Annotated in this window: 50 protein-coding genes (1 of these 50 only partly in view); 33 read left to right on the forward strand and 17 right to left on the reverse strand. The window is 41.0% G+C overall.

Annotated features, from left to right (window positions below):
- Positions 1 to 75: 75 nt before the first annotated feature.
- From msrA to AN395_RS12400, 3 genes are all read right to left on the reverse strand, one after another.
- Complete coding sequence (msrA, locus tag AN395_RS12390; protein WP_054983187.1) at positions 76 to 612, reverse strand: peptide-methionine (S)-S-oxide reductase MsrA; 537 nt, start codon at positions 610 to 612, stop codon at positions 76 to 78.
- Between the two features lie 89 nt (positions 613 to 701).
- On the reverse strand, positions 702 to 3,809 hold the full coding sequence (locus AN395_RS12395; RefSeq protein ID WP_054983188.1) for an efflux RND transporter permease subunit: 3,108 nt from the start codon (positions 3,807 to 3,809) through the stop codon (positions 702 to 704).
- 3 nt (positions 3,810 to 3,812) lie between these two features.
- Positions 3,813 to 4,865: an efflux RND transporter periplasmic adaptor subunit gene (locus AN395_RS12400; protein WP_054983189.1), complete on the reverse strand. Its 1,053-nt coding sequence runs from the start codon at positions 4,863 to 4,865 to the stop codon at positions 3,813 to 3,815.
- A 246-nt stretch (positions 4,866 to 5,111) separates the two neighbouring features.
- On the opposite strand from AN395_RS12400, the gene AN395_RS12405 reads away from it, so the two are divergent.
- From AN395_RS12405 to AN395_RS12430, 6 genes are all read left to right on the forward strand, one after another.
- A complete protein-coding gene (locus AN395_RS12405; RefSeq protein ID WP_004587177.1) occupies positions 5,112 to 5,816 on the forward strand; it encodes a DUF2982 domain-containing protein in 705 nt (234 codons plus the stop codon).
- Between the two features lie 20 nt (positions 5,817 to 5,836).
- Entirely contained in the window at positions 5,837 to 6,169 is a 333-nt protein-coding gene (locus AN395_RS12410; protein ID WP_054983190.1) for a hypothetical protein, read from the forward strand.
- Positions 6,170 to 6,320: 151 nt separating this feature from the next.
- Positions 6,321 to 7,976: a DUF1566 domain-containing protein gene (locus tag AN395_RS12415; protein WP_054983191.1), complete on the forward strand. Its 1,656-nt coding sequence runs from the start codon at positions 6,321 to 6,323 to the stop codon at positions 7,974 to 7,976.
- Positions 7,977 to 7,985: 9 nt separating this feature from the next.
- Positions 7,986 to 8,504: a DUF1566 domain-containing protein gene (locus AN395_RS12420; RefSeq protein WP_054983192.1), complete on the forward strand. Its 519-nt coding sequence runs from the start codon at positions 7,986 to 7,988 to the stop codon at positions 8,502 to 8,504.
- A gap of 175 nt (positions 8,505 to 8,679) precedes the next feature.
- A complete protein-coding gene (locus AN395_RS12425; RefSeq protein WP_024034318.1) occupies positions 8,680 to 9,597 on the forward strand; it encodes an ExeA family protein in 918 nt (305 codons plus the stop codon).
- An 11-nt stretch (positions 9,598 to 9,608) separates the two neighbouring features.
- A complete protein-coding gene (locus AN395_RS12430; protein ID WP_054983193.1) occupies positions 9,609 to 10,685 on the forward strand; it encodes a general secretion pathway protein GspB in 1,077 nt (358 codons plus the stop codon).
- Between the two features lie 49 nt (positions 10,686 to 10,734).
- On the opposite strand, the gene AN395_RS12435 is transcribed toward AN395_RS12430, so the two are convergent.
- Positions 10,735 to 11,928, reverse strand: a complete 1,194-nt coding sequence (locus AN395_RS12435) for an HD-GYP domain-containing protein (RefSeq protein ID WP_054983194.1) — start codon at positions 11,926 to 11,928, stop codon at positions 10,735 to 10,737.
- A 120-nt stretch (positions 11,929 to 12,048) separates the two neighbouring features.
- Positions 12,049 to 15,852, reverse strand: a complete 3,804-nt coding sequence (putA, locus tag AN395_RS12440; RefSeq protein WP_054983195.1) for a bifunctional proline dehydrogenase/L-glutamate gamma-semialdehyde dehydrogenase PutA — start codon at positions 15,850 to 15,852, stop codon at positions 12,049 to 12,051.
- 207 nt (positions 15,853 to 16,059) lie between these two features.
- Between putA and AN395_RS12445 the strand changes: the two genes are divergently transcribed.
- Positions 16,060 to 16,542: a winged helix-turn-helix transcriptional regulator gene (locus tag AN395_RS12445; RefSeq protein ID WP_004587169.1), complete on the forward strand. Its 483-nt coding sequence runs from the start codon at positions 16,060 to 16,062 to the stop codon at positions 16,540 to 16,542.
- Between the two features lie 112 nt (positions 16,543 to 16,654).
- Here the strand turns inward: AN395_RS12445 and AN395_RS12450 are convergent, their stop codons facing one another.
- The gene (locus tag AN395_RS12450; RefSeq protein ID WP_054983196.1) at positions 16,655 to 17,260 is read right to left on the reverse strand and encodes a TIGR04211 family SH3 domain-containing protein; all 606 of its coding nucleotides are present in this window, start codon (positions 17,258 to 17,260) and stop codon (positions 16,655 to 16,657) included.
- Positions 17,261 to 17,475: 215 nt separating this feature from the next.
- Between AN395_RS12450 and AN395_RS12455 the strand changes: the two genes are divergently transcribed.
- The 3 genes from AN395_RS12455 (at position 17,476) to AN395_RS12465 (ending at position 22,204) form a co-directional block, all read left to right on the forward strand.
- Positions 17,476 to 18,996, forward strand: a complete 1,521-nt coding sequence (locus AN395_RS12455; protein ID WP_024034312.1) for a CYTH and CHAD domain-containing protein — start codon at positions 17,476 to 17,478, stop codon at positions 18,994 to 18,996.
- A 165-nt stretch (positions 18,997 to 19,161) separates the two neighbouring features.
- A complete protein-coding gene (locus AN395_RS12460; protein ID WP_054983197.1) occupies positions 19,162 to 19,971 on the forward strand; it encodes a phosphate/phosphite/phosphonate ABC transporter substrate-binding protein in 810 nt (269 codons plus the stop codon).
- Positions 19,958 to 22,204: an ATP-binding protein gene (locus AN395_RS12465; RefSeq protein WP_054983198.1), complete on the forward strand. Its 2,247-nt coding sequence runs from the start codon at positions 19,958 to 19,960 to the stop codon at positions 22,202 to 22,204. Before AN395_RS12460 ends, AN395_RS12465 begins: the two co-directional genes overlap by 14 nt.
- A 24-nt stretch (positions 22,205 to 22,228) precedes the next feature.
- Here the strand turns inward: AN395_RS12465 and AN395_RS12470 are convergent, their stop codons facing one another.
- The gene (locus AN395_RS12470; RefSeq protein ID WP_054983199.1) at positions 22,229 to 23,746 is read right to left on the reverse strand and encodes a S10 family peptidase; all 1,518 of its coding nucleotides are present in this window, start codon (positions 23,744 to 23,746) and stop codon (positions 22,229 to 22,231) included.
- 337 nt (positions 23,747 to 24,083) lie between these two features.
- Between AN395_RS12470 and AN395_RS12475 the strand changes: the two genes are divergently transcribed.
- The 4 genes from AN395_RS12475 to mrcB all read left to right on the forward strand — a co-directional run bounded on the left by AN395_RS12475 (position 24,084) and on the right by mrcB (position 29,597).
- Entirely contained in the window at positions 24,084 to 25,304 is a 1,221-nt protein-coding gene (locus AN395_RS12475; RefSeq protein WP_029773860.1) for a response regulator, read from the forward strand.
- A gap of 221 nt (positions 25,305 to 25,525) precedes the next feature.
- Positions 25,526 to 25,864: a P-II family nitrogen regulator gene (locus AN395_RS12480; RefSeq protein WP_004587162.1), complete on the forward strand. Its 339-nt coding sequence runs from the start codon at positions 25,526 to 25,528 to the stop codon at positions 25,862 to 25,864.
- A gap of 12 nt (positions 25,865 to 25,876) precedes the next feature.
- Positions 25,877 to 27,106 carry an ammonium transporter gene (locus AN395_RS12485; protein WP_054983200.1) on the forward strand — a complete coding sequence of 410 codons (1,230 nt, stop codon included), beginning with the start codon at positions 25,877 to 25,879 and terminating at the stop codon, positions 27,104 to 27,106.
- Between the two features lie 148 nt (positions 27,107 to 27,254).
- Positions 27,255 to 29,597 carry a penicillin-binding protein 1B gene (mrcB, locus tag AN395_RS12490; RefSeq protein WP_054983201.1) on the forward strand — a complete coding sequence of 781 codons (2,343 nt, stop codon included), beginning with the start codon at positions 27,255 to 27,257 and terminating at the stop codon, positions 29,595 to 29,597.
- A 61-nt stretch (positions 29,598 to 29,658) separates the two neighbouring features.
- Here mrcB and AN395_RS12495 read toward each other — a convergent pair whose 3' ends face one another.
- The 5 genes from AN395_RS12495 to AN395_RS12515 form a co-directional block, all read right to left on the reverse strand.
- Positions 29,659 to 31,500 (reverse strand): methyl-accepting chemotaxis protein, encoded by a 1,842-nt coding sequence (locus AN395_RS12495; protein ID WP_054983202.1) that lies wholly within the window; start codon positions 31,498 to 31,500, stop codon positions 29,659 to 29,661.
- Between the two features lie 155 nt (positions 31,501 to 31,655).
- Complete coding sequence (gene hemL, locus AN395_RS12500) at positions 31,656 to 32,936, reverse strand: glutamate-1-semialdehyde 2,1-aminomutase (protein WP_054983203.1); 1,281 nt, start codon at positions 32,934 to 32,936, stop codon at positions 31,656 to 31,658.
- A gap of 35 nt (positions 32,937 to 32,971) precedes the next feature.
- A complete protein-coding gene (locus tag AN395_RS12505) occupies positions 32,972 to 33,988 on the reverse strand; it encodes an aspartate carbamoyltransferase (RefSeq protein WP_004587156.1) in 1,017 nt (338 codons plus the stop codon).
- A gap of 116 nt (positions 33,989 to 34,104) precedes the next feature.
- Entirely contained in the window at positions 34,105 to 34,539 is a 435-nt protein-coding gene (locus AN395_RS12510; RefSeq protein WP_054983204.1) for a CopD family protein, read from the reverse strand.
- 7 nt (positions 34,540 to 34,546) lie between these two features.
- Complete coding sequence (locus AN395_RS12515) at positions 34,547 to 36,229, reverse strand: chloride channel protein (protein ID WP_024034303.1); 1,683 nt, start codon at positions 36,227 to 36,229, stop codon at positions 34,547 to 34,549.
- Between the two features lie 248 nt (positions 36,230 to 36,477).
- Here AN395_RS12515 and erpA point away from each other — a divergent pair, with 248 nt between their 5' ends.
- A complete protein-coding gene (gene erpA, locus AN395_RS12520) occupies positions 36,478 to 36,816 on the forward strand; it encodes an iron-sulfur cluster insertion protein ErpA (protein ID WP_002958911.1) in 339 nt (112 codons plus the stop codon).
- Positions 36,817 to 36,864: 48 nt separating this feature from the next.
- Here the strand turns inward: erpA and AN395_RS12525 are convergent, their stop codons facing one another.
- Positions 36,865 to 37,053, reverse strand: a complete 189-nt coding sequence (locus tag AN395_RS12525) for a hypothetical protein (RefSeq protein WP_004587152.1) — start codon at positions 37,051 to 37,053, stop codon at positions 36,865 to 36,867.
- Positions 37,054 to 37,551: 498 nt separating this feature from the next.
- Here AN395_RS12525 and AN395_RS12530 point away from each other — a divergent pair, with 498 nt between their 5' ends.
- Positions 37,552 to 37,791 carry a helix-turn-helix domain-containing protein gene (locus AN395_RS12530; protein WP_004587151.1) on the forward strand — a complete coding sequence of 80 codons (240 nt, stop codon included), beginning with the start codon at positions 37,552 to 37,554 and terminating at the stop codon, positions 37,789 to 37,791.
- Positions 37,792 to 37,862: 71 nt separating this feature from the next.
- On the opposite strand, the gene AN395_RS12535 is transcribed toward AN395_RS12530, so the two are convergent.
- Genes AN395_RS12535 through AN395_RS12550 form a run of 4 tightly spaced genes read right to left on the reverse strand, consistent with a single transcriptional unit; the run spans position 37,863 to position 41,613 of the window.
- Positions 37,863 to 39,242, reverse strand: a complete 1,380-nt coding sequence (locus tag AN395_RS12535; RefSeq protein ID WP_004587150.1) for an AmpG family muropeptide MFS transporter — start codon at positions 39,240 to 39,242, stop codon at positions 37,863 to 37,865.
- A gap of 46 nt (positions 39,243 to 39,288) precedes the next feature.
- Positions 39,289 to 39,906 (reverse strand): peptidylprolyl isomerase, encoded by a 618-nt coding sequence (locus AN395_RS12540; RefSeq protein WP_004587149.1) that lies wholly within the window; start codon positions 39,904 to 39,906, stop codon positions 39,289 to 39,291.
- A 2-nt stretch (positions 39,907 to 39,908) separates the two neighbouring features.
- Positions 39,909 to 40,469 carry a YajG family lipoprotein gene (locus tag AN395_RS12545; protein WP_004587148.1) on the reverse strand — a complete coding sequence of 187 codons (561 nt, stop codon included), beginning with the start codon at positions 40,467 to 40,469 and terminating at the stop codon, positions 39,909 to 39,911.
- Between the two features lies 1 nt (position 40,470).
- Positions 40,471 to 41,613, reverse strand: coding sequence for a methyltransferase (locus tag AN395_RS12550; protein ID WP_054983205.1), 1,143 nt, complete (start codon positions 41,611 to 41,613; stop codon positions 40,471 to 40,473).
- Between the two features lie 42 nt (positions 41,614 to 41,655).
- Here AN395_RS12550 and AN395_RS12555 point away from each other — a divergent pair, with 42 nt between their 5' ends.
- The 17 genes from AN395_RS12555 to cyoE all read left to right on the forward strand — a co-directional run.
- A complete protein-coding gene (locus AN395_RS12555; RefSeq protein ID WP_004587146.1) occupies positions 41,656 to 42,267 on the forward strand; it encodes an alpha-ketoglutarate-dependent dioxygenase AlkB in 612 nt (203 codons plus the stop codon).
- A 55-nt stretch (positions 42,268 to 42,322) separates the two neighbouring features.
- A complete protein-coding gene (locus AN395_RS12560) occupies positions 42,323 to 42,634 on the forward strand; it encodes a BolA family transcriptional regulator (protein ID WP_029773850.1) in 312 nt (103 codons plus the stop codon).
- 124 nt (positions 42,635 to 42,758) lie between these two features.
- A complete protein-coding gene (gene fabV / locus AN395_RS12565; protein ID WP_024034299.1) occupies positions 42,759 to 43,952 on the forward strand; it encodes an enoyl-ACP reductase FabV in 1,194 nt (397 codons plus the stop codon).
- Positions 43,953 to 44,305: 353 nt separating this feature from the next.
- Complete coding sequence (locus AN395_RS12570) at positions 44,306 to 45,649, forward strand: Na(+)-translocating NADH-quinone reductase subunit A (protein ID WP_004587143.1); 1,344 nt, start codon at positions 44,306 to 44,308, stop codon at positions 45,647 to 45,649.
- Positions 45,650 to 45,652: 3 nt separating this feature from the next.
- Complete coding sequence (locus tag AN395_RS12575) at positions 45,653 to 46,855, forward strand: NADH:ubiquinone reductase (Na(+)-transporting) subunit B (RefSeq protein WP_004587142.1); 1,203 nt, start codon at positions 45,653 to 45,655, stop codon at positions 46,853 to 46,855.
- The gene (locus AN395_RS12580; protein WP_004587141.1) at positions 46,848 to 47,600 is read left to right on the forward strand and encodes a Na(+)-translocating NADH-quinone reductase subunit C; all 753 of its coding nucleotides are present in this window, start codon (positions 46,848 to 46,850) and stop codon (positions 47,598 to 47,600) included. Before AN395_RS12575 ends, AN395_RS12580 begins: the two co-directional genes overlap by 8 nt.
- Entirely contained in the window at positions 47,600 to 48,232 is a 633-nt protein-coding gene (locus AN395_RS12585; protein ID WP_004587140.1) for an NADH:ubiquinone reductase (Na(+)-transporting) subunit D, read from the forward strand. The genes AN395_RS12580 and AN395_RS12585 overlap by 1 nt, the downstream gene beginning before the upstream one ends.
- A 10-nt stretch (positions 48,233 to 48,242) precedes the next feature.
- On the forward strand, positions 48,243 to 48,851 hold the full coding sequence (gene nqrE, locus AN395_RS12590) for an NADH:ubiquinone reductase (Na(+)-transporting) subunit E (RefSeq protein ID WP_004587139.1): 609 nt from the start codon (positions 48,243 to 48,245) through the stop codon (positions 48,849 to 48,851).
- A gap of 18 nt (positions 48,852 to 48,869) precedes the next feature.
- Complete coding sequence (gene nqrF / locus AN395_RS12595; RefSeq protein WP_004587138.1) at positions 48,870 to 50,099, forward strand: NADH:ubiquinone reductase (Na(+)-transporting) subunit F; 1,230 nt, start codon at positions 48,870 to 48,872, stop codon at positions 50,097 to 50,099.
- Positions 50,100 to 50,197: 98 nt separating this feature from the next.
- Positions 50,198 to 51,229: an FAD:protein FMN transferase gene (locus tag AN395_RS12600; protein ID WP_054983206.1), complete on the forward strand. Its 1,032-nt coding sequence runs from the start codon at positions 50,198 to 50,200 to the stop codon at positions 51,227 to 51,229.
- A 162-nt stretch (positions 51,230 to 51,391) separates the two neighbouring features.
- Entirely contained in the window at positions 51,392 to 51,604 is a 213-nt protein-coding gene (gene nqrM, locus AN395_RS12605) for a (Na+)-NQR maturation NqrM (RefSeq protein WP_004587136.1), read from the forward strand.
- A gap of 870 nt (positions 51,605 to 52,474) precedes the next feature.
- Entirely contained in the window at positions 52,475 to 52,894 is a 420-nt protein-coding gene (locus tag AN395_RS12610) for a hypothetical protein (protein ID WP_054983230.1), read from the forward strand.
- A gap of 311 nt (positions 52,895 to 53,205) precedes the next feature.
- Positions 53,206 to 54,159: a ubiquinol oxidase subunit II gene (gene cyoA, locus AN395_RS12615; RefSeq protein WP_054983207.1), complete on the forward strand. Its 954-nt coding sequence runs from the start codon at positions 53,206 to 53,208 to the stop codon at positions 54,157 to 54,159.
- Between the two features lie 2 nt (positions 54,160 to 54,161).
- Positions 54,162 to 56,150: a cytochrome o ubiquinol oxidase subunit I gene (cyoB, locus tag AN395_RS12620; RefSeq protein WP_004587446.1), complete on the forward strand. Its 1,989-nt coding sequence runs from the start codon at positions 54,162 to 54,164 to the stop codon at positions 56,148 to 56,150.
- On the forward strand, positions 56,147 to 56,782 hold the full coding sequence (gene cyoC, locus AN395_RS12625; RefSeq protein ID WP_004587445.1) for a cytochrome o ubiquinol oxidase subunit III: 636 nt from the start codon (positions 56,147 to 56,149) through the stop codon (positions 56,780 to 56,782). The genes cyoB and cyoC overlap by 4 nt, the downstream gene beginning before the upstream one ends.
- Positions 56,782 to 57,138 (forward strand): cytochrome o ubiquinol oxidase subunit IV, encoded by a 357-nt coding sequence (gene cyoD, locus AN395_RS12630; protein WP_024034293.1) that lies wholly within the window; start codon positions 56,782 to 56,784, stop codon positions 57,136 to 57,138. The genes cyoC and cyoD overlap by 1 nt, the downstream gene beginning before the upstream one ends.
- A 9-nt stretch (positions 57,139 to 57,147) precedes the next feature.
- Positions 57,148 to 57,671 carry the 5' portion of a heme o synthase gene (gene cyoE, locus AN395_RS12635; RefSeq protein WP_054983208.1) on the forward strand. Its footprint extends 361 nt past the window's final position, so the window shows 524 of its 885 coding nt (coding positions 1–524); the start codon lies at positions 57,148 to 57,150; its stop codon lies beyond the right edge, outside the window.

The raw sequence follows: 57,671 nt of genomic DNA on the forward strand, positions 1-57,671 counted from the left end.
ACGTTTATCCATCCTCAAAATAGATCACTTAATTATGCGGATTGGTATTAGAATTATTTTAACAACGAAAATTAGCTAGTCAGCTAAAAACTCTTTAAATACAGTTTCAAACTTGTGTAATTTAGGTGCTATTAAAATACTACAGTAACCCTGCTGTGGGTTTTCGTTGTAGTAATCTTGATGATAATGCTCCGCTGGGTAATATGTGGTAGCAGGGCTAACCTCTGTCACTATTGGCTCGCTAATATGGTTTTGTAACTGGGCTATCATCTCATTGGTTTTATTTAATTGCGCATCGTTGTGGTAATAAACAACACTTCTATACTGTGTGCCAATATCGTTACCTTGGCGATTTAATTGCGTGGCATCGTGTAACGTAAAAAACATGCTAAGCAGTGTTTCAAAGCTTACTACAGCGCTGTCAAATTCCAGTTGCACAACCTCAGCATGGCCTGTTGTACCAGAGCAGACCGATTTATACGTGGGGTTGTCGGTATTACCGCCGGTGTAACCTGAGCTTACGTTTAGTACACCTTTTACTCGTCTGAATGCAGCGTCTATACACCAAAAACAGCCTCCACCAAATGTTGCTAGTTGTGTTGATGTGCTCATAAGTTGTCCTAATTATGTATGTTACAGTATTAAGGCGAGCATAAATTGAATACGCCGTAACAGCAAGTTACGGCGCAGTGTAAGCTCAGTTAAATTTCTTCGCTGTCTTTGAGCGGGTGAGAGTCGGCTTGCTTATTTAATTTTTGCTGTAAAAATTCTGGCGACTGTGTGTTGCGGGCTAGGGCATAATACGCCGCAGGCACAACATAAAGCGTTAGCAATGTTGCTACAATAACCCCTGTAAATACCACCACACCAATTACCATGCGGCTCTCTGCGCCTGGGCCTGATGCCAATACTAAAGGCACTGCGCTCATTACCGTAGTCAGAGAGGTCATTATTATTGGGCGCAGGCGCTGAGTGGCCGCTTGCAAAATAGCCTCGCTAAATTCTACGCCTTTATCGCGCAGTTGGTTGGTAAATTCGACTATTAAAATACCATTTTTAGCGCTTAAACCTATCAGCATTACAATACCAATTTGGCTATAAATATTAAGCGTTAAGCCGGTTGCCCATAGGCCAAACATGGCGCCCATTAGGCCAAGTGGTACTGTTAGCATAATGACAAACGGGTGCATAAAGCTTTCAAATTGTGCAGCTAAAACTAAAAAGGTCACAGTTAGGGCAAGCACAAATACATAGGTCATGGCCGATGCGCCTTCGTAATATAATTGTGATTCACCTTTATAATCTACAGCGCCGTCAATGTCGTTTTCTTCTGCAGCTACTTTGTTTAAAAAGTTAAGTGCTTGTTCAAGTGTATAACCGTCCGCAAGATTAGCGCTTAGTGTGATGGCGCGCATTCGGTTATAACGGTTTAAGCGCGATGCTGTGGCCTCTTCTTTTAAGCTTATAAGGCTATCTAGTGGGACCAGCTCACCACTGCGTGATTTAAGGTAAATATTTGAAATATCAGTAGGGTTTGTAAAGTCTTGTTTAGTGCCTTTTAAAATTACATCGTATTCTTCACCACGGTCAATAAAGGTGGTAACACGGCGCTGTCCTAGCATGGTTTCAAGCGTGGTACCTACATCGGATACCGACACACCTAAATCGGCGGCTTTGTTTTTATCTATGCTGACTAAAAATTGTGGAAAGGTTTCTTTATAGTCGTGATCGATTCTTACCAAGCCTGGATTTTTTTCTGCGCGCTCTATAATGCGGTCGCGCCAATCAGCAAGTTGCTCGTAATCGTTACCTTGTAGTACAAACTCTATGGGGCGAGAGGAGCCGCCACCGTCAATACCACGGCGCATAATAGCAAAGGCACGTACATCTGTTACTTCGGTCATTTTGGCGCTTATTTCGTCCATAACTTCCCAGGTAGAGCGCTTGCGCTTATCCCAATCGGCCATGCCAACGATAGCAACACCACCACTGCCGCCCCAGCCCGGTACGCGTACTAAAACACGGCTTAATTCGCCAGCTTCTGAGTAAGGAAGCAGGCGCTCTTCTATTTTGGCCATGTTGGCTGCGTTATTTTCATAACTTGCGCCTTCAGGGCCGCTCATCATAATAAAAAAGGTACCGCGGTCTTCTTTTGGCGTAAGCTCAGAGGGCACTTGCAAAAACAACGAGTAGCTAACAAAACCAGCAAGTACTAGGCTTATCATTAAGCCCCATTTTTTGGTCATATTTGAGGTAAGCGATTGGCGGTAACTGTTTTCAACTTTGCTAAAAACACGGTCCATCCATTGGCTAAATTTACTTTCTTTTTCTGACGCTTTTAAAACTTTAGAGCACAGCGCCGGCGAGAGCGTAAGGGCAGTAATACTAGAGAAAAACACCGCGGCACTTACAGCCATTGCAAACTCTGTAAACAAAGCGCCAATTCGCCCATCCATAAATACTAAAGGCACAAACACCGAAATAAGCACAAGTGTTGTCGCAATAATTGCAAAGCCTACTTCGCGGGCGCCTCTAAAGGCCGCTAATAAAGGTGGTTCGCCAAGCTCAATCCGACGGTGAATATTTTCAAGCATTACAATGGCGTCATCTACGACCAGGCCAATTGCTAATACCAGCGCAAGTAAGGTTAATAAGTTGATTGAATAACCCATGGCAAGTAAAAACATAAAGCTGCCAACAAGTGCTACAGGCACCGTAACGGCGGGGATAAGCGTAGCGCGAATATTACCTAAAAAGATAAATATTATTAACACTACTAATCCCATAGAAATGGCAAGCGTGCTATATACTTCGTTGATTGACTCTTTAATAAAAATAGACGAGTCGTAGCTGTCTTGAATAGTGGTGCCCTCTGGCAAATTACGTTTTATTTTTTCAAGTTCACTGCGGGCGTTGTCTACCACTGTTAAGGTGTTTGCTTTAGCTTGCTTGACTATGCCAAGGCCAATCATGTTACGGCCGTTACCACGGAACAGGCTTTCATCGTCTGCGGCTTCTAAATGTACATCGGCAACTTCACCTAAACGTACAAGGTAGCCGTCTTCACCGCGTTTAATAACTAAGTTTTGAAAATCACGTTGGTCTTTATAGCTACGCGCTGTACGTACGGTAAAGTCGCGGTCGATAGATTCAATTTCACCTGCTGGAAGCTCTACGTTTTCGCTGCGTAGGGTGTTTTCGATATCACTTGAAGTGATCCCACGAGCGGCCATGGCTTGGCGGTTTAGCCAAATTTTCATGGCGTATTGGCGCTCACCACCAATACGTACATTTGAAACGCCATCTACAACGGCTAATCGGTCGACAATAAAGCGCTGTGCATAATCGCTCAATTGCAGCGAGTTCATGGTTTCACTGTTAAGTACAAACCAGGCTATAGGGCTCTCGTCGCTGTTTGACTTAGATACCTCTGGTGGGCGTACTTGCTCTGGTAGGTTATCTAGTGCGCGGGCAACTCGCTCTCGTACATCGTTTGAGGCTGCGTCAATATCACGGCTTATATCAAACTCAATAACGATATTAGAGCGCCCATTTCTGCTTGAAGAATTAATACTTTTAATGCCTTCAATACCCGATATCCGGTTTTCTAATATTTGCGTTATTTTTGTCTCGACTATTTCTGCCGAAGCACCAGTGTAGTCAGTACTAATACTGACAATAGGGGTTTCAATATCTGGGTATTCTCTAAGTGGTAGCATCGAAAAAGCCACCAAGCCAAATGTTAGCAGTAGTAAGTTAATTACTATGGCAAAAACAGGGCGTTTAACACTCGTATCTGTAATTTTCACCGATTAACCCTCAACACTTACTTTGCTACCAGGGCGAATTTTAATAATGCCTTCGGTAATCACTTGCTCGCCATCGCTAAGGCCTTCATCAATCGCTACCCAGCCGTTATTTCTGCCAGCAACATGCACTTCTACCTTGTTGGCAATACCCTCTTTTACTTGGTATACAAAATGTTTATCTTGCAGTGGGATCACGGCTTTTTCTGGCACCATAAGCGCCTGATTACTACTAAGCTCCAGAGCGGTGTTTAAAAGCATCCCAGGGCGTAATAACCCGGATTTATTAGCAAAGCTTGCGGTTACTTCTACACTGCGAGTAATCGAGTCGATACGAGAACTAATATGGGTCACTTTGCCGGTAAAGGTGCGCCCCGGGTAGGCATCGTTTTGAGTATGTACTTTCATGCCTAGGTTAAGTTGAGATAAATATTTTTCAGGGACTTTAAAGTCAACTTTTATAATACTAATATCATCAAGTGTTGTAATAATTGTATCGCTACTTACATAAGCACCAACCGACACTTCTCGTTTGCCTAATAAGCCAGAAAACGGCGCGGTAATTAGCATTTCATCAAGTTTGGTTTTAGCACTTTCTAGTTGGGCTTGCGTGGCATCTACGCGAGAAAGCTGCTCTTCTAATAATGATTTAGCGGTAGATTGCGTACGAGAAAGCTCAGTAAGGCGGCTTAACTGACGTTTTTCTTCTTTTAAGTTAATGCCTAGCTCTTTTACAGCGTATTGTTCTTGCTGATTTTGCAGCTGCACAAGGCGTTGGCCTTTACTTACTAAGTCGCCATCTTCAAAATATATGTGTGTAACATAATCGCTTTGTGCGCTTTTTATATAAATTGCTTGGTTTGCGCGTGCACTGCCTATGGCTTCAATCATAACGGTGTTTTCTTGAGACGATACCGTATGAGCCATTACCTGTGTGGGTGTATCACTTGAATTAGATTGTTCGCCATGGCTAGATGGCAAATATAAGTACACACTTAAAATAACAAGAAGCGTAATTAAAAATGGAAAAAGAGCTTTACCTGACTGTTTTGAATACATCGTTTTCATACCTGAAAATAAATTGTAAGTATTGTACGAAATAAGACCGTGAAAAGGCGGTTATGTGTCTCATAAATTTGTGCGTTAGGCGTAAAAATTTATGAGACTAATTACTTGTTCCTATTTAACACTAAAATTATGATAAAACGATGAAGCAACCACCGCAGTGTAAAACCTGTTTAACAATGAGAAAAATAATACTTTGGGGTATTGTTATGTTTTTATTTTATATGGTTTTTTACCAATATGGGTAAGCCAAGTTCAATAATAAAATACAGGGCGCAAGGGGCGCGCAATGGCATTGAAGTACTTACTGTAGGCAGCGTAGGTTTAGTATTTATTATGCTGTTTAATTTACTGCGCCCGGGTGAAATTAGCTTAATAGAAATTTTTTTAGTAAGCATGTGCATAGCTGCTATTTTTATTGGTTTTTTAAAAACACAGGAACCTTATTACAGTTTAGTGCTTAGTGAGTCCTTACTTGTGTATCAGCATAAGTATGGCCAGTGGCAGTTACATGTTAGTAACTTACACCACAGCGGTATTCCTAAGGTGGCTGACGGCCTTGAACACCTTGAATTAAACGCAGTAGGTTTAAAACTCAATGATATGGACGAATTTTTAAGCGCTATACACCCACGCATTGCCGGAAAACTACTGATAGAGCAGCGTAATTTATTTATGCAAGCTGTTCAAAAACATTGCAAAAATGGCAATTGCCCATCAGAATGGTTAATAGAAGAGACACAATACACCTCACCTAAAGGATTTAGCTATACTGGACTTATAGCTATGTTTGCTAACAGAGCCAAGCACCTTGAGTTGTTAACGGGATATAATTTACTGTTACCCGCAAGTGTATTAGAGACAGACATTTGGTCGTTCAGTGCCGATTTAAATAAATGGAAACGCGCACCTGAACGGTTTATAGCATCGCAAGTTGGACACTAAATGCGATAGTAGGAAAAATAATGAGCCAAGAAAGATCTTTTATAAAGAGTGGTCGCAATACCATCATCCATAAAGATAAAAAGCTTGATCTAGTCATTGTAAATGCAGAGCAGCACCCACGTATAAAGGTAACTCAAAATGGTTTGGAGCCATTTAAAGAGGAGCTACCTAAAAACCGGCGTGATGCCAAAGAGCGTTACCTTGAAATTGTTAATGTAAGTAGCGCTGATATTTTTGGTGAAGAAAAACAGCTGTTGTTTATTCAGGCGCTTGATGGGCGTGAATACAAAGTAGATTACTCAAAAATAGGCACTAAGCTGTTTGTGCGTATTCATCAAGATACGTATATGTAATACCAATCCACAATAATGCTTAATCATTTTGCGACACGTTTTCCAGCCTCAAAATGGAGCACTTAATTAAGCGAATTGGAATAACTCTAAATGGCACCTTTATTGCTAGTGATTACACTATAGTAATTATTTGACATTATAGGTGCGTTTTATGAAAGCGTTTGCTTTTACTCCCCTTATATCTTGTTTTTTATTGGCTGCCTGTGGCGGTGGAGGTGGCGGTAGTGAAGACTCTGCTGTTGAAACCTCGGTTAATGCCGGAATCGATCTACAAGTTGTAGAAAAAACAGAGTTTACAATCACCGCACAAGGCTCACCAGATGACGGTACCTTTACTTGGCAGCGCGTTAGCGGCCCATCTGTGGACGGCTTCCCGCTTGAAGGTGCAGAGCAAACAATTACTGCGCCCGATGTTAAAGCCGATAGTGAACTTGTACTATCTGTAAGCTATCAAACAGATAACGGCAGCTTAGTTAGTGACAACGTGAGCATATTTATTACCTCAAGTAATCAATTACCGCTTGCTGTTGTTAGTCAAACAGCCCCAGAAACACTGCCTTCAACCTATAACGACACCGTAACGTTAAGTGCTGAAGAGTCGAGCGACCCTGACGAAAATGGCCAAATTAATAGCTATCAGTGGCAATTAATTTCAGGCCCAGATTTAGATGTAACCGACTTTGACAACTCTACGGTAAGTTTTAGCCACCCGCTGCTTGAATCAAATACTAATTTAATATGGCAATTAAGCGTTACCGACGACGAGGGCGGCGAGGCAAGTACTGAATACAGTATGACATTAAATAAAACAGACGAGCTGGTTGTGGCCAATGCCGGAGATGGCCAAAACGTTGAAGAATTTGAGGAAGTGACCTTAGATGCAAGTGAAAGTGACACCCTAACAGATACGTTTTCATGTAGCTGGCAACAATTAACAGGCAATGCCGAAACGCTGGCAAATACTAGCCAATGTACCACGACATTTTTTGCCTCCGACGTTGATTTAGATACCACATTGAGCTTTGAAGTCACTGTTACTGATTATAAAGGGCGCACTGACACCGATACCGTATTTATTGATGTATCACCAAAAGCATTAGGGTTAATTAACGACAGTGGCCTAGGCGAGTGTTATAACAATACCCAGCGTATCAATTGCCAAAGTAGTGACTTTCCGGGTCAAGATGCAGAGCTTGGCCGAGACAGCTTTGCCAACCAACTCGATAAAGCAGGCCAAGGTAACCTTGCGTTTGACTACACTAAGCTAAATCAGTTTGCTGATGAAGTAGCGGATGATAGTGACGACTTTACTTGTATACGCGACAACGTAACGGGGCTTGTATGGGAAGTGAAAAGTGTAGAGTCAGGTACATTACCTAATACCACCTTACGCGATGGCCAAAATCATTACTTTTGGGATTTAGGCACGACAACCTTTACCGATACCAGTACTGCTAATACCACCTGTCCAGATGATACAAGCTGTGGTGTGCAAACCTATATAAATGAAGTGAACGACTTAGATTTTTGCGGCGGTACCAATTGGCGCTTACCAACTTACACTGAGCTGTTGAGCTTAATAGATTATGGCAAGCAGGGCGAAAACGTATTAATTGATGAAGCGTTTTTTCCAAATATGCCAGAAGCAGGCGCTATAGATGATGTGAATTTACCGTACTGGACATCACAAACTGCAGCCGATGGTACCAGCTTATCGCAAGCGTACATTATCGATATGAGCAACGGGAATGACTTAGCCTACCCGAAAGAAAAATACGCGTATGTACGTTTAGTCAGAAGCCGATAGGAGAAAATCATGAAAACATGCTTACTATTTTCAATGGCTGTATTTAGCGCAAGCTTTCAACTAGCCGCAGCGCAAACGTGTTACGACGGGGCGGATACAACAACACCAACCACTCGCTTCACTCTTAATGACGATGGCACAGTGTTAGATACAGAAACAGGCCTAATGTGGCAACGTTGTAGCTACGGACAAGTTTACGATAGCGACACTGAAACATGTACAGGCTCTTCTCCGTCACTTAATTGGCAAGAAGCACTCAGAGGTGCAGAAAACGACACCACTGCCGATTACGACGATTGGCAGGTTCCTAATATTAAAGAGCTTGCCAGTATTTTAGAGCACAGCTGCACCGAGCCAAGTATTAACGAAGAGGTGTTTTTAGGCACTAAATTGCAAAACTACTGGAGTAATACCTCAGGGGTAAGCACGATGAGCTCAGCATGGGTTTACCAGTTTGATAGCGGGCTTAATAGCTTACATGCTAAAACCAGTGACGTGTATTTACGTTTGGTGCGTTACGAAAACTAAGTAAAATAAAATAGCTAAGCACTTAGCTTTAATACAAAAGCGCCGCTAAATTTAGCGGCGCTTTTTTGTTTTACATAAATTTACGTTATTTCAATAATAAAGCGCATACAACGTTGTTACTTTGTCGTTTTTTTTGCCATTATAGGCCGAGTTTTAATGACGAAGGAACATTGCGGTGTATTTAAGCTACTTTGGCTTGAGCGAAAAGCCATTTTCGATCTCGCCCAACCCCCATTATTTATTTTTAAGCGAACGCCACAAAGAGGCACTTGCCCATTTAACCTATGGTTTAGGCGAAGATGGCGGGTTTGTATTACTAACCGGCGAAGTGGGAACAGGCAAAACCACCATTACCCGCAGTATGTTAGAGCAACTGCCAGAGAACACTCAAGTTGCAATGATCCATAATCCGGCGCTGTCGGAGCTTGAGCTTTTGGCCAGTATTTGTGATGAGCTAAACATTACTTACGATGCCCAAAATGCCACCCTTAAAAGTTTAACCGACATTATTAAGCAGCACCTAGAGGCTAATAACAAAGCGGGCGGGCACACAATTTTAATTATTGATGAAGCGCAGCTCCTTGCCCCCGATGTGCTTGAGCAATTACGACTATTAACTAACATAGAAACTGATCATAAAAAACTGCTACAAATAGTCTTAGTGGGTCAACCAGAGCTTCAGGCATTATTAAAACGTACTGAGCTTAGGCAGTTAGCGCAGCGAATTACAGCACGGTATCACTTATTACCGCTCACCCAAGGGCAAACAGTTGCGTATATAAAGCATCGTTTACATATTGCCGGGTGTGATAAAGGCGTGTTTTCGCTCGATGCGATGCAAGCTGTACATCAGTTAACTGGCGGTATTCCACGCTTAATGAATTTAGTCTGTGAGCGCGCGTTAGTCGGGGCTTTTTCTAAGCAGCAGCTTATTGTTGATAGTGATATTATAAAACAATCAGCCCAAGAATCACTGCCTATGGACTTTGTGGCTGCGCAGAATAATGCGCCTAAATCCACTGGCCGTGTTTATTATTACTTAGCATTTGCTGCTCTGTTTGCAGTAGGTGTTGGCATGTCGTTTATTATATAGTTAGGTAATTTATGTCTTATTTATTAGATGCATTAAAGCAATCTCAACAAGCAGATATGAGCGCCGAGCAATATGATTTGCAGTCAGCGCAGTTAAAGCAGCAGCAAGCACTTACGCGCTATAAAAAAATGGTGTGGCTACTTGGCGGCGCAATTGCAGCATTTATTGCAATAGCGGGTGGCTTTACAGCGGGTAAGTGGTTTCAAAGCAGCGCACTATTAAAAACAAGCCAGCCGGTTGACGTTGTTAGCACTGATAGCAAAAAACAAGCAGTAACAGATGAGCCAACTACAGCGCAAAATAAAGCCGAAAAGCCTGTAACATCACCGTCTTCAGAGGCTGAAAAAAATAGTAATAAAGCAACGATTGAAGGGCAGTTGGTGTATGTACAAACACCTACCGGGGTACAAAAAATGTTGCTTACCCCACAAGGGCAGTATATCCCTATTAATGATAATCCGGCGCAGCAGCAACCAGGTTACAATGTGCAAACCCCTATAAATGCTAACGGGTATAATCAAAATGCGTTTAATCAGCAAACTTACAATGCACAGCTACCTAATACGCAAAGCTATAATCCACTTGCTTATAATGCACACGGCCAAAACACGCAATTTATGCAGCCGCAAGCACAAAATACAAGCTCAGCAGGTTTAGATATGAGCAAGTACAAAGTGCTTGGAAAACCACTGAATGGTGAAAATACGCCCCACACGCAAGCGCCGCAAAGTAGTCCGGAGCTTGATGCTGTACCGAGTAAATTAAAAGATGCCTTTGCACAAGCGATAAAAGACTCGCAGCAAGAACAAGATTATGAAGTAACGCAGGCCTCTCGCAGTTCATCTCGAGTTAAACCGGTTGAGCTATTACCAGATGGCTTACAAGCCATGCTGCCAAGCATTAAATACCAAGCACATATATACTCTTCAAGTGCAGATAAACGCTGGATAAAGCTTAATGGGAGAGAGCTACACGAAGGGGAGAGCATTGGGGCACTAACAGTGCGCGAAATTACCCCAGAGCAAAGTGTACTTGATTTTGATGGTTATGAATTCAGTATTAAAGCTTTGCAGGATTGGCCGCAATAAAGCGCAGCTAATAAAGTAAGGCCGCAAAACTGCGGCTTTACTTTTTAACTCAGGGTAAAATAGCGTTTTTGTAAAAGCGCTCTAAATCAATGTTGTAGTCGGTCGGCTTAACAGTTGATTCGAGCTTGTCAGCTGTTTTTTTATTTGCCAAGTTTATATCTTGCATTTCCGTGTAGCGACCGTGTTTAGCACTATAAAATGTTTTAACCACCGGCTTTAAAGGTGTTTCAGGGTTACTCTGTGTAACCAAGCCTACTTTTTGGCTAGATAAGCGCACCAAGGTGCCTACTGGGTGAATGCCAATACATTGGATAAACTTAGTAAGTAGCTCACCATCAAAGCTATCAGGGCAACCATCTTTTAAAATTTTAAACGCTTTTATAGGCTCCATACCTGCTTTATATACCCGCTCTGCCGTAAGTGCATCATATACATCTACAATTGACGCCATACGTACGTATTGGCTTATCTCATCGCCTTTTTTGGCAAACGGATAGCCTTTTCCGTCTAACCGCTCATGGTGTAGGCCGGCAATATCTACAGCAATCCCCGTTAATCCTGCTTCTTCCAAAATTTGCTTAGAATACAGAGCATGGTTTTGCATAATTTTAAATTCGTCATCACTAAAGCGGCCCGGTTTATTGAGCACTTTGTCAGGAATTTTAATTTTTCCTATGTCATGCAACAAAGCACCTGTAGTGAGCTCTACAATAATGTCGCGTTCTATGCCTAAGTGCTTTGCAAAAATACCCATTAAAATAGAAACGTTGATAGAGTGCTCTAATAAGTAAGCATCTTTTTGACGCATTTGGGTTAAGCAGGCTAGGGCATCTTGGTTTCTAAAAATAGAGTCCATAAAGCCACTGGCAAGCTCTTTAAAAGGCGCTATGTCTATATCTCTACCCGCTTTTATATCGCCAAAGGCCTTTTGTTGAAGTGTTTTAGCTTCGTCGTAGAGCTTTTTAGCTTTGCCCATTTCTTGTTCGCTACTATGAACTTTAAGCCAAGGGTCGCGTTTTTTAATCTCAGCCTTAGGCGCTGGGGCTTGGGTGTCGGGCTCGGGTGTAGTTAATGTTTTATCTGGATCTATCTCTATTTCTAAAATGCCCGCTTTTTTGAGCTTATCGATACTCGTCTGAGTTTTAACCCAGCCTTGGTTTTTAATTTTAATGCGCCCAGTTTGTTTTGTAACACTTTGAACAAACATGCCAGGCTGTAATTGCGAAATAGAGATGACTTTCAATTTTTTTGCTTCTGTAATGGGTCTTTGTTTAAATTAGCATCATTATACGTTTCAATATAAAAAAAAAGGCACTTTTTAAGTGCCTTTTTTTACATTTTTAGTTAATTAGTATTGGATGGGCTATTCGTCATCTTCTACTAGGGTCATCAGTGAAGTATTACCACCAGATGCGGTAGTATCTATACTGATCGTTTTTTCAGTAATTAAGCGCTTAATTAACGTATCGTAATACTCTGAAGTAATTACTGGTAAAATAGCGCCTTTACGCTGTGCAAGTTGTTGGCTGAAGTAACCTAAACGAGACGAACGTGCAGCAACCACCGCACCCGCTAAGTGAGGGTGAGCCAAAATAGCTTGTAGCTGATTAGGTTTTGCAACCTGGAACACGCCCTCAGCAACGCCTGTGGCAATAAACTTATCTTTAAAGGCTACCGCTTCGTCGTAAAATAGCTCTGATGCTACCGTAATTACTGTATTACCTGCAGCAAGTGCTGTAATGATTGAAAGCGCCCAAAAGTTAAATGACGTGCTTTTATCTGCATAACATACTACACAACCACGTGCTTCAAGGTGCAAGGTGTTTGATTCACCAGTAGGCCCAGGCAAAGTAGTAAACTTACGCATATGTTTTTCTAAACGGTTAAGTTGTGCACGCGCTTCTGAAAGCGTTAATGCCAAATCGTCCGCTAGGTCATCAATAATTTCGACCGTTGCTACTTTAGCAAGCAACTGACGAACAGCCGATACACGGTCATTTAACGGTGTTGCACGCCAAATTTTCTCATCGCGCATTGAGTTAGCCATCAGCTTTTCAACTTGCTCGTTTGCACCGCTGTAATGGTGTAAATCAAGCTCATCTGGCGTTAGGTTAGTCATTTGCACGTTATCAGGTGATGCTTTCTCTTTTACTAAACGCTGCAGGTAGTTAGGGCCACCGGCTTTAGGGCCAGTACCAGATAAACCACGGCCACCAAATGGTTGCACACCTACAATGGCACCAATCATGTTGCGGTTTACATATACGTTACCCGCACGCGACATTTTAGCTAGGTACTCACAACGCTCTTCAATACGTGAGTGAACACCCATTGTTAAGCCGTAACCTGTGTTGTTAATTTGGTCAATCACGTTGTCGATATCATTCGCTTTAAAGCGAACAATGTGCACACATGGACCAAATACTTCACGTTTAAGTACTGATAAATCTTCGATTTCGTATAAACGAGGGGCAAAAAAGTAGGCGCCATTTTCGGTGTTATCAGGGATCTTACACTCGTAATGAAGTGTTGCATTACCTTTTAAGTATTCAACATGATCATTTAGCGTTTTAAGGGCTTTTTCATCAATTACTGGGCCTACATCGGTAGAAAGTAATGACGGGTCGCCAATATGCAGCTCGGCGAGTGCGCCTTTAAGCATTTCAATAATGCCATCGGCTACATCTTCTTGTATAAATAATACACGCAGTGCTGAACAACGCTGGCCTGCACTTTGGAAACCTGAGCTTATTACATCATCAACAACTTGCTCTGGCAGCGCTGTTGAATCCACAATCATACAGTTTTGGCCACCGGTTTCTGCAATTAACGGTACTTGAATATCGTTACGCGCAGCCAGTGTTTGTGAAATCAGTGTGCCTGTTTCTGTAGAACCGGTAAACATAACTGCCTGAATGCGCTCATCAGGTACAATTGTTTTACCTACCTCAGAACCACGGGCAATTACCGGCTGTACTACATGCTCTGGTAAGCCAACCGAAAGCATTAACTCAATAGCGCGAAGTGCGATTAAGCTTGTTTGCTCTGCAGGTTTTGCAATAACAGTATTACCAGTCACTATCGCAGCGGCCACCTGACCTAAGAAAATAGCAAGCGGGAAGTTCCACGGGCTAATACATAAAATTACACCGCGTGCTTCAAAGCGCTCATCGCTTGCAAGTTCTTCTGCACGTGCCGCGTAATAACGACAAAAATCAACGGCTTCACGTACTTCGTCAATACCATCTTGCGTAATTTTACCGGCTTCTTTAATACATATAGCGACGAGCTCATCGTGGTGACGCTCTAGAATATCTGCCACGCGGCGTAATAAATTAGCACGCTCTTTTACAGATGTTTGCGACCATGACTCAAACGCCGCTTCTGCATTGGCCAAAATGTCTTTCATCTCATCGCCAGATTGCAGTTTAACGTGGCCGATGATTTCGTTGTGATTAGCTGGGTTTTTAACCGCTAATGCGCCTTCAGGTACTTGGCTTTGATCAATTAAATGCTCGTTAAACCAGCTTTCAAGGTTTTCTTTGAATGGCGTAATTACATTAATATCGGTTAAGTCCATGCCTTTAGAGTTAGCACGTTCGTTGCCGTATAAATCGATTGGCATTTTAATTTGCGTATTGTACTTATTACGTAAACCTTGCAGTGTTTCTACTGGATCAGGTAATAGCGACTCAACTGGTTTAGTGGTATCTACAATGGCGTTTACAAACGATGAGTTAGCGCCATTTTCTAGTAAACGACGTACTAAGTAGGCAAGTAGGTCTTCGTGCTGGCCAACGGGTGCATAAACACGGCATTGAATTTTTTCTTCATTTACGATTTGGTCAAATAAAGATTCGCCCATACCGTGTAAACGCTGGAATTCAAATCCGGTGTTATCGCCTTTAGCAACTTCTAAAATAGTGGCTGCAGTGTAAGCGTTGTGTGTTGCAAATTGCGGGTACAGTACATCGCGTGCTTCTAGCATTCTAATAGCACAAGCTTTGTAAGATACATCGGTAGTTGCTTTACGCGTGAATACTGGGTAGTGCTCTAAACCATCTTGTTGCGTGGTTTTAATTTCTGTATCCCAGTAGGCACCTTTTACAAGGCGAACCATCATTTTACGGCCTACACGAGTAGCAAGTTCAGTTACCCATTCAATAACAAAAATAGCGCGCTTTTGGTATGCTTGTACGGCTAAACCAAAACCTTGCCAGTTACCTAAATCTTCATCGCTAAATACCGCTTCTATAACATCTAGAGAAATATCTAAGCGGTCAGCTTCTTCAGCATCAACTGTAAAGCCAATGTCGTATTTTTTAGCAGCAAGCGCGAGCTCTTTCAGTTTAGGTACAATTTCGGCCATTACGCGGTCTTTATGCGTAAACTCATAGCGTGGATGAATAGCAGAAAGTTTAACTGAAATACCAGGGCTTTTAACTGGGCCACGGCCATTTGCCGCTTTACCAATTGCATGGATTGCGTTCATGTAGCTGTCGAAGTAACGCTTGGCATCTTTCATTGTGCGCGCGCCTTCGCCTAACATGTCGTATGAGTAAACGTAGCCTTTTTGCTCTTTTTCAGCAGCGCGTTCAATGGCTTCGTCAATGGTGCGACCCATAACGAACTGCTTACCCATAATTTTCATGGCAAAGTTTACAGACTTGCGAATCACAGGCTCGCCTAAACGACCTATGGTCTTTTTAAGCATACCAAATTGCTGTTCTTTGGTTTTATCTGTGTAGTTAACCATTTTACCGGTTACTAATAATCCCCACGAAGAAGCATTAACAAATAAAGAATCGCTGCTTCCTAAATGAGAACTCCAATCACCTTTAGCAAGCTTGTCACGAATTAACGTATCTTGCGTGGCTTTGTCTGGTACGCGAAGTAGGGCTTCGGCCAAACACATTAACACTACACCTTCCTCACTAGAGAGTGAGAATTCATTTAAAAGTGCGTCTACACCGCTTTGACCGTCTTGATCTTTTCGAATGTTTAAAACAATCTGGCGAGCTCTTTCCCATGCACGGCTTCGTGCTTTAACACCCACTTCTGCAAGTGGTAAAATATGATCAATAACAGCATTTTCATCAATGCGGTAAAAATCACGAATTTTCTGTCTTGTAGGACAGGTTGTTGTCAAATCGCCATTGAATAACATAAGCAACCCTTAGGAATGTTAATATGTAAATAGTAGAACAAAATTTATGTGCTTGGGCTGTTGAGCTAAAGCAACTTTGCTACCAATAAATTACCAGTGATGTAATGCGTGCATTCTAATTAAATTTCAGCAGAATATGCTGGTTAAATTTCACGATTTACGATAATTTACAGGGCATATTTTCAACTTATCCGTATAAAATTCTGTATGACAAGTCCAAATAGATTACGCCTGCTTGATCGTATCGATTTAGCAATATTAGACGTTCTTCAAAAGAACGGCAGAATTTCTAATGTTAACCTAGCAAAACAGGTTAATTTAAGTCCTAGTCCATGCCTTGACCGTGTAAAACGTTTAGAGCAAGAAGGCTATATAGAAGGGTACTTTGCAAAGCTTAGCGAACAAAAGCTGAATCAGAGCTTAGTAGCGCATGTGCAAGTATCGCTGGTGACATCTAACACGGCTGTTTTTAAAGTATTTAAAGAGCATATACTTAAAATTGAGCAAGTTGTAGAGTGCGATATGGTAGCGGGAGGGTACGACTACCTGCTAAAAATTAGGGTCTCGGATATGGATGAGTATAGACAGGTGCTAGGAGACTTGGTCGATATTCCGGGCGTAGGTACTCACCATACTTACATGGTAATAGAAAAAATTAAGCAGGATCCTGGTTTACGTTTGGATGTTTAAAAACCAAATGCTTATTGCAATACATTACACACACATTAAAAAAGCACCTAAGGGTGCTTTTTTAATGATTAGCCAGCGGCTATTAAACTTAGTTAATCAAGGATTAGGTTAATTAAGCCCACCCTTCGTAGCGCTTACGGCGCGAAAGTACAACGGTAAGTATAATACCTAAAAACAAACCTATAAAAGCAATAGCGCCACCATAAGTAAGTAGTTGGCGTTTTTCTTTTGCAGTGGCAGCTTGTTTTTGAGCACGTTCTTGCTCAAGTGTTGTTTGCAGCTCAGTAATTTGTTGATTAAGCAATTTGTTTTGATTAGTTAAGCTTTGATTATGTTCTTGTAACTGAGGTAGCTCAATTTGTGCTTGGCGTAGTTTGTTTTGCACTGTGCTCATTTCGCTACTGAGTGTTTGATACTGCTGATGAAGCCCTGGTGTTTGCGATATAAATTTAGACTCAACCCAACCTTCACGGTCTTTATCGTCTTTTATTTTTATAAAGCCGTTTTCTTCTTTTGATAGCACGGTTAATTTAGTACCCGCATCTACAGAGCCAAGTAAGCGGTAGTTTTTACCTGCGCCAGAGCGCATAAAGGTATATAGATTATCGATTATATAAGCTGAATTTGCATCTGATGAATTGGCTGTTTGAGCTTCTTGTGCTTGGCTTATAAACGAGGTGGCTGTTAAAAGTAGCCCTAGTAAACAGTGTTTTAGCATTTATCTACCTTGTTAGTCTATCCGTGTCCGTTGTGGTTGTGATTGAGATTTTCACATAAGTAGTGAGATAGTATGGATTAAACGCGTTAATAGCAAGGTTGATATTGTAACCCAGTGCGGGCGTTGCTCAGCCAAAAAGGTTAAAAAATTTGCAAAATGAGGTGGCTTTGTTTATTTTGAGCACTTATTTATTTTAAAGGTAATCCTCAACCCTAATGGATACTGAGATAGAACTGAAGTTTTTGGTATCAGATGCCGTTGTTCCACTGATCCCCTCGCTAATCACACAATTTGCTAAAACGGTTATTAATAAACCTTCACGTAGTTTGCAAAATGCTTATTACGATACCCCAAGTAGAGAGCTAAGAGCCCTTGATATAGGTTTTAGAACCCGCTGTGCCGACAGTAAATGCGAACAAACAATAAAGCTTGCTGGCGAAGTTGTGGGTGGGCTACACCAACGTCCTGAATACAACTTACCAATTGAATCAAGCCGTCCTGATTTATTAGCATTTAATAATGCTATTTGGCCTCATGGTATGCAAGTAAATGCTATTAGCGATAATTTATATCCTATTTTTAGCACTAACTTTATTCGTCGTACTTGGTTAATAGAAACCCCAAATGGCGCAAAAATTGAAGTCGTGCTAGATAAAGGCGAAATAGCTGCATCAGGTAAGGTTGATATTATTAGCGAACTAGAAATAGAGCTTGTTGAGGGCAACAGAGACGAGCTATTTGCTTTGGCAGATAAACTTGTTAGCCAAAACTGTATTCGTTTAGGGCTTTATTCAAAAGCAGCTAGAGGCTACCGACTAGCCGATGAAACACCGCTTAAACCAAGTAAGTCTATTGGGTTTGTAAAATTAAAAAAACAAGCAACTCAAGAGCAAGCACTAATAGAGGCCATGAACTTTGGTATTCGTTTTGTGCAAAAGCATGAGCAGTGTTACTTTGACAAACCAAGTTTAAAAACGCTCAAACGTGTGACTGATGGCATTAGCTTAATTAGGCATAATTTTTGGCTGTTTGACGATATTGTAAGTAAAGACAGTACTGAGCAATTAAGAACAGAGTTAAAGTGGCTGTTAAGTGAATTAGCTTGGGTTGAAAATGCAATTCAGCTAAAAACTTATACATCTAAACGCCATGCATTTTATAAAAAAATAAATGCAGCGCCTGCATTAGCGCAAGTTATTAACGATTTAAAAGAGCTACAGCCAAGCATTGATGATATTAATGCTTTGTTTCAAAGCGCGCGATACAATCGTTTATTGCTGTCGTTGACTACTTGGTTGGTAGATAAACAATGGCGTAAGTTTTGGGGGCAAACTCAACTACAGGCAGCAGAGCAGCCAGTAGCTAAAATTGCAAAACGTTTATTTAATAAAGATTGGCAAAATTTAGATAAGTTACTTCCTAAAGAGCAAACGCTTACAGCACAAGATTATTTAAGCTTACGCACCCAACTAGAAAACAGCTTATTAAGCGGTAATTGCTTAGGGTCATTGTTTGACAAAGAAGAGCGCTTAGAATTTAGACTGCCGTGGCTAGATATTTCTCATGGTATGTACGAGCTCAGCACGCTGGAATATTTAAAGCAGCTTTGTGGCGGGCAAGAAGACGAGCAATTGGCTAAAATTCAACAGTGGCTAGATCAAAAGTCAGATTACTTAGTCAGTGCAATGGAGCAAAGCCGTTTAGCGTCTTTTGATATAGAGCCGTACTGGCAGTAATATATTTAAGCAGGTGTGTGTATGGGCACCTGCTTTAATCTTTTTGTTGAAACTTTCTTAAACCTCCTAAATTAAATAACCTCTTAATTTCTACGTAATAAAAATGGTGCGTTAGTCACTCGTTAACTATGCTTATAGTCATAAACCTACAACGGTAAGACTAATATGAAGTGTAGTGTTGTTTTGCTTTTTTTATTCAATAGTATGGGTGTCTATGCTCAAACCTTTACTTTTGGTGTAGTTCCGCAATATGAGCCTCAAAAACTCACTGCAATATGGCAGCCCTTTCTTAATAAAGTAACCGAAAAAACAGGCGTGCAACTACAGCTTGTTACCGTGGAATCAATCCCGGTTTTTGAGCAAGGTTTTGCAGATGGCGATTACGATTTTGCTTATATGAACCCATGGCATAGTGTGATTGCTTACGACAAGCAAGGCTATTTACCTATAGTGAAAGATGCTGCGCGCCATTTGCAAGGCGTATTAGTGGTCAATAAAAACAGTAATATTGAATCCGTTAAGCAGCTTGAAGGCGCCGAAATTGCTTTTCCTGCGCCTAATGCGTTAGGCGCTTCTTTATTAATGCGGGCGGAGCTTGCCCTATTGTATGGCTTAACAATAAAGCCTGTGTATGTAAAAACGCACTCATCTGTTTATTTAAATGTGGCACTTAACGCAACGCCTGCCGGCGGCGGGGTGATGGGCACATTAAAGCAACAGCCTCAAAATTTGCAGCAAAAGCTAAAAGTTATTTACAAAACGCGGAAGGTTAGCCGCCACCCCATTGTGGTTCACCCTAGAGTAAATAATCAGGTACAAACGCAAGTTCAACAAGCAATTATAGAAATAGGGAGCGACCCTAAACAAAAACACTTACTAGCGGGTATTCCTATTATTAACCCAAGTAAAGCAAGCATTGACGATTATAAACAATTAACGCAATGGGGTTTACGCTCGTTTTATGTTGAAAATTAACTGGTGGCGCAGCCTAAGGGTTCAAAGCTTTATTGCGGTAATGGCATTTGGCTTTTTATTAATATGCTTATTTATTTTTTACGCTTTGCCAGAGCAAGCTAGGTGGGTAAACGATGGCCTTTCTAGCGCAGCGCAGCGCTCTTTACAGCAACTATCCACATCAATAAAAACCCCTTTATTAACGCGTCAATACGCACAGCTGTATGAGCAAATAGACGCGCAACTTAATACAAACCCTAATTGGAAAGCAATTAGGGTAGTAGAGCCTTCTACAGGTAATCAGTTATATCCCTTAGATGAGTGGCAGCTGTTAGCGCAGCAGGGCAATGTTACGTTAAATGAGCATATTACTTTTTTAGATAAACCTTTGGCTGAAATAACGTTAGTCGTTAATTTTGAAGACGAAATAAACGAAGCGGCCAAGCTACATTACACATTAATTTATATTCAGTTTTTTATACTTGTGGTGTTTTTTATTGGCTTAGCTTGGTTGGTCGATTATAGAATTACCAGCCCTTTACGGGCGCTCGAAGTCGCCTTTTCTAAACTGGCTAAAGGGAACTTTGATTGCCACGTTAGCGTTCAGCAAAAAAATGAGATTGGCAGCGTCATAAATGCATTTAATAAAATGGCCGGTGAGGTTGCTACTAATCATCAAAAAGTAAACGCACTGAGAATTCAAGCCGAGTCGGCCAGTAAGGCTAAGTCTGACTTTATGGCGAGTATGAGCCATGAGCTTAGAACGCCGTTAAATGCGATTTTAGGGTTAGCGCAGCTTTATCAATATGACAGTAAAGCAACCGAGGTACACAAAGACAATGCGCAAAGTATTTACCAAGCTGGGGAGCATTTACTTTTACTAATAAACGACGTGCTAGATTTAACTTCTATTGAGTCGGGGAATATGCAGTTTAATTTTGAATATGCCCCCGTGAAAGACATGCTACAGCATAGTATTGAAATGGTGAGCGAACTTGCCAGAGTTGAGCTTGTTACTATAAATACTCACAATATTGACTCCCTTGAAGGTATTTACTTATATGTAGATAAGCGCCGTTTTAAACAGGTGCTGCTTAATTTACTTTCCAACGCAATAAAATATAACAAAGTGCGAGGTAAAATAGATATACGCTGTGAGATTGCTGATTCAAGCCGCTGTAATATTGATATTGAAGATACAGGGTGCGGTTTTTCAGAAGATGATATTTTAAGGCTTTTTAAACCCTTTGATAGACTAGGGGCAGAGACCAGTAAAACACATGGTACGGGCATAGGTTTAGTTATTACTAAAGAGCTTGTAGAGCGTATGCAAGGGCAGCTACAAGTAAATAGCCAAATAAATAAAGGCGCGTGCTTTACCATTAGCTTTAATAGTTTTAAAGAAAGCGCTTTAACCACTATACAAGCTGATGAACCGATAAATCATCCCAGCAGTGAGCCCGCAGGCTCAGCCATAGGTAAACTCCCAGTATTAAATGTGCTGGTGGCAGAAGATCAACTGACTAATCAGCAGGTTTTAAAGCAGCAACTGACCATGCTTGGTGTTAATTCAACGTTTGCAAATAATGGCGAACAGGCCTGGCAAATGCTCCAAGATAATTGTTTTGATATGCTACTTACCGATATTCAAATGCCGTTGTTAAATGGCCTTGAGTTGGCTAAAAAAATCCGAAAAAACACACAATTCAATGAGCTAATAATTATTGCTGTTACAGCCAATATAATGGAAAAAAACATACAAGATTGTTACAGCGCTGGGTTGAACGGTTTTTTAACTAAACCGATAGAGCTTGAAAGCCTAAAAGCACTGCTGATGAAGCACTCTCAAGGCATTGTTCCTTCGCATACACAGCCGCTGCAAATTACAGCGCAAGCAAGCTCTATGTACAGTCAATTAGATATGCCTTTATTGTTTTCGATGTTAGGAAAAGATACGCATGTACATTGTTTAGTCTTTCAGGCGTTTTTACAAACCGCTTATGAGCAAGTTAAATTAATTGAAGCGTATACACATAGTTTAAACTACGCCGATTTATCTTTTCAGGCGCATGGTTTAAAGTCATCTGCTAAATCGGTTGCAGCGTTAAAGTTAAGTGACATTTGCCAGCAGATAGAAAGCTTAGCCGCTCAAAATAAGGTCGATGAAGCGTTATTATTTGCACTACAAACAGGGTTTAATGAAGTGGTTACACAGTTAAAAGTGTACTGTAATAAACATGAGGCATCTTCTTAATGCCTCATGTAATGGCCCTTTTAATTAATATTTAGCGGCCTGCCCTTTAGCGGGTAGGGAGCTTAAAATGAAGTCGCGTAAATCGTTATTTGAAAGCTTAAGATCTTCATGTCGTAGGTACATCATATGGCCGCTGCGGTACCCTTTAAAGCTTAACCTTTCTTTCATTTTACCACTTGGGTCAAGCTGCCATAACGTGTATTTAGCATCAAAGTAATTTGTTGCGCCATCGTAGTAACCCGCTTGAATCATGACGTTTAAATACGGGTTTTGCGCCATCGCTAAACGTAAGTTTTCGCCGGTATTATTTTTACTACGATCCCATGGGTGAACATTGCCAAATAAGTTGTATTTAACATCCGTTTTATAGTTGAGCTCTTCACGCAGGTAATAGTTAATTGCAGGCGTAAATGAGTGCAGCCAAGAGGTAAGCTCAGCCCAGTAATCAGGTGATTCGCCAGCATCGCGTTTATCAATACCTAAATAGCGCGAATCTAGACGTCCGACAGTTTGTCCACGCTCACGTAAAAGTTCTTTCCAAAAAAATCGAGTGGGAATATCTAAGTTGTTTTGCGCTACAAACTGCTCTGAAAGGCCTGCATATTCGGCCATCTTCTTTATTATTTGGCGTTTTTTATCGGCATCGATAAAGCCACCTTTCGCGAGGGCAGGAATAAGCTCATTAATAGTGAACTGTTCTACTTCGGGTAAAAGTTCATTGAGATCTTTTTCTTGCAAGTTTTTATTCAGTGCTTTGTGATACCACGCAGTTGCAGCAAAATAAGGTAAGCGATTAGCCGCTTTTATAGGACCGTCGCGTTTTATACCAATATCGGTCGGCGATACTAATACCACCCCATTGATGTACATCCATTGACTGTTTTGCAGTTCATGGGCAAGGCCTGATACGCGAGTAGTGCCGTAGCTTTCTCCAATTAAAAACTTAGGTGAGCGCCAGCGCTCGTTTCGGTTAACAAAGGTATTTAGCCATTCAGCTAAGTATTTTATGTCGGCATTGACACCAAAAAAGTGCTCTTTTTGTTGCTCTTTCGAAAGCATTTCACCTTTGGCGTTTTCTACTACGCGTGAATAACCTGTATTTACCGGATTTACATAAACAATATCTGCTACATCTAATACTGAGTAGGGGTTATCTTTTACGCCATAAGGCTGAATGGGGTAGCCTTCGTCATCAATTTTTAATACGCGTGGGCCAGTATAGGCTAAGTGCATCCATACAGATGCAGAGCCAGGACCGCCATTAAACGATATTAGTAATGGGCGAGCTGCGGTGTTATCGACTTTATCTCGTGTGTAATAGGTATATTGTAATGTGGCAATGGCATCGCCATTATCACTCCACACCGGCTGAGTGCCTGTTTTAACTGTGTAGCTAAAGCGTTCACCATTAATTTTAGCTTTATGCTTAGTGACTACGTGGCTATCAATGTCTATTTTTCGTTGGTTTTCTGCTGTTGCAGTACTGCTAAGTAATACGATGGCAAGCGCTAAGGTGTAACGAGTTAATTGGACAAGCTTCATTGTCGTTCCTTATTTTTGTTTAGATGCTATTTAAAATAAAAAACACACAAATAACAAAAGTATTGAGATTAATGGTCGATAATACTGGTTAAGTCTAAACTTATACACGGCGTGTTTGTTTATTTAGGGTTAATTTATCCTAGCGTGTTTAGCTTAGCTAAAAAATCAAGTATATTTGGTCGACTTTGTATTTGAATTAAATACAAGCCTTGCGCTTACATTAATGGACTTAGCCTACTTACTGGCTACATAAACAGAACTTTACTGGATGTTTTTCATAGCTTGTCGCTTCAGTGCAAGTTTAAGTACGTAAAATAACAAGATTAAAGAGAAGTTTATGCAAAGAGTATTAGTGGTTGAAGACAGTAAAGTAGTGCAGCAGGTGCTACGCCACTTAACGGCTCAATATTTAGATGTCGCTGTCGATTTCGCATGGTCATTAAATGAATGCCAAGACTATATTGAGAAACATAAATACTCGCTGGCTTTAGTTGATTTAACTTTGCCTGATGCACCTAATGGCGAGGTGGCTAAATTTACACTTTCACACGCCATTCCTACTGTGGTACTTACCTCAAAAATTGATGAATATAAGCGCCAACAAATGCTAGAGCTTGGTGTTATTGATTACGTAATTAAAGACAATCGCGATTCATACCATTACGCTATCAAGTTAGTGGCTCAGCTTCTGAGAAATCAAGGCTGTAAGGCGTTGGTTGCTGATGATTCGGTGTTAAGCCGCTCCTTAATGAAGCAAATGCTAGAAAAGCAATTATTTGATGTAACCGATGCGCAAGACGGTCAGCAAGCACTCGAAATAATAAAAAGTAACCCTAATATAAAATTGCTCATGACCGATTATGCGATGCCATTAATGGATGGCTTTGAATTGGTTAAAGCGGTGCGTAATTTTAGAGGGCGCGATGATTTGGCCATCATTGGGCTTTCGGGGGCAGGTAAACATGGGTTATCGGCTCGGTTTATTAAATACGGTGCCAACGACTTTTTAACAAAGCCATTTATGAATGAAGAGTTTCATTGTCGTGTTATGCAAACAATGGAGCAGTTGTCACTGATTGCGGATATTAAAGAAAGTGCTTACAGAGACTATTTAACGGGTATGTATAACCGCCGTTATTTTTACCAATATGCAGAGCAACTATTAAAAAAACAACAGCAAAATACGCTTGCATTACTCGATATAGATTTTTTCAAAAATATTAATGACACCTTAGGCCACGAAGCGGGCGATCAGGCACTAAAGCAGGTAGCCACGTTAATTAAAACTACGTTTTCTAAGTTTACCGTTGCGCGGGTGGGCGGCGAAGAGTTTGCCATTATATTAGATGATATAGACACGGCGCGTGGGCGAGAGTACTTAGAAGGCTTTAGAAAAAAACTCGCTAAACATGAGTTTTTAATCGATGAAAAACCGTTTTCTATCACCATCAGTATTGGTGTTGCTGATTTTCAAAACACTGATTTAACACAAGCCATGCGCATCGCTGATGCTGCCCTTTACGAAGCCAAAAACAATGGCCGAAACTGTGTTGTGTAAATATAAAAAATAACACTAATTACAAGCTAGTAGGGCGTCACTTTTGGAGATGCACCAATGTAGCTAAGTTGTTAAAAAAGCGCACCTTGATGGTGCGTTTTTTTTGTTTTAAATTTACTGTTTATACTTATCTCTTTGATATTAAATGTTTTTTAATAGTGGCACAAAGGTTGGATTATGTAAGCCAACAGGATAACAATAAAGCGTCCGAGGGGGCCACTATGAAAATGATTAGTGCAATCATAAAACCATTTAAATTAGATGATGTGCGTGAAGCGCTCGCTGATTTAGGTATTGAAGGGATGACCGTAGTTGATGTTAAAGGTTTTGGACGTCAACGAGGCCATACAGAGCTGTATCGTGGAGCAGAGTATCAGGTAGATTTTATTCCTAAGATCAAACTTGAAATTGCTACTCGTACTGAAAATTGCCAACGCGTAGTTGAAGCAATTACCAAAATTGCATCAACAGGCAAAATTGGTGACGGTAAAATTTTCGTGTACGACTTAGATCAAATTGTGCGTATTCGTACGGGCGAACTTGATGAAGAAGCAATTTAAGGGGGCTGATTAATGGAAAACACAATTGTAGAACTCAAATTTTCACTCGACACCTTTTATTTTCTGGTGTCGGGTATACTAGTAATGTGGATGGCAGCAGGTTTTGCCATGTTAGAAGCGGGTTTAGTTCGCTCTAAAAATACCACTGAAATTTTAACTAAAAACGTGGCGCTGTATTCTATCGCATGTACCATGTTTTTATTGGTTGGCTACAACATTATGTATGTAGACAACGCTGAAGGCGGCATCATCCCTTCAATTGGCGCATTAATTGGCACGCAAGCGGCCGATGCTGACCACTCTTTAGAATCTGACTTTTTCTTCCAAGTAGTATTTGTTGCAACGGCTATGTCGATTGTATCGGGTGCCGTGGCTGAACGTATGAAGTTATTTGCTTTCTTAGCATTTGCAGTTGTTTTAACTGGCTTTATTTACCCAATGGAAGGTTACTGGACATGGGGCGGCGGTTTCTTATCAGAAATGGGCTTTGTAGATTTTGCAGGCTCTGCCATCGTTCACGGTGCTGGTGCTGCAGCTGCTTTAGCAGGTGTAATTTTACTTGGCGCTCGTAAAGGTAAATACGGTAAAAACGGTGAAATTTACCCAATTCCAGGCTCTAACCTACCACTTGCTACATTAGGTACGTTTATTTTATGGATGGGTTGGTTTGGTTTTAACGGTGGTTCGCAATTACTTCTTTCAGACAAAGAAAATGCAACAGCTGTAGGTCAAATTTTACTTAACACCAATGCCGCAGCGGCAATGGGTGCAATTGCTGCACTGTTTGTATGTAAAGTGTTGTGGGGTAAAGCTGATTTAACTATGGTACTAAACGGCGCATTAGCAGGTTTAGTTGTTATTACAGCAGACCCACTTTCACCATCTCCATTAATGGCGTGTTTACTAGGTATTTTAGGTGGCTCACTGGTTGTATTTAGCATTGTAGCTCTAGATAAAGCGAAGATTGATGACCCAGTAGGTGCTATCTCTGTTCACGGTGTATGTGGCGCGCTAGGTATTATGTTAGTGCCTGTATCTAACGGCGATGCAAACTTTGTAACACAGCTTATTGGTTTAGTGACTATTTTAGTCTTTGTTTTTGTAGCTTCATTTATTGTGTGGGCTATTTTAAAGCAAACTATGGGTATTCGCGTAACCGAAGAAGAAGAGCTAAGCGGTATGGACCAACACGATTGTGGCATTGATGCTTACCCTGAGTTTGTATCTGTTCGCAGTAACTAATATTAAATAGATTAATCATTGTGTTCACAAAGCCCTACCTTGGTAGGGCTTTTTTCGTTTCAGGGAAGGTTAACTTTTCAGGTGTTAGGCTATAGCCAATATGCTAAGCTCACACTCGTGAATAAACCTTGGAATAAATTACATTTAAATGGCTGACAACAAAAAAACACCCAGTAGTAAAACCACTCCTAAGCGTGCACCTAAAGCAACCAGCTCGCCACGTAAAGCTAAATCAAAAACGACTAAAAAAACGTCAAACACTGTTGTTAAACGCACATTTATGCGAAAAACATGGTCTGTTTTTTGGAAATTGAGCTTAGCTGTTTTTATTGCTATGGCCATGTATCTTATTTATTTAGATTCAAAAACAACACGTATATTTGAAGGTAATAAATGGCAGTTACCTGCCCAAGTATACGCACGCTCAATGGAGTTTTACCCAGGGCAGTTTTTATCTAGCCAAGAGGTTGTGTGGGAGCTTGAGCGCCTCAATTATTCATCAGTTAATAGGCTAAGCCGCACGGGGCAGTTTGTAAAAACAGCCGATAGCATAAAAATTTACCGACGCGACTTTGAGTTTTATGATGGCCTTGAAGAATCGCACATTATTGAGCTGCGTTTTGCGGGGCAAAAGGTAGCAACCATTAAAGATAAATTTGGCAGACGCCTAAACAGCGCTCGCCTAGAGCCTGTGCAAATAGCCCGTATTGGAAATGATTCAAAGCAAGATAGAGAGTTTGTACCGCTTGATAAGTTTCCGCCTATGTTGAAAGACACGTTATTAGTGGTAGAAGATCGGGATTTTTATCAGCACCATGGTGTGTCGGTATTTTCTATTTTGCGCGCGCTCTATTCAAACATTAAAGCAGGGCGTACCGTGCAAGGTGGTAGCACCTTAACGCAGCAGCTTGCAAAAAATATATACCTAACGCGTGAGCGTTCTTTAGTGCGTAAAATAAATGAAGCATTTATTGCGCTTATTTTAGATTACCGTTATTCAAAAGATCAGATTTTAGAAGCTTATTTAAATGAAGTTTACCTAGGGCAATCTTATAACCAAGGCGTGCATGGCATGGGCTTGGCCTCTGAGTTTTATTTTTCAAAGCCTGTTGATGAGCTGGAATATGACCAAATAGCGCTGCTGGTAGCGATGGTCAAAGGGCCTTCGTATTACAATCCTCGTCGCTATAAAGAACGCACTATGGAGCGTCGCGACCTAGTACTGCGCTTAATGGTTGAAAACAAGCTACTAACTACAAAAGAATACCGTGCATCACTTAAACGCCCAATTGATATAGCGCCTATGAAAGCAAGTTTACAAAAGTCATACCCTGGCTTTTTAGAACTTGTAAACCGTGAGCTTAAGCAGTTATTACCTGATCAAAAAACACTAGATGCCGGTGTGCGTGTATTTACTTACTTTGATTTGCAAAAACAAACGGCGATGGAAGAGTCCATTCAAAAAAGTTTACCGTATTTAGAAAAACGTCCTAACACGGATAAACTCGAAGCAGCCATGATCTCAGTTAATGTAGAAAAAGGCGGTGTGTCGGCTTTAGTGTCGGGGCGCGATGTTCGCTACTCAGGTTTTAACCGAGTGCTCGATACTAAACGAAATATTGGCTCTTTAGTTAAACCCGCGGTGTACTTAACAGCCCTGCAGTTACCACATTATAACTTAGCCACATTACTTGATGACTCCCCTGTGCAGGTAACAAATGAGCAAGGTAAAGTGTGGCAACCTGAGAACTTTGATCACCAATACCGAGGTGCATTACCACTTTATAAAGCCTTTAGTAACAGTATTAATATTCCTGCGGTAAATTTAGGCCTAGATGTAGGTGTTGATAAAGTAGCAAATACGCTCAAAGGGTTAGGAGCAAAAGGTAATATAGATGAATACCCCTCGCTGCTACTTGGTGCTGTAGAAATGTCGAGCTTTGAGGTTGCCCAGCTTTATACCACTATCGCAGCAGATGGCGAGTATAGAGAGCTTACTTCTGTATCTGCGCTAACAGACTCGGTAGGTAACGTATTGTATAAGCATAAAGTTAAGTCTGAGCCGCGCTTTGCAAAAGACTCTGTATATATGACTAAATATGCCATGAAGCGAGTGACAAAAGACGGCACCGCTAAGCGTTTAAATTTACACTTTCCATCAATTCAGCTTGCCGGTAAAACAGGCACTAGTAATGATTTACGTGATAGCTGGTTTGCAGGGTTTGATCAAAACACAGTGACCGTTGCATGGCTTGGTAGAGACGACAATAGAAGCACCGGTTTAACAGGGAGTGTGGGCGCCTTAGAAGCTTATATTCGTTACTTAAAACCGCTCAACCCTGAAGCAATAGCAGATACACGCCCGCCATCAATAAGATGGGCTTTCGTCAATGAAAGAACGGGTTTACAAGCACCGCCCGGATGCGGAAAAGTCATTCAGTTACCACTAAGAGCCAGTGAGTTTGAACCTAGGCCGCAGTGTATACGCTAATAAAATAAAACCTTAATAATAAAACCGCTAACTCAGCGGTTTTATTATATTTAGCTTCCTATCAAGATTTAAAAAACTGCATTGATTTAGTTAAGTCATCAGAGAGCTGACTAAGTTGCTGTGCGTCTTGCAGTGTAGATTGTGCAGAGAGAAGAGTGTGATCTGCTAAGTTACTGACTTCTTGCGAATCACTTAATGCTTGGGTGGTTGCGTTAGATTGCTCTTTAACCCGCAGTGCTATTTCCTCGCCTTGGTGTTTTATATCGCCCATACTTTGCTCTGCACTTTGTAAAATATCGTTTGTTTCGGTGGCGGCTTTTACCGATTGTTCCATCTTCTGGACACTTGAGCGCATTTTTTGTTGTGTATCGTCAGAAGCTTGTTGGAGAGAGCTAATTATTTGGTGAATTTCTTGGGTTTGAGTTTGTGTACGCTGGGCAAGGGTTCTTACTTCATCAGCTACCACGGCAAAACCACGGCCATGTTCACCGGCTCGTGCGGCTTCTATTGCTGCGTTTAGGGCTAATAAATTAGTTTGATCGGCTATTTCGCTAATGCCTTTACTTACTTTACTAATTTCTTGGCTATCTTGGGCTAAGCGATTGAGGGCTTGTTGGCTTTCGGTAAATTCAACTTGAAGGTCTTGCATGTATTTGGCAAGTTCCATGGTGTTGTTAGAGCCTTGCTTTACATGCTGCGCGGCATCTTGCGCTGTTAACATCGCTTGATTAGCAGACTCTTCTACACTCACTGCACTTTGCTCCATATTACTTAGTGAATCATGAATAGCGTTTACCCGTATTTGCTGTTTTTCAACATCGTTACTCGTTTGGCTGCTTGCCTGTGAAAGCGATTTAGTGGCGCCGCATAGCTCCACAGTACTTGCTTTTACATTCTCTAAAAGTTTTGAAAAGGCATTAAGAAGTGCGTTATATCGCGCTGCAATAATATCCATTTCATCATTAGTACTTGAGTTGATAACCGCATTTAAATCGCCATTTGCTGCACTTTGCGCAGCTTCGGCAAAGCGATTAATGGTATCGACCACAGCAAAGTAAAAACCAACCATTAAGTAAAATGCAATCAATAAACTAATTAATGATGCAGCTAATACAGTGTTTCTTGTCAAGCGTTGCGTGTTCAGTTTTTCATTTATTAGCGATTCAAGGGTAGGGATGCTTTTATCAATTAGTTGGCTAATACGACTAAGCACTTGGCTGGTAAGCCCTGCAAATTCGTTTTGTGTAAGCTGTATATCATCTGGTTCAAGCAGCTTTTTATCAATGGCTGTTTTAAAAGCGGCTATGGCGTTATGTAAATTAGTGAGAGAGGGCGTGAGTGCTTTATTTACAGATGCATCGGCTGTGGTGGCAATTGTAAGTATTTTATCGAGTTGCTGCTGGTACAAAGGTAGCGACTTACTTAAGTTTGAAAGCGCAATAAAAGTCTCTGGTGTAAAACGCTGGTTAGTAAGAACGGTATTAGCGCTTTGCGCTGTCGCATTTATCTGCATGATAAGCGCAGGTATAGGCGTAACTAATGCGCGATTAACATAAGCACTCGCAAGTTGGTTATCTAAGGCTAAATTAGACTGTATTGAAACCAGCTCAAGTACGTCATTCATTTGCTCATCTTTTACATTAAAACCACGTGCTTTTGCTACTTTTATATTTTTATAGGTTTCACCCTGCATTTGATTTGCAAGAATGTCTCTGTAGCTCAGTAAACCTTGTTTTTGCATTTGAGAGACGCTGATACTCTCGCTTAATAAAGAGACTAAAAAAAACAAACTAAGCGCAAGGGGTAATAATAAAATACCAAAAACTAAACCAATTTTAGTTTTATATTTTAAGTTGCCCATTAATGATATAGCAGGTGCTGCTAAGTGCCTTAAGCTCGTCATACGTTTCTCTTGTGGGGTAAAAGTGAGTCTAAAAAGTGAGACCGTATAAAGGCTAAAAACCATTCAATTATCAATACGCACAAATAAAAAAGCCCGTAAGGGCTTTTTTAACTTTAGAGTTAATAACGCACATTATTAACACATGTATTGGATGCTTATAGCTTAGCGAAGGCGCGCTCTGCAGCTTCTATAGTCGCTTGTACTTCTTGCTCTGTGTGCGCAGCACACACAAAGCCAGCTTCAAATGCAGAAGGTGCTAGGTATACGCCTTCTTCCAACATTAAGTGGAAAAAGCGTTTAAAGCGTTCTAAATCACATTCAGTTGCTTGCTGGTAAGTTGTCACTTTTTCAGCATCAGTGAAGAAAAAGCCATACATACCGCCAGCGTAGTTAGTGGTTAGAGGAATGCCAGCTTTTTTAGCGCCTGCTTCAAAGCCTTCACAAATAGCTTTAGAAATAGCTTCTAACTTATCGTGCAAACCTGGCTCACTTAATAGCTCAAGCGATTTTAAACCCGCAGCCATTGCAATAGGGTTACCAGAAAGAGTACCGGCTTGGTAAACCGGACCTACTGGCGCAATGTAATCCATAATTTCGGTTTTGCCGCCAAAGGCACCAACAGGCATGCCGCCACCAATGACTTTACCTAAACATGTTAAGTCAGGTTTTATGTTGTAATACGCCTGAGCGCCACCTAATGCAACACGAAAACCGGTCATTACTTCGTCAAAAATAAGCACCGATTTGTACTCATCACATACTGCACGCAAGCCTTCTAAAAAGCCTTCTACAGGAGGAATACAGTTCATGTTACCCGCTACTGGCTCAACGATGATACAGGCAATATCGTCTGCGTATTTTTCAAATACCGCTTTTACTTCATCAAGGTTATTAAACGATACGGTAAGCGTGTGCTTTGCAAAATCCTCAGGGATACCAGGTGAATTTGGCACACCCATGGTTAATGCGCCAGAACCTGCTTTTACTAATAATGAGTCGGCATGGCCGTGGTAACAACCTTCAAACTTAAGGATTTTATCACGCCCTGTATAGCCACGAGCTAAGCGAATGGCGCTCATTGTTGCTTCGGTACCAGAGCTTACCATACGTACTTTTTCGATTGAGGGGACAAGCGCTTTTACTTTTTCGGCCATTAAAATTTCGGCTTCAGTGGGCGCCCCATAACTTAAACCGTTTTCTACCGCTTCGTGAACAGCTTGCTTTATAGCTGGGTGGTTATGGCCCATGATCATCGGGCCCCATGAACCTACATAATCGATATAACGGTTACCATCGGCATCAAAGGTAAAGGCACCCTCGGCTTTGGTAATAAATAGTGGCGTACCACCAACACCGTTAAATGCACGTACAGGTGAATTTACGCCACCAGGAATTGAAGTTTGTGCACGATTAAATAAATCTTGGCTTATTGTCATGAAAAATCCTATTAGTTGTCGCTTGGTAAAAATGTTTAGCTGTCGCGTTTGCGGCTAAACCAAGGTACGTCTACTTCATATTGCTCGACTTTATTTTCTACGCCGAGGGTTAAAGCAAACAGTGCCATACGAATTAACACGCCATTTTGTACTTGGCGGAAAATAGCTAAATTGTCGTTACTGTTTAAGTCGTTATCAAGCTCATTAGCTTCTAAACGGCTATCGCGTGGGAGCGGGTGCATAAGCACGGAATTTGGCTTACAGTGCGCGTTATAAATTGATTGGCTAATTCTAAAGCCGCCACGGTATTTATTAGCCTCTTCTTGTGAAGGAAAGCGCTCTTCTTGAATACGTGTTTGGTACACAATATCGGCTGCTAAGTTCCCTTCCATTTTGTTGACTAATTGTATTTTATGGCCTGCATTTTCTACCGCATCTAAAATACTCGTTGGCATTTGCAGGCCATCGGGCGCCACCATCGAAAATTTTACGTTTTTGTAATGGCACAATAATTTAGATAATGAATGTACTGTGCGTCCATATTTTAAATCGCCAACTAAGGCGATATGCATGCCATCAATGTTTTGATCAAATCGGTTGAGTTCGCGCTCAATAGTAAGCAAGTCAAGTAGTGCTTGAGTAGGGTGCTCGTTTGGGCCATCACCTCCGTTAATTACCGGTACGGTACAACCGTCTGCAAATTCGCTTACCGAGCCTGCATCAGGGTGGCGCATAGCAACGGCATCAGCGTACGCTGAAATAACGCGCGCAGTGTCGTAAAGCGATTCGCCTTTAGCAAGGGCTGAGCTTTGCATGCCGGTTGTTTCGCGCACGCCACCGCCTAGTAAATTAAAGGCAGTACCAAAGCTTACACGCGTACGCGTGCTTGGTTCAAAAAACAAATTAGCTAAAATAGCGCCTTCTAGCACTGTTGTTTGCTTTTGTTTTTTAGCATAAGGCTCCATTTTTTTCGCTACTGCAAAAATACGCTCAATGCAGTCTCTGTCGAGTTGATTTACCGACAGTATATGTTCACCTTGGAAACTTAACATGGGGTTATTCCTAATCAATCAAAGGGGCGCGATAATCCATAAAAATGGGGCACGCAATCGCGCGTGTTATAGCAAGTATTGTAAATTGCAGCGCAGTTTAACATGCGCTACACAGCTTATAAATTAGGTTTTATTACCGCAAGCGTAACAATAATTAGCAGCGCAATAACTGGGAGCTCATTAAAAATACGATAAAAGCGGTCCGTTTTGGTATTTCTGTCGTGTTTAAAGTCGCTCAGTAATTTAAAGCAGTAGCCGTGATATAGATATAAAATAATGACCAGTACTAGTTTGTAGTGCAGCCACATGCTGTATCTAAACCACTCACGGCCATATTCTACAATAGTGAGTACACCAAAAACGGCCGTTAAAATAGCAAACGGGGTAACAAAAAAGAGTAGCCGGCGTTCCATCACTTTAAGCATTGAGTTACAGGCTTTTTCTTCGCTCATTGCGTGGTATACAAATAACCGAGGTAAATAAAAAATACCGGCAAACCAAGCAATCATAAAAAAAATGTGCAGTGTTTTATAAATTAGTAAAGCGCTCATAAGAATCCTAAAGTAGGCTGTTACGAATAGTTAAAATATTATTTATTTGATCCCAGCGTAATAGCCCCATTATTTGCTGATCATCTAGCAAGTTGTATACATACAGGGCGCCGCTGCGTTTATCTTTTAAAATATCAAAGGCATCAGCTAAGGTCGACTGGCTGCTAATGCCTTGTAAACTAATGTAGTTTATATTTATATTTTCGCCCGACATCAGGGTAAGGTCGTACTCTGCTAGGCGATAGCCGTTTTCTTCATCGTAAACTATTAAAGGGGTTTGGCTGTCCATGGCGTCTAAGGTGTTTTTAATTTGCTCTTTATCGTCTGAATAAAGCAGTTTAAAGTCCTCATCCATATCATCCATTATGCCCACTTTTTGTAGCGCCTCCGTTGCGGGTGATACATGATAGGGTAGCCCCTGAAAATCGAGCTGTTGCAAAAATATAGACCGATTGCCAAATACTTGCAGCGCCGTTACATAGGCGGTTGTTATCACTAACATGGCCGGTACAATAATCTCTGGCGAGGACGTAAGCTCCATCACAGTTGTTAATGCTGCTAACGGCGCATGTAATGTAGCTGCGAGTAAACCGGCCATTCCTAATACGCCGTATGTGCCTGCAATGTCAGCACCTGGGCTTATAAACTGGGCAAAAAAGGCCATTAAAGTACCTGTTAATACACCTAGCCCAATAACGGGACCTATTAAGCCGCCCGGTATTCCTAGGCCAATGGCAAACAGGGTCGCCAGCAGTTTAGCTATTAAAATAGTGGTAAGTAGCTGCGCGTTTTCAGGCGATTCAACCGCAATAGTAATCGCACTCATACCCGAACCCATTGCTTGGGGCACTGCATAGGCAATAATACTCGCAATACAACCTGCAATGAGTAAACGAGGAAACATGCTTAAAGGTTTAAATGTTTTTATGATCAGCATTAAATTTTGATTAAAGCTATAGGCAATTGCCCCTAAGGCCATGCCACATAAAATTAAATATGGGTAATGCCAACCACTCAATGGCGTAATGCTAATAAGTGCAAGCTCTGAGCCTTCACCAAACACAAATTGGGTTGCTAATGCACCAGTTAGTGCGGCAAGCATAATTGGTACAAAAATATGCACTTTGTACTCACGTAGCACCACTTCCATTACAAAAATAACCGCAGCCAGTGGGGTATTAAACGAGGCCGCAATACCAGCGGCGACACCACAGCCACTTAATGTACGCATGGCGTTATGTGGTAAATGAAGTTTATCGGCTAATATACTTGCGCCAGTGGCGCCCATATGAACAGATGGCCCTTCGCGGCCCACCGAAAAACCACTAATAAGTGCCAGTGCACCACCAACAAATTGGTTTACGGTGTTGTAAAGCGGCATTTGCCCGTAGTGGCGTTTAATGCGATGAATAACAAAAGGAATGCCTAATCGGTAGTGCTTAAAGCCAGTAAATGCAGCAAATGTAGCAATCAGTAGCGCAGCAATTAACGGCATTAAAACCCGTTCAATAGTGGGGATAGTCGTAAAATTATCGGGAGTGTCTAAAAATAAGCTTTGAAAAAACAGAATCGTTAAGCGAAATAAAATAATAAAAAATGCAGCAATTAAACCAGCACTTACGCCTAATAAGCATAATTGCACAGAGGTTTTTGGTTTTGCTAATCGACGCCTGAGTTGCTCAAGCCACATGCTGTATTCTCCGCCACATTTTTTCAGCGAGCAGTTTAACAAAAGTGTGCAGGTAAGTCCTTGTGATTTTGCAATTTTAAACACTTATATTAACAAATATTACAGCAATCACTGAAAACACATTTTGCTATCGTATCGGCTAAAGCAATAGTTAAAAGCCTAAGATACCTCAAGAGATGTTTGACTATACTTGATTAAAACACTCGGGTATTAGATAATCACGCCATTGCGATATTGAGGGTTTTAAAATGTCTGAAGAATTACCAATAAAGTTCAGCGATGCAGCTGCTGTTCGTGTTAAACAGTTAATCGACGAAGAAGAAAATCCAGATTTAAAACTGCGTGTTTACGTAACAGGTGGTGGTTGTTCTGGTTTTCAATATGGTTTTACTTTTGATGAAAAAGCAAATCCTGGCGATTTAGAAATAGTTAAAAATGGTGTAACCCTGGTTATTGACCCAATGAGTATTCAGTACTTAGTTGATGGCGAAGTGGATTACACCGAAGGGTTAGAAGGCGCACGCTTTTTTGTATCTAATCCTAATGCAACGACTACCTGTGGGTGTGGTGCAAGTTTTAGCGTTTAAGCAATTTACGCTTAGCTATTAAAGCCGCGTTAGCGGCTTTTTTAATGCCTAAAATTCAATTGGGCTGTAATGGGTAAACTGCATTATTAATACAAAAAAGCCTAATACAAAAGCAGAAAAGGCAAGTATGTATAAAAAGCCTTTTTTACCTTGTTTAATGGGTACTCCGTAGTGACGTAAAAACAAAAACCATAAAAAGCATAGTAAAATAGGCAACAAAAATAAGACTCTAAACATACTTCCTCTTTAGTCCCTTAGTTAGGGAAAAACGTTATTTATGGGAACTTTTTACCCTTACTGTTGTTTAAACATCAATACAGCAAGGTTATTCGCACGTTAATTTGTAACAAAGTGCTTTTATCTTACAATTATTTTTTTAGGAAAAAACTTAATATTTTTGGTACGTTAACTTAAATATTCAGCATAAGTAAAGGTTAGTGGTTGGGTAAATTTATGCAAACTATGTAATTAATTATTTAACCGAACTGTTAATAGTATATAATGTATCCAAGAGTGAGACGGGCAAAATTTCACTCTTAATAAAAATAAACCTATATCCTATTTTTGCGGGTTAGCACTGAATAGATTGGTAGGTTGAATAAGTAGCAATACCTTTGCTTATTTAAGCAATAGCTTGCTATTGAATAATGTAGTGGGTATCTGCTTATATGCCTCCAATCATTGTGTGACTACTGCTTTGACGGGTATGTCATATCATCTAGTAGGAGATGTAAAATGATGGGCAAGACTGTTTCTTCTGAAGAAAACGAAAAGCTAACTAAATGGCTTAAAACAAAACGCCATGAAAAGGGTCATACAATGCGTAGCCTGGCACAAGTGCTAGGAACACCTCACTCATTTATCGGTAAGATTGAAAATCAAGAACGCCGCTTAGATGTTATTGAGTTTGTACGTTACTGTAATGCACTTGAAGTTGATCCGCATGAAGCGCTAGGCTTAATTAAAGCGGATTAATATTGTTTTGCTTAGGGTGTTATAAGGGGCACTTGAACGGCCTAAGCAAATCACGTTAATGCAAGGATGCATTACATATTTTTATGGTAATTTTGCTCTAACTGATAGAGCTTATGCCTAATCAAATATAAAAACACCAGCGAAGGTATTACCATTAATGCCGTTAACACAAAAAATAATGCCCAATTTCCCATTAGCCAATCATCAATAACCACACCACTGTAACTTGAAAGCAATGTACGCCCTAAATTCCCAAGCGAAGCCAGTAAAGCATAATGTGTTGCACTAAATGCCCGGTCACATAACATCGATATAAATGCCACCATAGCGACTAACGACCAAGCCTGAGTAAAGCCGTCAATTACAATAGCAAAAGCGTATAAGCCTAAATTAGGGCCAACCAGCGCAATAGCCGAAAATGCTAAATTAGACCCCGCCATAGCTACACCACTTATAAATAGCCCTTTTACAATGCCGTACTTTTGATTAAACAAGCTGCCCACAAAGGTAAAAGCAATGGTGAGTACTGCAGTGCCTACTTTTGAAAAAGTGGCTATATCGCTGTTGCTAAAGCCTATTTCTTTATAAAAAACAATCGACATACGCCCTAAAAAAGCTTCGCCTATTTTAAATAAGAAAATAAATGCTAATAAGGCAAGGGCTGTTTTAACCCCATTTTTAGCAAAAAAGGTTTTAAAGGGATCAACCACTGTAACGCCAAGCCAAGCAATCACTTTAGTAAAGGGCGTTTGCTTAATGCTGGCTAGTTTTTCAAGGTATACGCGCTCAAGCTCTGCGTGAACAGCTTCTCGGTTTGATTTAGGCTCTTTGGCAAATAACACGCCGCTCATTAGTATCAACATAACAGCGGCTAAAAAGTAATACACTTGTGGCCAATCTAAAGAGGGGATATCGGCCATGTAAAAAGGTATAGCCCCTAGTAATGCATAACCTGTCCACCAACCCGATGTGGCCATAGCAGCAGCTGCAGTGGCTTTATGAGATTCGTTTTCGCTTAACGTGTCTATTCTAAAAGCATCAATTGCTATGTCTTGTGTGGCAGAGGCGACTGCGATGAGTAAACACAAGCCGGCGGCAATCGCTAAGTTTGCTTTTAAATCAAGCCCCGCTAAAAGCAGGGTGCCAATAAACATAAAGCTTTGGCAAAATAAAATCCAGCTGCGACGTTGCCCAAACCACTTGTACAATAACGGCAGTTTGGTTCTATCAATAAGCGGCGACCACATAAAATTAATGCTGTATGCGCCAAATACAATACCAAATAAGCCAATCATACTGCGGCTTAGGCCTTCGTCTTTTAGCCAAGCCGACATCACAGAGCCAATCAGTACCCATGGAAAACCACTGCTCATACCAAATATAAAAATATTGATTAAACGTTTATCTTTAAAATACGAGAAATATTCGCTTACTGAGAGGGTTTTGCTCATAGGGCCTTCATTGGCGTTGGGTGCAACTTAGTTGCACCTCAGTGATTTATAATGGGGTTTGCTCAAGTACTTTAATATTTAAAATAACAACGGGCGTTTTTGGTACAAAGTCGTAGCCAATTTTTTCATTAAAGCCGGTTTCAACAGCCATAATTTTATCTAGCGTGTCGTAACCATCCATTACATTGCCAAACACGGCAAAGCCCCAATCTCTACCTGGGTTTAAATGATCGTTATCATCCATATTAAAAAAGAACTGGCGAGTTCCTGAATGCGGTTCACGGTCTTGATACGCCATAGCGATGCTGTACATATCATTTTTTAAACCATTGCCACTTTCGTTAAATATAGGGTCGTTTTCGTGTAAGCCATCAAGGTCTTTATCGTAGCCACCACCTTGTATTACAAAGTCACGGTCGTTTTCAACATCACGTTCTACACGGTGGAATATACTGCCTTGGTAACTTTTATCCATTACGTAGGTTAAAAAGTTATTTACCGTAATAGGGGCTTTTGAGCGGTCTAGCTCAACCACAATGCTACCCAATGACGTGACTATTTCTACACGCGGGAAAATATTGTCTTTTTGAACAAAACGGCCTTCTTGCGCGGCAAAGGTGCTTACACTAAATAGTAGGCTTAAGCAGATTAAAAATCGTTTCATTGTTAACCTTCTAAAAATTCAATTAATTCTGGGTCCGATACAATGCGGGTTATAATTTGTTCCGTCAACTTATTGAGTTGACCTTCAATTTTGGCGCGATCGTGGCTCAGCGGCCCTTCTAAATTAGCACTGCCACGATACACTTTACTAAAATTGCTGGTAGAGCGAATGACCCTTACGCCTAGCTCAATGTGCGCTTCGCTGGTATGGCTCATGAGCTTTTCAGTCACCTTTGCTTGTAAGGCATGAATGTCTAGTTCAAAGCGGGTTGTTGCTAGGTTTGAAATACTTGCCCCGTTACGATTTAGCGCGCTATCTAATACGCTTTTAACAGAGGTTACAATATCTTGGCTGGCAAAGGTTTTGGTTTTGTCCGACTCAACAAGCTTAAGGGTTGCGCTATCACCACGTAAATCAATAACGCTGGTACTTAAACTGGCTGAAATAACGCTAATTTGGCCACTTTTATAAACCGGGTTTAATATCACTTGGTTTGGCTGGTTACTGCATGCGCTAAACACCAGCATGGAGCAACAGGCTAAAATAAATTTAGTTAATTTCATTTTATAGCATCCCACTATTTTTAGTTGCGCTGAGCACTACAAACTTTTTGTTTGAACCTAATAGCTTACAGTTACCAAACATACGATTTAATTTATCGTGATAATCTAAATGACGATTACCAATAATACGCAGCTCGCCACCTTCTTTTAATGTATCTTTTGCTTGTTTAAACATTTGCCACGCAATGTGGTCGGTAACAGCTTGGGCTTGGTGAAATGGAGGGTTACACAACACCATATCCACACTGTCTCTTGCAAAGCCGGTTAAACAATCGTTTTCTATAAATTGGCAATCATCAAATTTATTTGCTTGGTTAAGTTCTACATTTAAACGTGCAGATTCGACCGCCATGTACGACTCATCAACAAAGGTTACCGACGCATTTGGACAGCGTGATAACGTCATTAAACCCACCACACCATTACCACAACCTAAGTCGATAATACTTTTTGCTTTTGAGGTTTGCGGCAAGTAATTAAAAAAGAACCGTGCACCTATATCTAACGAATCGCGCGAAAACACATTGGCATGGTTCGTTATATTAAAATCAGTGCCTTCAAGCTGCCAACTTACCGGGAAGTTAGCTTCTTTATAACCGCCTTTAGCTGTACTTAATATTAAACGCGACTTTTTAACGGCCAAACTTGTTTTGGTTTCGCCAATAAATTGCTCAAACGCTTTTATAGTTGAGTTATGAATTTCCTTTGTTTTACCCGCGGCAATAACCGGTGTGCCAGGGGCAAGTACTTCACTCAACTCGCTTAATTGAAACTGTAAAAACCCGACGTTACGCGGTATTTTTATAAGTACTAAATCAACCTCTTCAGGCAGCGCAGATAAGCTATCTAACTGTGTAAATTGGGCTGTTGATAGTTTATTTTCTTTTAAATTATAGGCTGCAGCTTGGTGGCTAATATAAGAATCGTTAACTGAACAAACCGTTAATTCACTAAAATAACAGGCAAGGGCACCAAACGCGTCGTTTAAAATTAGTAATGAGCGACAATCAGGGTGATGTTCGTTAACATAATTGATAAGGTACTCGTCGGCCGAATCCCACGCTCGTAAACTGCGGTTTTTTTGATCCAAAGGGAAACGTTCAAGAGTAAATGTTTTATCGCCTAGCTGGGCTTGCGTCGTCATAATGGTTTGTTGATCAGTAATCTAATGTAGGTAAATTCTAACATGCAACGGCAAAACGCCAACCCCCAACAGTTACCAAACGGCTTTTCTTATCAAAGTAAGGCGCTTAGTGCGCAAAAAAGCCTCGATTTATTTTATTATTTACAAAAAAATCTTAATTGGCAGCAGCCTAATGTCACTGTGTATGGCAGAACAGGGCCCATTCCACGTTTGCAATGTTTTATGAGCGACTTAAATATTGAATATGGTTACTCACACAGTAAACAAATAGTAGAGCCGTGGGATGAGGTGCTTTTAGCAATGCGAAAACGTTTAGAGCGACATTTAAATAAGCCGCTTAATTCGTTATTAGTTAATTATTACCGTGATGGTAACGACACCATGGGCTGGCACAGTGATGATGAAATAGAACTAGGCCCTGAACCTACCATTGTATGTATATCACTTGGTGCTGAGCGCGTACTCAAATTAAAACAAAAAGCCACCAATAAAGTCACCGACTTAAAATTACAAAGCGGTAGTTGCTTAGTGATGAGTGGGCATAGTCAGCGCGACTACCAGCACGCAATCCCCAAACAAACAACGCTTGCTCACCCACGGATCAGCTTAACGTACCGCTTTATTGAGCACATTAAACAAAAGCAATTTAGTTAGTTAAATTAACTTGTTATAGTAGCTGCACAAATCAGTGACTAAATATGGTGTTTTAATGTCAATGCAACAACAAATTCAAGACAAGCTTAGTAGCGCGATTGCCTGTAAGCATTTAAACGTAATTAACGAAAGCCATATGCATAGCGCCGGTAGTGAGTCGCATTTTAAAGTAATTGTGGTAAGTGAAGAATTTGCGGGTAAACGATTACTACAGCGCCACCGCCAAATTAACGAAGTACTAAAAGATGAGCTAGCAAATCATATTCATGCCTTAGCGATTCATACGTACACGCCAGATGAATTTTCAGAGCAGGGTGGCGAAGCACCTGACTCTCCAAATTGTATGGGCGGCTCAAAGCTAAATTAACCACAATGTAGGTTAGCCAATATAAATAGGGGTATTTGATCAGCTTTAACTGATCAGATCAGTGTTTTTAGTATTAGCCTTTAAACTAGCGCTAATTTTTATTGTAAAAGATATAGGATGATCAATGGTCATTAAGCCTAAAATTCGTGGATTTATTTGTACTAACGCACACCCTGTAGGATGTGCAGAGCATGTTCAAGAGCAAATTAACTATGTAAAACAACAAGGCGAATTAAAAGATGCGCCTAAAAATGTACTCGTAATTGGTGCATCTACTGGTTACGGCTTAGCGTCTCGTATTACGGCGGCATTTGGCGGTGGGGCTAAAACACTGGGTATTTTCTTTGAAAAAGAAGGTACAGAGCGTAAAACAGGTTCTGCTGGTTGGTACAATACAGCAGCATTTCAAGACGCTGCAGATGAAGCTGGGCTTTGGTCAAAAAATATTAATGGCGATGCGTTTTCTAACGAAATTAAGCAAAAAGCAATCGAGACAATCAAAGCAGATTTAGGCAAAGTAGACTGTATTATTTACAGCTTAGCATCGCCTCGTCGTACCGATCCAAATACAGGTGAGGTGTATTCATCTACACTTAAACCTATTGGCAGTGCTGTAACTACAAAAAATTTAAATACGTCAAAGCGCGAAATTGACGAAGTAACAGTAGAAGCCGCAAGCCAAGATGACATCGACAACACCATTAAAGTGATGGGCGGTGAGGATTGGGAAATGTGGATTGATGCATTAAAAGAAGCAGACGTACTAGCCGATAACTTTAAAACCACGGCTTATACTTATATAGGTAAAGAGTTAACGTGGCCAATCTACGGGCACGCAACAATAGGTAAAGCAAAAGAAGATTTAGACCGTGCAACTGCCGCAATTAAAGAATCGACAAAAGATTTAAATGGTCAAGCCTATGTGTCGTCGTTAAATGCTGTTGTTACTCAGGCAAGCTCTGCTATTCCTATTATGCCGCTATATATCTCTGCTTTATTTAAAGTAATGAAAGCCGATGGCACTTATGAAGGCACTATTGAGCAAATTCATGCTTTATTTAGCGAAAACCTATACGGTGAAAACCCACGCTTTGACGAGGGCGGCCACTTATTCCAAAACTACAAAGAGCTAGAAGACGATGTACAAGCACGTGTGCAAGCTGTTTGGGATAAAGTAGATACGAGCTCAATTGATGAGCTAACCGATTATGTAGGCTACCATAACGAATTTTTACGTTTATTTGGTTTTGGCATTGACGCTGTTGACTATGAGCAAGATGTAGATGCAGTGAAGCCAATTGCAAACATGATTGACTAATCATACTTTGTAATTATAAAAAGTCGCTTATTGCGGCTTTTTTGCTTTTAGTGTTTTAGATATTTTGTGGCAGTTAGGTGCTTAGGCTACCACTTTGGTCTACCTTGATTTTTATTTAAAACACTTAACAAAACTAAATAAGCGTTTCTGTCGTATAATTTTCATAAATACACTCGCATAGTCGTACATAATGATGTTAAAATCGAAGCAATATGTGAGGAGTTTTACTGCGTTGCTTGTTTGATATTCCTAGCAAGTTGTTCTTTTGTACCTTGATATATCTTGGATAACTCAAGTGGCGACGTGGTTGATACGATTTTTCAGTTTCTTTCCGTTAATTAATGCAAGTGCGTATGATCAACATAAAAAAAGGTCTGGATTTACCCATAGAGGGCGCGCCTCAGCAAGTTATTCATGATGGTTCTGCCATCAAACGTGTAGCTGTGCTAGGTGAAGAGTTTATCGGTATGCGTCCAACCATGCATGTTCGTGTGGATGACCAAGTCAAAAAAGGCCAGGTACTTTTTGAAGACAAAAAGAACCCAGGCGTCCTATTTACTGCACCAGCTTCTGGTACAGTAAAAGAAATTAATCGTGGTGCTAAACGTGTGCTGCAATCTGTTGTTATTGAAGTAAACGGCAGTGAGCAAATCACCTTTGACTCTTTCAATGCAGATGAGCTTGCAAGCTTATCGCGTGAAAAAGCCAAAGAAGTACTTGTTCAGTCAGGTCAATGGACAGCACTTCGTGCTCGCCCATTTAGCAAAATAGCTGCGTTGGATGCAAATCCTAGCTCTATATTTGTAACCGCTATCGACACAAACCCTCTTGCTGCAGATCCTGCAGTAATTATTGCCGAAAATGCAGCTGCATTTGAAGCGGGTCTTGCTGTTGTTTCGCGTTTGACCGATGGCAAAGTATTTGTATGTAAGCAAGCTGGCAGTCAAGTTCCTAGCTCGTCTATCGCTCAAGTAGAAGTACATGAGTTCGGTGGCGTGCATCCAGCAGGCTTAGTTGGTACTCATATTCATCACCTTGATGCAGTATCTGTTAATAAACAAGTTTGGCATATTGGTTACCAAGACGTTATCGCGTATGGTCACTTATTCCTTACTGGTGAAATCAACACTGACCGTGTTATTTCGCTTGCAGGTCCTCGCGTTAAAAACCCTCGTTTAGTGAAAACACAACTAGGTGCTTCATTAGATGATTTAGTGGCAGGCGAATTAGAAGACGGTGATAACCGTGTTATTTCTGGTTCTGTTTTATCTGGCGCTATTTCTTCAGGTCCTCATGCATTCTTAGGTCGCTACCACGTTCAAGTATCTGTTTTACTTGAAGGTCGCGAAAAAGAGCTGTTTGGTTGGATTGCACCAGGTAGTGATAAATTCTCTGTAACGCGTACATTCCTTTCTCACCTTGCACCGAGTCGTTTATTTAAAATGACAACGTCTACAGGTGGTTCAAAACGTGCCATGGTACCAATTGGTAGCTACGAGCGCGTAATGCCGCTAGATATTTTGCCAACCCTATTATTACGTGACTTAATTTCACGTGACTTAGACAGTGCAATTTCATTAGGCGCGCTTGAACTTGATGAAGAAGATTTAGCGTTATGTACCTTCGTTTGTCCGGGCAAATACGAGTATGGTTCTATCCTACGCGATTGCTTAACAACGATCGAGAAGGAAGGCTAAGAGATGGGTTTAAAGAAATTTTTAGAAGACATTGAGCCGCATTTTGAACCAGGTGGTAAACACGAAAAATGGTACGCCCTGTATGAAGCAGCCGCGACTATTTTTTACACGCCAGGTTATGTAAATAAAGGCGCAACTCACGTTCGCGATAATATCGACCTAAAACGCATGATGATTTTAGTGTGGATGGCGACGTTCCCAGCTATGTTTTTTGGTATGTTCAACATCGGTCATCAGGCCGCAGGTGCTTTAGCACAAGGTTTTGAACTAGCAAACTCTTGGCAGGTTGGCTTGTTCCAGTTATTTGGTGGTGAATTAACCGCTGAGTCGGGCTGGGGCGCTAAAATGTTCTACGGGGCATGCTTCTTCTTACCAATATACGCCGTTACTTTTGCAGTAGGTGGTTTTTGGGAAGTACTATTTGCTTCTGTGCGTAAGCATGAAGTTAACGAAGGTTTCTTCGTAACCTCTGTATTATTTGCACTTATTTTGCCTGCGACTATTCCTTTATGGCAAGTGGCGTTAGGTATTACGTTTGGTGTTGTTATTGCTAAAGAAATCTTTGGTGGTACAGGCCGTAACTTCTTAAACCCTGCATTAGCGGGCCGTGCGTTTTTATTCTTCGCATACCCTGCACAAATTTCAGGTGACACAGTATGGACTGCAGTAGACTCGTTCTCTGGTGCAACTATGCTAGGTCAAGCGTTTGTAGGCACTCTTGATTACAGCAACATGGAGCTCTGGTGGAATGCGTTTTACGGTTTCATTCAAGGTTCTGTAGGTGAGACATCTACGCTTGCTGTGCTTATTGGTGGCTTATTCTTAATTTACGTTCGCATCGCTTCTTGGCGCATTGTACTAGGTGTATTCCTAGGTATGGTGGCAACTGCATTCTTATTAAATGCGGTTGGCTCTGAGAGCAATCCTGTATTTGCAATGCCTTGGCATTGGCATTTAGTACTGGGTGGTTTTGCGTTTGGTATGTTCTTTATGGCTACTGACCCTGTATCAGCTGCATTTACCGATAAAGGTAAGTTCGCATACGGCGCGCTTATTGGCTTTATGGTAGTTATGATCCGTGTAGTAAACCCTGCTTTCCCAGAAGGCATGATGCTAGCAATCTTATTTGCTAACTTATTTGCTCCACTGTTCGATCACTTTGTAGTGCAAGCTAATATCAAGCGGAGGTTGGCACGTAATGTCTAGTAATAACGAATCAATCGGCAAAACGTTAACGGTTGTTGTGGCACTATGTTTAGTGTGTGCAATTATTGTATCGTTTGCTTCTGTACAGCTTCGTCCTTTACAGCAAGCTAATAAAACTCAAGATATTCAACGTAATATCTTAGCAGCAGCTGATATTGAAATCGCAAACTCTGTATCTGACACATTCGATGGCAAAATCGAAGCACGTGTTGTTGATATGGACACTGGCGAATTTGTTGAAGATGCTGATCCAAACTCATTTGATTTCGAAAAATCGAAATTCGACCAACAAAGAAGTTTTGCACTTAAAGCAGAAGGGATTAAGGACATCGCTGGTATTCAGCGTATGACTAAAAACTCACCTGTTTACATCTCTAAAAAAGAAGATGGCTCTACAGATGCAATCATTTTACCTATCCAAGGTTACGGCCTTTGGGGTGTAATGTATGGTTTCTTAGCGCTTGAAAGCGATGGCGAAACAGTTAAAAACATCAACTTTTACAAGCATAGCGAAACACCAGGCCTGGGTGGCGAAATTCAAAACCCACAATGGACAGCTAAATGGCAAGGTAAAGAGTTACCTATTAACATTATGAAAAGCGGTGCTAGCAACGAACATCAAATTGATGGTTTATCAGGTGCTACACTAACTTCTAATGGTGTTGATCACACAGTTGACTTTTGGACTGGTGAAAACGGCTTTGGTCCTTTCCTTGCGAAGGTACGTGAAGGAGCGTTGAAATAATGGCTGATACTAAAGAAATGAAGTCGGTCCTATTTGGTCCGGTTTTAGCTAACAACCCAATCGCATTACAAGTACTTGGTATTTGTTCTGCTCTGGCGGTAACGTCTAGCTTAAAAAATGCCTTAATCATGTCAATTGCTTTGACATTAGTAACGGCGTTTTCTAGCTTGTTCATTTCAAGCATTCGTAACCACATACCTTCATCAGTACGTATTATCGTACAGATGACGATCATTGCTTCACTAGTAATTGTTGTAGACCAAGTATTACAAGCATTCTCTTACGCTACGGCGAAAGAGCTTTCTGTATTCGTTGGCCTAATCATTACTAACTGTATTGTAATGGGTCGTGCTGAAGCGTACGCAATGAAGTCGCCGCCACTTATGTCATTTTTAGATGGTATTGGTAATGGCTTAGGCTACTCAGTGGTATTACTTACTGTTGGTTTCATTCGTGAGCTATTTGGTAAAGGAACACTATTCGGTGTTGATATTATCCCATTAGTACAAGATGGTGGTTGGTATCAACCTATGGGTCTATTGATTTTACCACCGAGTGCATTCTTCATCATTGGTTTATTCATATGGGTACTTCGTACTTATAAGAAAGACCAAGTAGAAGCTAAAGCGTAAGGGGCAAGCAGTGGAACATTATATTAGTTTATTTGTAAAAGCGGTTTTTATTGAAAACTTAGCTTTAGCTTTCTTCCTAGGTATGTGTACTTTCTTAGCAGTATCTAAAAAAGTAACTACATCAATTGGCCTAGGTGTAGCCGTTATTGTGGTACTGGGTATTTCTGTACCAGTAAATAACTTGGTTTACCATGCCGTACTTGCACCGGGTGCATTAGAGTGGCTTGGTTACCCTGAAGCAGACCTTAGCTTTTTACGTTTCTTAACGTTCATTGGTGTTATTGCAGCACTCGTGCAAATTTTGGAAATGGCATTAGATAAGTTTTTCCCTGCACTTTACAACGCATTAGGTATCTTCTTACCACTAATCACAGTTAACTGTGCGATTTTTGGTGCGGTATCATTCATGGTTGAGCGTAACTATAACTTCGGCGAGTCTGTTGTTTATGGTGTTGGCGCTGGTGTTGGTTGGGCGCTTGCAATCACATTACTTGCAGGTATCCGTGAGAAAATGAAATATTCAGACGTGCCAGACGGCCTACGTGGTTTAGGTATTACCTTCATCACTGTTGGTTTAATGGGTCTTGGCTTTATGTCATTCTCTGGTATTTCACTGTAAAGGTAGCGAGGATAAATCATGAGTTATGAGATTTTCTTAGGCGTTGGTGTTTTCATCGCTATCGTTGTACTACTAGTTTTAGTTATCATTGGTGCTAAATCTAAGTTAGTTGCAAGCGGTGACATCATCATCGGTATTAATGGCGATCCAGACAAAGCCATTAAAACATCAGCAGGTAGCAAGCTTTTAGGCGCGCTATCTGAATCAGGTATTTTCGTATCATCTGCATGTGGTGGCGGTGGCTCTTGTGGTCAGTGTCGTGTACACATTAAAGAAGGTGGTGGCGATATCTTACCAACAGAACTTGATCACATTTCTAAAGGTGAAGCCCGTGAAGGCTGTCGTTTAGCGTGTCAGGTAAATGTTAAAAACGACATGGAAATTGAACTTGAAGAGTCAATTTTCGGTGTTAAAAAATGGGATTGTGAAGTTATCTCTAACGATAATAAAGCAACGTTCATTAAAGAGCTTAAGCTACAAATTCCAGATGGCGAATCAGTGCCTTTCCGTGCGGGTGGTTACATCCAAATCGAAGCGCCTGCTCACCATGTTAAATACGCAGATTTCGATATCCCTGAAGAGTATCGTGGCGACTGGAATCACTTTGGTTTCTTCGACCTGGAGTCAAAAGTAGACGACGAAACAATTCGTGCATACTCAATGGCTAACTACCCAGAAGAAGAAGGCATTATCATGCTTAACGTGCGTATTGCTACGCCGCCGCCAAGAAACCTAAGCCTACCATGTGGTAAAATGTCATCGTACATTTGGTCACTTAAAGCAGGCGACAAGGTAACTATTTCAGGTCCATTTGGTGAGTTCTTCGCTAAAGACACCGACGCTGAAATGGTATTCGTAGGTGGTGGTGCAGGTATGGCACCAATGCGTTCACATATCTTTGACCAACTTAAGCGTTTAAACTCTAAGCGTAAGATTAGTTTCTGGTATGGTGCGCGTTCTGAGCGTGAAATGTTCTATGTTGAAGATTTCGATGGCTTAGCAGCTGAAAACGATAACTTTGTATGGCATACCGCATTGTCTGATCCACAACCAGAAGATAACTGGGAAGGTTACACAGGCTTTATCCATAACGTACTTTATGAAAACTACTTGAAAGATCATGAAGCGCCAGAAGATTGTGAGTTCTACATGTGTGGTCCTCCAATGATGAACGCGGCTGTTATCGGCATGCTTAAAGACCTAGGTGTAGAAGACGAAAACATCTTACTAGATGACTTCGGTGGCTAACACCCATATCAAAACAGCTTAGTTTTGGTTAAAATACGGGCCTCGTCGCACTTTGTGCTACGGGGCTTTTTTTATTTTATTTTACATGGGCTAATTTAATGAACAGAGTAAGCAGTTCTCAAGGCGCTATCAGTATTTTTTTATTAACTATAATGCTATTTATCTCTGGCTGTGGGGCTGAAAAAACACCTCAGGAGGTATTTTTAGAAGGCAAAACGATGGGCACCACCTATCATATTAAATACTTTGCCGACGATAAAAGCGTTGATGCCACTAAATTACAGCAGCAAATAGATACGCAATTGAAAGCGGTTAATCAGTCTATGTCTACGTATATCCCCGATTCTGAAATTAACACATTTAATAAATTACCCGCCAACCAGGTTATGCCAATTAGTGAAGACTTTAGGGCTGTGGTGAGTGAATCGATTCGTTTAGGTAAGTCGACCAAAACGCTCGATGTAACGATGGGCCCGTTAATAGATTTATGGGGCTTTGGACCTGATAAAAAACCAACTAAGCGCCCAAGTGATGAAGCACTTGCTGCAATGATTGAAAAAATTGGTGTAGATAAACTTAATCTTACTGAGCAGGGCCTTGCTAAAACAGTTGATGGTTTAGAGCTGTCGTTTTCGGCTACAGCGAAAGGGTATGGCATTGATAAAGTAGCGCAATTACTTGAAAGCCAAAATATTAGTAACTACATGGTAGAAATAGGTGGGGAGCTGCGCATTGGCGGTGAAAAGCCAAATAACCAAGATTGGAAAATCGCGATAGAGCAGCCAGATGCGCCACCAGGCGAGCGAAAAGTTCACCGTGTATTAGCGCCCGGTACGAATGGCATTGCAACATCAGGTGACTACCGTATTTTTTATAAAATGGCTGGCGAAACCTACACTCATTTAATAGACCCAGTAACAGGCATGCCAATCAAACATGACTTAGTGTCGGTTACTGTATTACATCCTAGTGCAATGACCGCAGATGGCTTAGCAACCGCATTAACGGTTATGGGAATGGACGATGCTAAAGCATACGCTGAAAAGCACGATTTACCTGTGTACTTAATGTCTAAATCAGACAAAGGCATTGTGACTTACGCGAGCACTGCATTTAAACCTTATTTGTAATATAATAGCGTTTAGCTAAAACTTTATTCGTGCTAAACGCATATTACAACCGATTTTTTGAAATAGACTTCTCTCGCATCTATGTGGGTTTTGGGTGTATAATTTAGCGGTCGCTCAACAATGTTTGAGCATAATTTATTGCTGATCAATAGGGGCTAAGCAATGTCACTTTTTCTTCTTACATTTGGTTTATTAATTTTAATCGTGATAGCTATGGCTGTTGGTATGATCGTGCAAAGAAAATCTATGGCAAGTAGTTGCGGTGGATTAGGCTCGGTAGGTATTGATAAAGCCTGTGATTGTGACGATCCATGTGATAAGCGTAAAAAGCGTATGGCTAAAGAGCAAGCCTGGAAAGAAAACCAAATTATTTAAGCCGTAGCTTAATGACAAAAAGCGCCTTATGGCGCTTTTTTTGTACCTGTATATTTAGTGCTCATATCTTCTTTTAATTAAACACAACCTTAATGTATTAGACCAAGGTCTATAGTTTAGTTTTTTTCACCTATTAGGTTTATTTTTCTCGTTTGTCAAATTGGAGCTAACACTCTAAAGTTTAACCATAGACACAGAGCAAGGCTCCAGTCATAAGCTTGAGGCATAAAAGTTAGCCTCGCTTAAAAGAATCTTTATATTGTGTGTGAAGATGTTGTCAGTGTGAAAGGCAACTCANTCTTTATATTGTGTGTGAAGATGTTGTCAGTGTGAAAGGCAACTCAAGGTCGGTGGTGACCGGTTTTGAGTTGTTTTTATTCCCTACAATTGCCACGCAGTGTAAACCAAGAATCTTTATATGTGTGTGAAGATGTTGTCAGTGTGAAAGGCGGCTCAAGTTCGGTGGTGACTGAATTTGGGCTGTTTTTGTTTGTGCGGCTTTATTTTTAACTTCATTAATCCCTCTTATCTCTACTCCTCACGCTTCCTAAATATAAAATATTTATAAACTAAGTCTTTATTTTTATTCTGTTATTTTTTATTAACAAAATAGCTGCGAAAGCTTAACGCAAAACTTTATATTTTTTGTTGAACCGAAAACTCTCTTTGTTATACTCAGCATCGAACTTTCAGTAAGTTTTGAAAGTTTATTTGATACGGATCAATTCTCACTAGGTAAATGTGTGCTAGCCGGTTTGATTGTATTTAGCACCTCGTTTTAGGGCTTACAGCAGCAATGTTTTTTTAATTTTTCCATTGCGCGCTTTATTACTCTAATTTTGTTATTAGTCATTTAGTAGGTTAATGTCTTTGAACACACTTTCTTTGCATCATACAAATACGGCTTTTGCTTCTAGCAAACCGCAAACGTGTGAGCGCTTGAATAAAGCGGGCAAGGGCGTGTGTGTCGCTATAACATTATTAGTGTTTAATACGGTAATGCTGCTAAGTGGTGCATTAGAGGATGCCTTTCAGCTTGAAGCGTTGTTTAGCAATGGCTCTATTGTTGAGCCTGTTTTGCTGCACGTTACGCAATTTTTAGCTCATCCGATCATATCTAGTCAGTTACTCATTGGCCTTTGCTGGTTATTGTTCCATATTTTTCCGGCGCGTCGTGCTGGAATAATCCTTCGTAAAGCCGCTTTCGCTTTTCGCGAGACAAAAGTACACCAACCTGTGTCCGCTGCACATGGTTGTCGTGCTCCACCTAGCTTTACAGGTTGTCTGTAAGGCTTCAATTGTTGCTGGTTTTAATTATTTTTTCTTGCTGTAAATAATTAAAGTTTGCATTAGCAATGTAGCCGCGTGTTTTTATCACGTCAGCCAACCAACACTCACCCAAGTTAACTTTTATTACGTTATATAAATGCGTTTAGAAGCTGGGTTTGTTGCTAGGTATTTTTTTGCATCCACTTGCAGCGGGTTCAGTCCCCTTTATTTTTATAATTTAGTTCTAGTTAACTTGGGTTTTTATTGAAAAATCGTTGCTTAATTTTTATTCAAAGCAGCAAATTAAAACTCTAGGTTTGTAGGATACTCCCTTGTTAATTCGTAACCTTTGTAATATTGCTTTAGCTAGTACGGTGCTGGCGTTGTCAGGCTGTAAAGGCGGGATACTCGATCCAAAAGGCCAAATAGGTATTGATGAGAAAAACTTAATCATCATTGCTACTGTCCTTATGCTGCTCGTAGTAATCCCCGTTATTGTGATGACTTTGTATTTCGCATGGAAATACCGAGACACACAAGATCATGAAATTTATGCACCAAAATGGGCTCATTCAAATAAGATTGAAGCCGTTGTTTGGGCTGTTCCTATTGTTATCGTTATTATTTTAGGTGTTATTACCTGGCAGTCTACCCAAGACTTAGACCCCTATAAACCTATTGAGGGTAAAGGCGAGCACCTCACTGTAGAGGTGGTTTCATTAAACTGGAAGTGGCTATTTATTTACCCAGAGCAAGGTATTGCAACGGTAAATGAATTGGTATTTCCGGCAAATGTGCCGGTGGAATACAAAATCACTTCAGAAAGCACAATGAACTCGTTTTTTATTCCTCAGCTAGGTAGTCAAATTTATTCTATGGCAGGCATGGAAACCAAGCTTCATTTAATCGCAAATGAGCCGGGCACATTTAAAGGCTTTTCTGCTAATTACAGTGGCGCAGGTTTTACCGGTATGAAGTTCAATGCCATTGCCACCCCAACACAAGCTGATTTTGACACGTGGGTAACAAGCGTTAAAGCCAATGCTAATAACCTCACTCATGCCAATTATGTTGAGCTTGCAAAAGCCAGTGAAAACAATCCTGTTGCCTATTATGGCAAGGTCGACGACGGCCTATTTCATACCATTGTTATGAAGTATATGCAGGCACATGGCGATATGAACAAAAAACATCAAGCGATGAGCGAGCATGGGCAAATGAGCAAAAAGCACCATGAAATGAATGAACACGCAATGCCTTCATCTCACAGCCAGGGCGAGGAATAATAATGTCGTTTTTAGGTAAACTTTCACTCGACGCAATTCCGTTTCATGAGCCAATTATAATGGTTACCATGACGGTGATAGCGATTGCCGGGCTTATTATTGCCGGGCTTATTACTAAATATAAAAAGTGGGGCGTGCTTTGGCACGATTGGATCACCTCTGTTGATCATAAACGCTTAGGCGTAATGTACATCTTTTTAGCATTAATAATGCTGTTTCGTGGTTTTTCTGATGCCATTATGATGCGTGCGCAGTTAGCACTTGCTACTAGTGGTGCACCTGGTTATTTGCCTCCTGAGCATTACGACCAAATATTTACAGCGCACGGCGTTATCATGATCATATTTATGGCTATGCCATTTATGATTGGCCTAATGAACATTGTATTGCCACTGCAAATTGGCGCACGCGATGTCGCTTTTCCATTTTTAAATAACCTAAGTTTTTGGTTTACTGCCAGCGGTGCCATTTTAATTAACTTGTCGCTTGTATTTGGTGAGTTTGCAAAAACAGGTTGGGTGGCGTATCCGCCGCTTTCGGAGCTGACCTTTAGCCCTGGGGTGGGGGTCGATTATTATATATGGGCCTTGCAAATTTCCGGGCTCGGTACACTTTTAACTGCAGTAAACTTTTTAGCGACTGTGTTTAAAATGCGTGCCCCAGGTATGACCCTAATGAAAATGCCAATTTTTACATGGGCATGTACATGGGCAAATATCTTAATTGCAGCATCTTTCCCTATTTTAACTGCTGTGCTGGGCATGCTAACGCTTGACCGTTACCTTGATTTTCACTTTTTTACCAATGCAGCGGGCGGCAACGCCATGATGTACATCAACCTGTTTTGGGCGTGGGGTCACCCTGAGGTTTATATTTTAGTACTGCCTGCTTTTGGTATTTTTTCTGAAATTATCTCAACCTTTGCCGGTAAACGTTTATTTGGTTACAAATCGATGGTGTATGCCAGCGGTGCAATCTCTATTTTAGGTTTTATTGTTTGGCTACACCACTTTTTCACCATGGGGTCGAGCGCCAACGTTAATGCGTTCTTTGGGGTAATGACCATGGTTATTGCCGTCCCAACTGGCGTTAAGCTATTCAACTGGTTGTTTACCATTTACCGCGGCCGTTTACGTATCAGCGTTCCTGTACTTTGGACATTAGGCTTTATGGTTACCTTTACAGTAGGCGGTATGACCGGCGTACTACTGGCTATTCCGGGTGCCGATTACGTGTTGCATAACAGTTTATTCTTAATTGCGCATTTCCATAACACAATTATTGGTGGCGCTGTATTTGGCTACCTTGCAGGTTTTGTATTTTGGTTCCCTAAAGCAATGGGCTTTAAGCTTAGCGAAAAATGGGGTAAAGCGTCTTTCTGGTGTTGGATAGTTGGTTTCTTCGTGGCGTTTATGCCGTTGTATGTACTTGGCTTCTTAGGTATGACACGTCGCTTAAACCACACTAATAACCCAGATTGGAACATGTGGTTATACATTGCTGCAGGCGGTGCTGTCATTATTATGTTTGGTATTATTTTCCAAGTTGTGCAGCTCTTTGTTAGCTTTAGAGACCGCGAAGCACTTGACGATACAACCGGCGATCCGTGGAACGGCCATACACTAGAATGGGCAACTAGCTCACCTCCACAAGTGTATAACTTTGCCACTATTCCTCACGTTGATGACATTGATGCCTGGACCGAAGCGAAAGAAAAAGGCCAAGCGTATCAAACAAAAGCAAGCTACAGCCCAATTCATATGCCTAAAAACACAGCATCTGGGGTGTTAATTGCAGCAAGCTTAACTGTATTTAGCTTTGCCATGATCTGGCATATCTGGTGGTTAGCTGCCGTTGGTTTTGTTGGCGCAATTGCCTTATTTATCAAGCGTTGTTACACCAGCGATGTTGATTACTATATACAACCTGATGAAATCGCACGTATTGAAGCTGCGTATAATTCTAGTGGAAATAAGGAGCTAAGCGCGTGAGTACACTATCTGCGAATGTAGAAACTGCCCATTTAGACTCAGTTTCGCACGATGCTCATGCACATGAGCATCACGATACCTCTGGCGATACAATCTTTGGCTTTTGGTTATACCTAATGACCGATTGCCTATTGTTTGCCTCGTTTTTTGCCACTTACGCCGTGCTGTTTATGAACACAGCCGGTGGTGTATCAGGTAAAGACATTTTTGAACTCGACTTTGTTGCTGTAGAAACAGCGGCGCTACTCATTAGTAGTATTACCTTTGGCTTTGCCATGATTGCCGCACAAGGGCAAAAAAAGGCACTAACACTCACCTGGTTGTTTATTACCTTTTGTTTAGGTGCTGTGTTTATAGGCATGGAAATTTACGAATTTCATCACCTAATTGTGCATGGCAATGGTCCACAACAAAGTGCCTTTTTAACCTCATTCTTCTCGTTAGTAGGCTTACATGGTTTGCACGTAACTGCGGGTCTAATTTGGATGAGTATTATGATGATAGAAGTGGCTAAACGCGGCTTAGGTAAACAAACAGTGACACGCTTAAGCTGCCTAAGCCTATTTTGGCACTTCTTAGACATTGTTTGGATTTGTGTATTTACCGTTGTTTATTTAATGGGAGCAATGTAATGAGCCACAGCGAAGCGCACGCGTTAAAGCAAATGCAAAACGAGCACCATGATGAGTCTCATGGCAGTGTTAAAACGTACTTAATAGGCTTTGTGCTATCACTAATTTTAACCGCGATACCGTTTTACATGGTAATGGAAGGCGACTTTTCAAAAGTAACTACGCTTTGGAGCATTGTTACTTTAGCTATTGTACAAATTTGGGTGCACTTAAAATACTTTTTACACCTTAATTTTACGACAGAAGATGGCCGTGCAAGTACCTTCTCATTTTTATTCAGTGCCCTAATTATCGTCATGGTTGTTGGGTTATCGGTTTGGATAATTTACGAATCTAACGCAATGATGATGTACTAGGAGTTGAAGATGTTTCGTCGTTATTTATCAGTGACTAAGCCAGGCATTATTATGGGCAACCTTATCAGCGTTGCAGGCGGTTTTTTACTTGCCTCGCGCGGGGATATAGACCCATGGCTAATGGTTGTTACGCTTATTGGCTTGTCACTTGTGGTTGCATCGGGCTGTGCTATCAACAATGTAATTGATAGGGACATAGATGTAGCCATGGCACGTACTCGTACGCGGGTTACAGTAACAGGCGAAATGTCGGCCTTTGCTGCACTGAGTCACGGGGTTTTATTGGGTGTTGTAGGGTTTGGTTTACTCATTGCTTACACCACACAAGCCGCGGTATTTTTTGCAGCGTTTGGCTATGTCATTTATGTTGGGGTTTATAGCCTTTACATGAAGCGCAACTCAGTTTATGGCACGTTTGTAGGTAGCCTTTCTGGCGCAGTGCCCCCTGTTGTAGGTTACTGCGCTGTAACCGGGCAGTTCGATATGGGTGCATTAATACTATTAGTTATGTTTAGTCTGTGGCAAATGCCGCA

Origin of the sequence: Pseudoalteromonas sp. P1-30 (assembly GCF_001400005.1) — a bacterium.
GTDB classification, from domain to species: Bacteria; Pseudomonadota; Gammaproteobacteria; order Enterobacterales; family Alteromonadaceae; genus Pseudoalteromonas; species Pseudoalteromonas atlantica.

What these genes read in the sequence shown, in the direction of transcription:
- msrA (WP_054983187.1), bottom strand. Translation starts at nt 612, where the DNA reads ATGAGCACATCAACACAACTAGCAACATTTGGTGGAGGCTGTTTTTGG.
- AN395_RS12400 (WP_054983189.1), bottom strand. Translation starts at nt 4,865, where the DNA reads ATGTATTCAAAACAGTCAGGTAAAGCTCTTTTTCCATTTTTAATTACG.
- AN395_RS12405 (WP_004587177.1), top strand. Translation starts at nt 5,112, where the DNA reads ATGGGTAAGCCAAGTTCAATAATAAAATACAGGGCGCAAGGGGCGCGC.
- AN395_RS12410 (WP_054983190.1), top strand. Translation starts at nt 5,837, where the DNA reads ATGAGCCAAGAAAGATCTTTTATAAAGAGTGGTCGCAATACCATCATC.
- AN395_RS12415 (WP_054983191.1), top strand. Translation starts at nt 6,321, where the DNA reads ATGAAAGCGTTTGCTTTTACTCCCCTTATATCTTGTTTTTTATTGGCT.
- AN395_RS12420 (WP_054983192.1), top strand. Translation starts at nt 7,986, where the DNA reads ATGAAAACATGCTTACTATTTTCAATGGCTGTATTTAGCGCAAGCTTT.
- AN395_RS12430 (WP_054983193.1), top strand. Translation starts at nt 9,609, where the DNA reads ATGTCTTATTTATTAGATGCATTAAAGCAATCTCAACAAGCAGATATG.
- putA (WP_054983195.1), bottom strand. Translation starts at nt 15,852, where the DNA reads ATGTTATTCAATGGCGATTTGACAACAACCTGTCCTACAAGACAGAAA.
- AN395_RS12445 (WP_004587169.1), top strand. Translation starts at nt 16,060, where the DNA reads ATGACAAGTCCAAATAGATTACGCCTGCTTGATCGTATCGATTTAGCA.
- AN395_RS12450 (WP_054983196.1), bottom strand. Translation starts at nt 17,260, where the DNA reads ATGCTAAAACACTGTTTACTAGGGCTACTTTTAACAGCCACCTCGTTT.
- AN395_RS12455 (WP_024034312.1), top strand. Translation starts at nt 17,476, where the DNA reads ATGGATACTGAGATAGAACTGAAGTTTTTGGTATCAGATGCCGTTGTT.
- AN395_RS12460 (WP_054983197.1), top strand. Translation starts at nt 19,162, where the DNA reads ATGAAGTGTAGTGTTGTTTTGCTTTTTTTATTCAATAGTATGGGTGTC.
- AN395_RS12465 (WP_054983198.1), top strand. Translation starts at nt 19,958, where the DNA reads ATGTTGAAAATTAACTGGTGGCGCAGCCTAAGGGTTCAAAGCTTTATT.
- AN395_RS12470 (WP_054983199.1), bottom strand. Translation starts at nt 23,746, where the DNA reads ATGAAGCTTGTCCAATTAACTCGTTACACCTTAGCGCTTGCCATCGTA.
- AN395_RS12475 (WP_029773860.1), top strand. Translation starts at nt 24,084, where the DNA reads ATGCAAAGAGTATTAGTGGTTGAAGACAGTAAAGTAGTGCAGCAGGTG.
- AN395_RS12480 (WP_004587162.1), top strand. Translation starts at nt 25,526, where the DNA reads ATGAAAATGATTAGTGCAATCATAAAACCATTTAAATTAGATGATGTG.
- AN395_RS12485 (WP_054983200.1), top strand. Translation starts at nt 25,877, where the DNA reads ATGGAAAACACAATTGTAGAACTCAAATTTTCACTCGACACCTTTTAT.
- mrcB (WP_054983201.1), top strand. Translation starts at nt 27,255, where the DNA reads ATGGCTGACAACAAAAAAACACCCAGTAGTAAAACCACTCCTAAGCGT.
- AN395_RS12495 (WP_054983202.1), bottom strand. Translation starts at nt 31,500, where the DNA reads ATGACGAGCTTAAGGCACTTAGCAGCACCTGCTATATCATTAATGGGC.
- hemL (WP_054983203.1), bottom strand. Translation starts at nt 32,936, where the DNA reads ATGACAATAAGCCAAGATTTATTTAATCGTGCACAAACTTCAATTCCT.
- AN395_RS12505 (WP_004587156.1), bottom strand. Translation starts at nt 33,988, where the DNA reads ATGTTAAGTTTCCAAGGTGAACATATACTGTCGGTAAATCAACTCGAC.
- AN395_RS12510 (WP_054983204.1), bottom strand. Translation starts at nt 34,539, where the DNA reads ATGAGCGCTTTACTAATTTATAAAACACTGCACATTTTTTTTATGATT.
- AN395_RS12515 (WP_024034303.1), bottom strand. Translation starts at nt 36,229, where the DNA reads ATGTGGCTTGAGCAACTCAGGCGTCGATTAGCAAAACCAAAAACCTCT.
- erpA (WP_002958911.1), top strand. Translation starts at nt 36,478, where the DNA reads ATGTCTGAAGAATTACCAATAAAGTTCAGCGATGCAGCTGCTGTTCGT.
- AN395_RS12525 (WP_004587152.1), bottom strand. Translation starts at nt 37,053, where the DNA reads ATGTTTAGAGTCTTATTTTTGTTGCCTATTTTACTATGCTTTTTATGG.
- AN395_RS12530 (WP_004587151.1), top strand. Translation starts at nt 37,552, where the DNA reads ATGATGGGCAAGACTGTTTCTTCTGAAGAAAACGAAAAGCTAACTAAA.
- AN395_RS12535 (WP_004587150.1), bottom strand. Translation starts at nt 39,242, where the DNA reads ATGAGCAAAACCCTCTCAGTAAGCGAATATTTCTCGTATTTTAAAGAT.
- AN395_RS12540 (WP_004587149.1), bottom strand. Translation starts at nt 39,906, where the DNA reads ATGAAACGATTTTTAATCTGCTTAAGCCTACTATTTAGTGTAAGCACC.
- AN395_RS12545 (WP_004587148.1), bottom strand. Translation starts at nt 40,469, where the DNA reads ATGAAATTAACTAAATTTATTTTAGCCTGTTGCTCCATGCTGGTGTTT.
- AN395_RS12550 (WP_054983205.1), bottom strand. Translation starts at nt 41,613, where the DNA reads ATGACGACGCAAGCCCAGCTAGGCGATAAAACATTTACTCTTGAACGT.
- AN395_RS12555 (WP_004587146.1), top strand. Translation starts at nt 41,656, where the DNA reads ATGCAACGGCAAAACGCCAACCCCCAACAGTTACCAAACGGCTTTTCT.
- AN395_RS12560 (WP_029773850.1), top strand. Translation starts at nt 42,323, where the DNA reads ATGTCAATGCAACAACAAATTCAAGACAAGCTTAGTAGCGCGATTGCC.
- fabV (WP_024034299.1), top strand. Translation starts at nt 42,759, where the DNA reads ATGGTCATTAAGCCTAAAATTCGTGGATTTATTTGTACTAACGCACAC.
- AN395_RS12570 (WP_004587143.1), top strand. Translation starts at nt 44,306, where the DNA reads ATGATCAACATAAAAAAAGGTCTGGATTTACCCATAGAGGGCGCGCCT.
- AN395_RS12575 (WP_004587142.1), top strand. Translation starts at nt 45,653, where the DNA reads ATGGGTTTAAAGAAATTTTTAGAAGACATTGAGCCGCATTTTGAACCA.
- AN395_RS12580 (WP_004587141.1), top strand. Translation starts at nt 46,848, where the DNA reads ATGTCTAGTAATAACGAATCAATCGGCAAAACGTTAACGGTTGTTGTG.
- AN395_RS12585 (WP_004587140.1), top strand. Translation starts at nt 47,600, where the DNA reads ATGGCTGATACTAAAGAAATGAAGTCGGTCCTATTTGGTCCGGTTTTA.
- nqrF (WP_004587138.1), top strand. Translation starts at nt 48,870, where the DNA reads ATGAGTTATGAGATTTTCTTAGGCGTTGGTGTTTTCATCGCTATCGTT.
- AN395_RS12600 (WP_054983206.1), top strand. Translation starts at nt 50,198, where the DNA reads ATGAACAGAGTAAGCAGTTCTCAAGGCGCTATCAGTATTTTTTTATTA.
- nqrM (WP_004587136.1), top strand. Translation starts at nt 51,392, where the DNA reads ATGTCACTTTTTCTTCTTACATTTGGTTTATTAATTTTAATCGTGATA.
- cyoB (WP_004587446.1), top strand. Translation starts at nt 54,162, where the DNA reads ATGTCGTTTTTAGGTAAACTTTCACTCGACGCAATTCCGTTTCATGAG.
- cyoD (WP_024034293.1), top strand. Translation starts at nt 56,782, where the DNA reads ATGAGCCACAGCGAAGCGCACGCGTTAAAGCAAATGCAAAACGAGCAC.